Below are 56,080 nucleotides of genomic sequence, written 5' to 3' on the forward strand. Positions count from 1 at the left end.
CTGACGACCATAGCGGTCTGGAACCACCTGATCCCATCCCGAACTCAGCAGTGAAACAGATCAGCGCCGATGGTAGTGTGGCTTCTGCCCATGTGAGAGTAGGTCATCGTCAGGCTCTTAATACCCGAACCCCCGCCAGGAGACTGGCGGGGGTTTTTTAGTTGGGGGGAAAAAGGGCGTGATTATCATGAGGCATCCTGAGGGGAACCTGACCTGATGGATGATATACTGCTGCGAAACACTGTAACGATTAAAGTCAGAGCAAGACCGCCCGTAACACAAAGATCGAGATGATCTCATGCCTTTAGAAACAGAAGCCCAGCGTCAGTTTTATCTTGGTGTAGCGGGTATTCAGCTGTGGTACGCACGCAAACCCCAGCCTGGTGCTGCTCCCAGCCCTGATTTCGATTTCGGAGAAGTCGTTGGTGCCGATCCTCTGGCCCTAGCGCCGGGGCCTAAGGGCCCGCAGCCTTTAGAACGACTGGGTTCTGACGAGGGGCTCGCCCGAGTTCAGGGGTTGATGAAGCAGGTTGAAGGGGCGCGCCGGTCAGTCGACGACAAGGTGGCTGAGAAAGTGCCGGTGGCTCTGTCCACCATATCTCCTGAGGTAGCGACGGAAAATGAAGACAGAGTGTTATCGGCTGAGACGCCCGATAATAACCCGTTACCGGTCGGCCGTCTGGCTGAAGCGTCGGTAAGGTCCAGCCTTTCTGCAAACCTGAAGGTGTGGGTAACTGAGTCGTTTGTAATGGTTTGCGCGGTTTCTTCTGATACCAGTGTTCAGTTACAGGAGAACCTGGCGACCAATATCCTGCGGGCGATGGGGCAATCTGTCAAAGCCTCTCAGACCTTCATGTGGCCAGTTTTCGGCAATCCTGTGGTGCCGGGCAACGACGCTGAAGGTTTTCGTCAAGTGCTGGCAGATTTTGCCAGGGATCACACCGGGAAGAAGTTTCTGGGGCTGGGGCTGCTCTCTGACGAGCCTTATGAAGCCAGGGCCGAGTGGCTGAAAAGCGCATTTGGTTCCTTGCAGGTTGATTATCCCTATGGACTTGCGGGGATTGCGACAGATCCGGAACGAAAGCGGAGCTTGTGGGCTGAGCTGAAACCCCTGTTGAGCAGAAATGGGTGAGATATTGGTGAGAGAGGATTGTCAGCATTCACTTACCTCCGGGCGTAATGTACGGCCGCTTTCGACGGCTGATATGGGGCCGGTGATGAAGCTGGAACTACAGAGTTACTCCCACCCCTGGGCTGAGACTGTATTCCTTGACTGCTTCAAGCCGAACTATCGTCTTTGGGCGCTCGATCAGGGGGGCGAGCTGATTGGCTATGCCGTCGTTGCGTACCTTTTTGACGAGGCCCACGTACTGAATCTCTGTACTGGCCCGGCGCACCGACGAACTGGTGCGGCCCGTCTTTTGCTTCGGCATCTGGTCACTGCAGCAGCTCACGACAGTATGTGTCGGATGATTCTGGAGGTGCGTAAAAGCAATCACGCCGCAATCAATCTTTATATCCACGAAGGTTTTGAGCCTGTTGGAGCGCGCCCAGGTTACTATCCGGCAGCAGGCGGACGTGAAGATGCCTGCGTGATGGCGTTACCTCTGCTTATCTGATTCGCGTATTGGTGGGCCAAAATCTATAATAGGTGCCTAAACAATTTACCAGTCCAGGCTATTTTAAACTATGTCCAACCTAGCCAAGGAAGTCGGCAAACGTCGCACTTTCGCTATTATTTCACACCCCGATGCCGGTAAAACTACCATCACTGAAAAGGTGCTGCTGTTAGGTCAGGCTATCCAGAAAGCGGGCACAGTAAAGGGCAAGAAGTCCGGCCAGCATGCCAAGTCTGACTGGATGGAAATGGAGAAAGAGCGTGGCATCTCTGTCACCACCTCGGTGATGCAGTTTCCTTACCATGGCTGTCTCGTTAACTTGCTGGACACTCCCGGCCACGCAGACTTCTCCGAGGACACCTATCGGACACTGACAGCAGTAGACTCCTGCCTGATGGTAATTGACAGTGCCAAGGGCGTTGAGGAGCGGACAATAAAATTAATGGAGGTCACCCGGCTGAGGGACACGCCGATACTGACGTTCATGAACAAACTTGACCGGGAAGTCCGGGACCCCGTTGAGTTGATGGACGAAGTGGAAGAGGTATTGAATATCGCCTGTTCACCGGTTACCTGGCCGATCGGTATGGGTAAGAATTTCAAGGGCATTTATCACCTGCTGCGGGATGAAATTATCCTTTATAAATCCGGTCAAGGTCACATGATCCAGGAAGAGCGTATCTTCAAAGGTCTTGATAATCCCGAGCTGGAAGTGGCGATCGGTGGCTATGCGGCCGAACTGAGGGATGAGATTGAGCTGGTTAAAGGAGCCTCCCATGAGTTCAATCAGGAAGAGTTTTTGGCGGGTCGGCTGACACCTGTGTTCTTTGGTACCGCATTGGGCAACTTTGGCGTAGATCACATGCTTGATGGGCTGGTGGATTGGGCGCCGCCGCCTCAGCCCAGGGCGACCGACCAGCGCCTTGTGTCGCCTATGGATCCGGCATTTACAGGTTTTGTGTTCAAGATTCAGGCAAACATGGACCCACAACATCGGGATCGCGTCGCGTTCATGCGGATAGTTTCTGGTAAATACGAGCAGGGAATGAAGGCCAAGCATGTTCGAATCGGTAAGGAGGTCCGGTTTTCGGATGCGTTGACCTTCATGGCAGGCGATCGCGAGCACGCAGAAGAAGCCTTTGCTGGAGACATTATTGGTTTGCACAACCACGGTACGATCCAGCTCGGGGACACCTTTACTTCAGGTGAAGACATGAAGTTCAAAGGTATCCCTAACTTCGCGCCTGAATTATTCCGTCGTATTCGCCTCAAGGATCCACTCAAGGCAAAGCAGCTTCAAAAAGGGCTGGTGCAGCTGTCCGAAGAGGGTGCGGTGCAGGTCTTCCGTCCACTCAAGAACAACGACCTTATTGTCGGGGCCGTGGGTGTACTGCAGTTCGACGTGGTGGTTAGCCGCCTGAAAAGTGAGTATAAAGTTGAAGCGGTGTACGAGCCGGTGAACGTTGCAACTGCACGCTGGGTAACCAGTACAGACGCCCGGAAACTTGATGATTTCCAGCGTAAGGCCAACGACTTTCTGGCCCTCGATGGCAGCGACCAGCTGGCTTATATTGCGCCCACCATGGTTAATCTCCAGTTGGCACAGGAGCGCCATCCAGATATCCAGTTCCACAAAACGCGGGAGCACTGAGTCAGGAGCTGATTAGTATGGGATTGGTGGATGCACATTGCCATTTTGATTTCTCCGTCTTCGATGGTCGGCGAGAGGAAATACTGGCTCGCGTGCGGGCGGCGGGTGTGTCGGACATCGTCATACCGGGAGTTCGCCGCAGGGACTGGGAGAGGGTAGAGAAAACGGCCCTCGCCCAGGCAGGATTGCATTATTGTCTGGGGATACATCCCTGGTATGTAGGGGAACATGTTCCCGAGGACCTGGATGCGCTGCGCGATTTTTTGTCAACGGCATCCCCGCGATGTGTTGCACTTGGAGAATGCGGCCTTGATCGCCTGAAGGGCAACCTGTCGGAGCAGCAGCCCTGGTTTGAGGCACAGATAGCGATAGCGCAGGAGCTTGGTTTACCGCTGGTAGTCCACTCGGTAAAAACTCACGATGAAGTGGCAGCGACACTGAAGCGCAAACGTTTTTCCGGTCCGGTTCTGATTCACGGTTTCTCAGGTAGTGAGGAGCAAGGACGCAAGCTGGTTCAGCTTGGCTGCTTTATCGGCATTGGGGGTGTGATTACCCACGAGCGTGCCCGAAAGACCCGCGCCACAGTCGCCGCGCTTCCGCTGGAGTCGCTTGTGGCGGAGACTGATGCGCCGGATATGGCACCTGCAGGAGTGCTCAAAGGGCGCAACTCCCCGGAGTATCTACCCCGGATTATCGATGCCCTTGCAGAGCTGCGCTCCGAGCCGAAAGGGGTTCTGCTGGCCGCCCTGGAGGTCAATGTGAGGCGACTTTTCCCTTGGCCGTAAGTGAAAGTCGAAACCATGCTAGACAGGGTTGGATTTCTGAAGTAGTTCGGATATACTTCGCGCCCTGGCTTTTCAAGGCGTTGTCATCAACCCAGCCCCGATTGATGGCTATGCCGACTAACTAACAGGTCAAAAGTCCTCACCGAGCGCAGCGCGCCTGTCGGTGGTGGTTTTTAACGTTTCTTATATAGCGTTCAAGGCGGAATCAATGAAGACTCTGAGTGCGAAACCAGAAACCGTAAAACGTGACTGGTACGTTGTAGACGCAGCCGGCAAGACGCTGGGTCGTCTGTCAACCGAGATCGCCCGTCGTCTGCGGGGCAAGCATAAGCCTGAGTACACCCCCCATGTAGACACCGGCGATTATATTGTTGTTATCAATGCCGGTCAGGTACGGGTTACAGGCAAGAAATCATCTGACAAGATTTATTACAGTCATACCGGCTTTCCGGGTGGTATCAAATCCATCAGCTTTGAAAAGCTGATCGACAAGGCGCCTGAGCAGGTCATCGAGCATTCCGTCAAAGGTATGCTTCCGAGGGGCCCTCTGGGTCGCGCCATGTTCAAAAAGCTTAAAATCTATGCCGGTGCTGAGCATCCTCATGCAGCCCAGCAGCCCAAAGAACTCGATATTTAACGGAAGGCGGATATGTCTGTAACACAAAATTACGGTACGGGTCGCCGCAAGACATCCACGGCTCGAGTTTTTATCAAGCCTGGAAGCGGCAACATCTCTATCAATGGTCGTACCATTGAGGATTTCTTCGGTCGTGAGACGCTGCGCATGATTGTGCGCCAGCCGCTGGTTTTGGCGGAGTCTTCTGATCGGTTTGATATCAAGGTAACGGTTCTGGGTGGTGGGATAAGCGGCCAGGCTGGCGCTATTCGTCACGGACTCACCCGTGCTCTGATGGATTATGACGAGACACTCCGCCCAGCACTGCGTAAAGCGGGTTATGTTACTCGCGATGCTCGGGAAGTTGAGCGTAAGAAAGTGGGTCTGCGTAAGGCGCGTAAGCGTCCTCAGTACTCCAAGCGTTAATTGGCGCCTGGATCGGATCCGGAACCCGGCACCATGCCGGGTTTTTTTTGGCCTTAATTATCGACGGCAGCTAAGCCATGCATGTTCCCAAAGGCGTTTATGGCGCCTTTCTTACTTGTAAGACAGGGGTAATTTCATTACCATTTGGGCCGTTTATCTTTTTGGATTTTGAAGTCCTTTTCGATGCGTGACGGCCGACCTGGCCGGTTACGTGTTGCCTGATGGGAGAGAACCATAATGAATAATGGCGACGTGAACCAGAGCCGACGCCGGTTTCTGATCGGTGCGACATCGGTTGTAGGTGGAGTCGGCGTCGTCGGTGCGGCTGTTCCTTTTGTGGCGTCCTGGAATCCCAGTGCCAAGGCAGAAGCAGCGGGTGCACCGGTAACCGTCAATATCAGCAAAGTAGAGCCTGGTCAGCAGATCACTGTGGAGTGGCGCGGTCAGCCAGTCTGGATTATTCGCCGTACCCCGGAAATGCTGGAGGGTATCGAGAAGCTTAATGATGTGGTCAGAGATCCCCAGTCGGAGGAGGCAACACAGCCCGAGTACATTGATGGAATCTACCGTGCCCTGAAGGACGAATTCGGGATTTATGTGGGTATCTGTACTCACCTTGGGTGCTCTCCCAAATACCGTCCTGAAGTTGCTCCAGTGGATTTGGGAGAAGAGTGGCTAGGTGGCTTTTACTGTGCCTGCCATGGTTCTCGTTACGACTTGGCGGGCCGTGTATACGAAAGCCAGCCAGCACCAGCGAATCTTGTGGTGCCACCCTATCGCTATGACGACGATAACACCGTTACCGTCGGGCTGGATCCGGAGGCTGCATAATGTCAAAAATTATTTCCTGGATAGATGAGCGGCTTCCGATTGTTGAGGCCTATAACAAGCACCTTGGTAAGTACTACGCGCCAAAGAACTTTAACCTCTGGTACTTCTTTGGTTCGCTAGCCTTGCTGGTTCTCGTGAATCAACTGGTAACCGGTATCTGGTTAACCATGAGCTACAACCCGACGGGTGAGGGCGCCTTTGCCTCAGTCGAGTACATCATGCGTGATGTCGAGTGGGGCTGGTTACTCCGTTACCTGCACTCAACAGGAGCATCCGCCTTTTTTGTTGTGGTGTATTTGCACATGTTCCGTGGCCTTATGTACGGTTCCTACAAGAAGCCACGGGAACTGATCTGGCTTTTCGGCATGCTGATTTACCTGGTGCTGATGGCTGAAGCGTTCATGGGTTATTTGCTGCCCTGGGGACAGATGTCGTACTGGGGTGCCCAGGTTATCGTTAACTTGTTTGGTGCAATTCCGATCATCGGTGAGGATCTATCGCTCTGGATTCGTGGTGATTATCTTATTTCCGGTATCACACTAAACCGGTTCTTTGCGCTGCATGTTGTGGCACTTCCGATCGTATTATTAGGCCTAGTGGTTCTTCACATCCTGGCGTTGCATGAAGTGGGTTCAAACAATCCTGACGGTATCGATATCAAGAAGAACAAGGATGAGAACGGTATTCCGAAAGACGGTATCCCTTTCCACCCTTACTACACTGTCCACGATCTGGTGGGGGTTGGTGTCTTCCTGTTTGTTTTCTGCATCGTCGTATTTTTCTTCCCCGAGATGGGTGGCCTGTTCCTTGAGAAACCGAACTTTGAACCGGCAAATCCTCTCAAGACGCCGGATCACATTGCACCTGTCTGGTACTTTACGCCGTTCTATGCGATGTTGCGGGCGGTGACGGTGAATCTCTTCGGTCTTGATGCCAAGTTCTGGGGCGTTGTGGTCATGGGCGGAGCCATTGCGATCCTGTTTGTACTTCCCTGGCTGGATCGGAGTCCGGTCAGATCAATGCGTTATAAAGGTATGATAAGCAAAGTTGCGCTGGGTATTTTCGTGGTCAGCTTCATCATCCTGGGTTATCTCGGTATTGTACCGGCGACTGAAGGTAAAACACTGCTCGCTCAAGTCCTGACGACGTTCTACTTTTTGTACTTCATACTGATGCCGTTCTACACGCGAATGGAGAAAACCAAGCCAGTACCAGAGAGGGTGACAGGATGATGAGGACGTTAATTCTCGGTGTTTATCTAACACTCCTGCCGATGTTTGCGTTGGCGGCTGCGCCGGGCGGAGCTTTGGACAGCATGACGGCCGATCACACCAACAAGGCGTCGCTTCAACGCGGTGCAGCCCTGTTCACCAACTACTGCATGGGTTGTCATTCGATGGAATACGCGCGGTACAAGCGCGTCGCCGATGATACGGGCATTCCTGTCGAGCTGTATGAAGAAAACCTGATATTCACCGGTGCTAAAATCGGCGAGCTGATGAAAATCGGTATGAACAAGGACCAGGCGGCTAGCTGGTTTGGCAATCCGCCGCCGGACTTGACGTTGGAAGCCCGGTTGCGGGGTGAAGATTGGGTATATTCCTATCTGAGGGCTTTCTACAAAGATGACAGTCGTCCGCTAGGTGTTAATAATGTTGTTTTTCAAAATGTAGGCATGCCTCATGCCCTGATTGAGCTTCAGGGTCTGTGTGCCGTTGAGCCCAAGATCGGCGAGACATCCAGTATTGATCCATTGAGTGGGAACGAACGCAACGCCGGCGTTTGCTCGCAGTGGGCAGTAGAAGGTTCGATGGAACCTGCCGAATTTGATCGCGCCATGTATGATCTGACCAACTTCCTGTCTTACATGGGAGATCCGGTCAAAGTGGAGCGTGAGCGTCTGGGTATCTTTGTGCTGATGTTCATTGCCATCTTCTTTGTGTTTGCGTTCCTGTTGAACAGAGAGTTCTGGAAAGACGTACACTGAGGATTCGGGTATAATCTTTACTGCATTGTGTCCAGCGGGTCATGAATGACCCGCTGGTTTTTTGCGTTATGCGGTTTCATTTCGATGTGTCTATTCGTGGGGTAGTTTTATGGGCGTTGTGACCAAGCGGTCATCAATGACGTTTTTTTCGGATCCGGCCAGCCATTACAGCCACCGTGTCCGTATCGTGCTCGCTGAGAAGGGCGTTACTGTCGATGTTGTGGATGTCGATCCAGACAACCCGCCCGGGGAGTTGGCCGATCTGAATCCGTACAACGCCTTGCCGACGTTGGTCGATCGTGATCTGGTTCTTTACGAGCCGAATATCATGATGGAGTATCTCGACGAGCGCTTTCCGCATCCGCCGTTGTTGCCGGTTTATCCTGTGGCACGGGCAAATAGCCGTCTGATGATTCACCGGATTCAGAAGGATTGGTGTGGTCTGGTAGATCAGATTCTGGCGCAGCCAAACCACAAGGCCTCCGAAGTTGCCCGAAAGGAGCTTCGTGAGAGTCTGTTGGCCACTGCGCCATTGTTTGGTGAAATGCCTTTTTTCCTGTCGGAAGAGTTTACGATTGTGGATTGCTGCATTGCTCCTATTCTCTGGCGTTTGCCTGCATTGGGTGTCGACCTGAGTGATAAGCAGGCCAAACCTGTGCAAAAGTATATGGACAAGATCTTCAGTCGTGAGGGGTTCAAGGCAAGCCTTTCTGATCTTGAGGAAGATATTCGCAATTGATATGCCTGGCATGATGTCGGGCCCAGGGGGATTGAGTGTCTGAAAAGACCGTGAAAATGACGTCCAGCCGGCCATATCTGGTGCGCGCATTTAACGAATGGATTCTCGACAATGATTGCACGCCTTATATTGTTGTGGACGCCGGGGTACAGGGTGTACAGGTACCAACCGAGCATGTGGCAAATGGTCAGATAGTTCTCAACATTAGCCCTGGTGCGGTTAAGGGGTTGGTTGTTGGCAACGGCGCGCTGGAGTTCAGTGCCCGCTTTGGTGGTGTGCCGATGCAGGTATTTATTCCGTTACAGGCTGTAATGGCTATCTACGCAAGGGAAAACGGCGAGGGCATGGTGTTTGGCAGCGAACCCGGAGCGCCCGATCCTGACGGGCAGAGCACCGATTCAGATCGTTCGTCCGGACAGTCAGGGCAACGGCCTTCGGGAAAACCCAGTCTGAAAGTGGTCAAATAGCCCTGTAAAGACCTAAAAAAAACCAGCCCGGTCGGCTGGTTTTTTTTAGCCTCCAAAAAGTTTCTGATCAATCAGTGTACAAAGAGCATTCAGGATAATCAGCATCAGCGGTGCGGCCTGACTCGGTTCGAGGTTTTGCAGTGCAATTTCGTGATCTTCCGGTTGTAGCAGGGAGGTGATATCCGTTTTCTCTTTGGCGCTGAGCACAACCACGCGCATTTCACGATCGTGTGCTGCCTGAATGGCCTGGATAAGATTGGCTTTGTGGCCGTCGTCGACGATCACCAGAAGCAGATCGTTGGCCTTGCCAATGGCGCGCACCTGTCGTGAGAACGTGTCATTAAATCGATTATCCCGGCAGATAGCAGAATAGGTCGTAGCATCGGCTCCGAGGTTGATTGCAGGGAGTGCTGGCCTGTCCTGGTCATAGCGGTTAAGCAGAGCGGTGCAGAAGTATTGGGCGAGAATGTTGGCATTTCCGTTTGCGCACGCAATGATCTTGCCGTCCATCAGCAGTGCCTCGACCAAAGCATCCGCAGCCTTGATAATGGCTGGTCCGGTAAGGCTGGCTGCTTGCGCCGTATGTTCCATATGGTCTGCAAAGCAGTGATTGACGAGATTATCGATGTCGGTCATGGGGTTGCCTGGATAGCATTCTTGATCCATTGAATACGATACTGTTTAACGGTGCCGGGTGCCAGGGAGATTACGTCGATGCGGCTTTGCATGTTCCAGAGGCCATGGCGGTGCAGGTAAAAGGAAGCGGCTTTTACCAGCCGCCGCTGTTTGGCATAACCAATGGATTCAGCGCCGGAGCTAAAGCTTGAAGAGCCCCGAAAACGAACTTCAAAAAAGACCAGTACGTCGCAGTCCATGCCGATGAGATCGAGTTCGCCCCCTATGCTGAAAACGTTACGAGCGATGATTTTTATGCCTTGGCGCATCAGGTAACGCGCCGCTACGTCCTCAGCTTTGTTGCCGACTTCTTTCCTGCTGCCTTCCGTGGCGGCCATAATGCTCTTCCCCTTGGTTACTGTTCAGCTTCCTGATTTGTATTTGTACCTTCCTCTGAGAGCAATGGTACGTCAGGTAGCAATTTGGGGGTTCCTTGATTGAAATAGGCCCACCGTTGGGTACGTTGAATGCGGCCGTCTTGAGTCATCTTCAAGGTGCCGGTTTGGCCTTCCAGAGAGCTGCCATCAACCTGGTCAAGCAGCGGTAGCTGGGTACTCAGGTGAAAGGCATCGGCACCCATAGCGAAAAGCCGGCCGATTTGGCCGCTCATGCCTGGAAATGGAGTGTGGATGGCAGAGCGGAATTCATTCTTCTCGTCCAGAACCCAGGGGAGGTCGGTAAACCGAATCTGATCCAGATCGCGGTCCCGTGAAGGGTCGGGGCGCCCCTCATAAACGAGGGATGGCGAATAGACCGGGAGGTCGCCGCCAAAATAGAACGCAAACAGGGGCTTGAACTGGCGTGCGATGGTGGGTTGCGCGACCAGGATAATGGCATCGACATCCTGGCGGCGACGAGGCTCAAACTCGACATCCTGACCAATGGTTTGCTCCACCTGTATTGCCCGCTGGCGACTGACGTTGATGCCCAGAATGTCTGCGCTTACCTCCCTGAGATTGTCTTCCGGAAAGAACCTCTCGGTGTGCAGAATAGTCCCGGAGGTCTCGTTAACCCGAGCCTGAAGTGCTTTTTCAAAGCGGTCACCCCAACCCCCACTGGGGATCAGCACCAGAGTCTGATGCAAGCCTTCTGAATTGAGACGTTCTGCAATCTGTCGGGCTTCGTCTTCCGCCGACAGTCCGTATTGATACAGGCGCGCAGGGGCCCTCTTGCCACTGTCGTCATAGTTGAGAGCGAGTAACGGCACGGGCATGGCATTGCGATTAAAAACAGCGGACAGCGCCTCTTTTTCCAGCGGACCGACAATCAAGTCAGGGCTATCTTTGGCAAGCTGGTCATAAAGGGCGTTGAAAGGCTGGCCATAGGTATCGGTGACGGAAATCTCGATGGCAAGATCAGCAGTCGTTTCGTCGTGGTAAAATGCAGCCATGAAGCCGTCACGGATGGCAGCGCCAGCACCGGCAAGCGGGCCGCTCAGTGGCAGTGCCAGCACGATTCTCTCGGGTCGCTGCTGGGCCAGCAGAGTAATCAGGGCGAGTTCGCTGGGTAGCAGCGAAGCAGCGGGGTGCCCGGTCCAGTTGTACTGCCAGTCGCGAATCGCCTGACTCTGGTCTTCCGGGGTCAGACCAGGCTCCCGCAACATGACAGCGAGTTCAAGCCAGCCCTGGGTGTCATACCCGATGGCGCTCTGGCCTTCATCACTGAGTGTACTGTCGGGCGTACGCTTGAGCGCCTGCCAAATGCGGTCGTTCAGCTGCTGAGCATCTGCCGTCTGGCTCGCGGCAGCCTGCGAGATCAATGTCAGAGCGATGTTCAATGGACGGCCTGCAAGTTCGTAAACCTGAAGTTGAAGGTTTAGCGCCTGGTCGATCAAGTCCTCGCGATAAGCGGCAAATTGAGTGACATTGAGGGCTTCAGCCAATTCTCCAGCCCATGCCCGGTCCTCCAGGCTGGTCACGCCCCTCATGGCCAGCAGAAAATACAGATCTTTGAGGGCCTCAACCGGGGTGGCCAGTTGTTGGCTTCGCAGGATTATCCGGGCTTCTTCATGCATACCTTCGCTCTGGAAGCGGTCTGCGGTTTTTAGCAAATAACGCTGAGCCTCCTCCACGCTGCCAGCCTGATCAGAAAGTGAGAGCGCGACATCTGCCGTTCGCGGCTGGTCGGTTTGCATGCTGAGTTGGGCGCAGCCGCCCAGAACGAAAACCAGTGCCAATAAGGCAGCTAGGTAACGGGGGTTCAGACGATTTTTTATCATATCTGCTTCACGCGGCTCCCGGGCGTTACGCTTGTGGCGCCGTTCAAACAACGGCATCATGCTTCAATCGCGAAGTTTACCAGCTCGCGGCTCAATTCTCATGACCTTGATGTCATCCTGCGTAATAAAAGAGAGGAAAGTGTGGCTTCCGATTCCAGCCGGGTCCGGCAAACTGGTGTGCTCTATATAGTCGCAACCCCCATCGGGAATCTTGATGATTTGTCCGCGCGGGCGATTGAAACGCTTAAGAAAGTGGATGTAGTAGCTGCCGAAGATACCCGCCATAGCCGTCGTTTGCTTCAGCATCTTGGATTGCAGAAGACCATGCTTGCCTTACATGACCACAATGAGCGCGAGCGCACAGATAGCGTGCTTGATCTGTTGGAAAAGGGCCGCAGCATAGCGTTGGTATCTGATGCAGGCACACCGCTCATCTCGGATCCGGGCTACGTGTTGGTGAGGGAGGCACGTCTACGGGGGTTGGTCGTCACGCCGATCCCGGGTGCCTGCGCGCTGATTGCCGCACTGAGCGCTGCCGGTTTGCCGACGGACCGTTTCCGGTTTGAAGGGTTTTTGCCGGCAAAACGGGGCGCTCGCCGTGCTGCGCTTGAAGCACTCAAACATGAAGTGGCGACCCTGGTGTTTTATGAATCGCCTCACCGGATACTTGAGACCGCCGCTGAGATTGCGGCGGCATTTGGTGCTGAACGCGAAGTTGTGTTCGGGCGTGAATTAACCAAGGCTTTCGAGACTTTTTACGCCGGTGCCGCAGGTGAGGTATCCGGCCAGCTGACGGTTGACCCCTTCGCGGTCAAAGGTGAGTTTGTGGTGATGGTCCACGGTGCCACACAGGCGCCGGAAGAGGGCGTCAATCTGGATGTGGATCTGCTGTTGCGGTTACTGACGGCGGAGCTGCCGGTGAAGAAAGCCGCCCGAATGGCAGCGGAACTCACCGGGCTGTCCAAAAATGCGCTTTATCAGCGCGCTCTGGAAATCAAGGAAGTGTAACGGTTTTGCTTGCGTGGCAGGAACCTGATCGGTATTGTCTCGTCTGAGTTCGCCAGACAGTCGCCGCCAGTTCGCTGGGGGAGGAAAGTCCGGGCTCCACAGGGCAAGGTGCCAGGTAATGCCTGGGCGGCGTGAGCCGACGGAAAGTGCAACAGAAAGTATACCGCCTAAGTGCTTTCGAGCGCCGGTAAGGTTGAAATGGTGCGGTAAGAGCGCACCGCGTGACTGGTAACAGTTCACGGCGATGGAAAACCCCACCTGGAGCAAGACCAAATAGGAGTCCTATGGCGTGGCCCGCGCTGGACTCGGGTAGGTTGCTTGAAGCCTGTGGTGACGCAGGCTCTAGATGAATGACTGTCCTCGACAGAACCCGGCTTACCGGCGAACTCACTTCATTGAATGGCGATCAGGCTGGCAGCTGTTATCACAGTTTTGTGAGCCTGATTGTTCTCCCCCCGAATTCCGCATATAGCTAAATAATCTTAAACCTCATTTGTTATCTTCAATGTTAATCGCAGGTATTTGATTTAACTATTTTTCTTCTTGGTAATGTGCCTCGTCCCTCAAGCCTTTGCTCGTAACTCCTTGTCAATAAAGAAACTTTCCCGTGTGCGACGCCGGATGCGGTGCTTGCATTGTGTTCTACGTGTTTCTATAGTGTGCAGGAGTGGGAAAAAGTGGTTTAAAGTGGTTTTTTAGAGCGATTAAGGGTTTGAAGTGGTGATGAGTGGATATTATCGCCACGCCCGAGCCAGGAATCCCACCTTAATGGACATCACGAAAGGCAGAGTCGGCACGGATGAGCAATTTTCTTGGTAGTCATTCGATCAATATGGATGCGAAGGGTCGTTTGGCGATCCCCGCACGAGTGCGTGAGGAGCTCTCACACGCTTGTGATGGCCGTATTGTACTGACTGCCAATGCGCCGGACACCGAAGAAGAACGTTGTCTGCTGATTTATCCAGACGCTCAGTGGGAGGCTTTGCGCCCAAAAATTGAAGCCCTTCCCAATATGAACCGAAGAGCCCGTCGTCTTCAGCGTTTAATGCTGGGTTATGCCACACCGCTGGAGCTGGATTCCGCTGGCCGGGTGCTGGTGCCGCCGACGCTCAGGGATTACGCACGTTTCGAGAAAAAACTTATGGTTGTCGGTCAGGGTAAAAAACTTGAGCTCTGGAACGAAGACCGCTGGTTTGCCTGGCTTGATGGCGCCGCAGAAGACGACGTTATGCCGCCTGAAATGGAAGCGCTGTCTTTATGAATAGTCAGCGCACGCCACCAGGCACGGGCGGACAGCCCATGCATCAGTCGGTATTGCTGGACTCTGCGGTTGATTACCTGGTTGGCGACCCCGGCGGACGCTACGTTGACGGGACCTTCGGCCGTGGAGGTCACAGTCGTCTGATTCTTGAACGGCTGTCTGCTGCTGGCCAGCTGTTGGGAATAGACAAGGATCCAGAAGCCGTGGGCTTCGGCGAAGCTCTGGCTCAGCAGGATGATCGATTCAGCATCAGTCACGCCTCGTTTGCGGATATTGCTTCAGTGATTGATCAGCAAGGCTGGTCGGAAGTTAACGGGGTGCTGCTTGACCTCGGAGTTTCCTCGCCGCAGCTGGACGATGCTAATCGGGGTTTCAGCTTCATGCGAGACGGCCCGCTTGATATGCGCATGAATCCGCTCCAGGCGCCCAGCGCAGCAGAGTGGCTCAATAGCGCAGGCGAAAAAGAGATTGCGGACGTAATTTGGCGATACGGCGAGGAGAAGTTCTCACGCCGTATCGCTCGTTCTGTGGTTGCACAACGTCAGGACGAACCCTTGGCTACAACACGGCAACTAGCGGAATTGGTCAGTGCCGCGGTACCCAAAAAAGACAAACACAAGCATCCGGCCACACGAACCTTTCAGGCGGTGAGAATCTTCATTAATCGCGAGCTCGAGGATCTGGAGCTTGGGCTTCGCGCTGCGGTTGATCGTTTAGCGCCCGGCGGCCGGTTAGTGGTGATCAGTTTTCATTCGCTGGAAGATCGAATTGTCAAACGCTACATGCGTGATCTTGCCCGCGGGCCCCAGCTGCCAAGAGGCGTGCCGGTCAAGGCTGTGGACACCGAATCCCCTTACCAGCTGATCGGGAAGGCAATGAAAGCGGAATTCAATGAAATAAGTGACAACGTCAGAGCCCGGAGTGCGGTTATGCGGGTTCTTGAACGTCGCTTGGGCCATGCGGGCGAATCGCAACCCGAAGGAGAAACGGTATGAGTGCAGTAACCATTGATCGACCCGTGAAGACCGCTCCGATGAGCCGGAAGAAAATGCGCGCCGGGCTGGCGACTACGCTGGGGCTTTCGAAGCAGATTTTTCAGTCAGTATGTCAGCGCAACATTCTGATCTCGCTGATGTTGGTTTTTGTGCTGATAGCGTCGTCGATCGGGGTTGCTGTCAGCGGTCATCAGAGTCGTGATCTCTTCAATACCTTGTCGCAATTACAGATCGAGCGAGATCAGTATCAGCGGGAGTGGAGCCAGCTCCTGTTGGAACAAAGCGCCTTGAGTGCGCATGGTCGAATCGAAAGCCGGGCCGGGCAAAGTCTGTCAATGGTGGTTCCGGGTAGGGAATCCATTGTGCTGGTGCCTGCACCCATGCCGTACGCGCTCGCACACTAAATCTTCTAACTTGCTAATCGGGTGACCGCAGTGGCTCAGCAGGAACCAACACAGACCATCGCGAAGCGCCTGATTGCCAGCCTTGAAGCCTGGCGGTTCGGCTCTGTGCTGGGTGTGTTTCTGATGGTTGTTGCTGTTCTTGGTTGGCGTCTGGTGGACCTGCATGTGGTTGACCAGGAGTTTCTCCGTCAGCAGGGCGACGTTCGTACCATTCGCGTTGAAACCATAGATGCCCATCGTGGCATGATCACCGATCGCTATGGTGAGTCTTTGGCGGTCAGTGCCCCGGTAAATACCGTTTGGGCCAACCCGGGCGAAATGGATGCGGATGACCCGAGGCTGACCGCGGTTGCACGGTTGCTGGGGCTGAACGAGGCGCGCCTCCGGGAGCGCTTGCGTCAGTACCGGCAGCGCGAATTTATCTACGTGAAACGTAAAATCCAGCCTTCTCTGGCACAGGACGTTCTGGATGTTGGCGTGCCAGGTATCTACACGCGCCGGGAATATCGTCGATATTATCCGGCCGGCGAAGTCACTTCTCACGTGGTGGGTTTTACCAATATTGACGAAATGGGTCAGGAGGGCATGGAGCTTTCCTTTAATGACTGGCTCAGCGGTGAGGTCGGCAAAAAAAGGGTTCTGAAAGACAATCGTGGTCGGGTCATCAAGGATCTGTCGCTGATTCGTGATGCCAGTCCTGGCAAGGAAATCGCCCTGAGCATTGATCTTCGTCTTCAGTATCTGGCTTATCGTGAGCTCAAAGCCGTGGTTCAAGCGCACAATGCTCGTGGTGGCACACTGGTGATGCTGGACGTGGCGACCGGTGAGGTGCTTGCCATGGTTAATCAGGCTTCCTACAACCCCAATGATCGTCAGAACATGGACCCGTCAGGCCTTCGAAACAAGGCCATAACCGATCTCTTTGAGCCCGGTTCGACCATGAAACCCATTACCGTGGCGGCAGCTCTGGAAAGCGGCCAATACACAACCTCGTCCACCATTGATACCTCACCGGGTTACCGTCGATTCGGCCGCTACACCATTCGCGACACCAGTAATCACAACGTTCTGGATTTGAAAGGCATCATTGTTAAATCCAGCAACGTTGGCATTAGCCGCATTGCCACCGAGTTGGGTGGTGACACTATTCGTGATCTCTACTACCGCCTGGGTCTAGGGCAGGCGACAGGTATCGGTTTCCCCGGCGAGGCGGTGGGGGTGCTGCCAAGTCCTCCGCGCTGGCGTCCGGTCGAGGAGGCGACGCTGTCATACGGGTATGGCCTGAGCGTTAATGCCCTGCAGTTGGCCCAGGCTTATATGGTGTTGGCCAATGGTGGCATCCGTTATCCCCTGAGTCTTTTGAAACAGGATGTTCCGCCCCCGGGCGAGCGGGTGCTATCGGAAGGGGTGACCGCCAAGGTTCGCGACATGCTGCGCGCAGCAGTCGAGAATGGAACAGGGAAGCGCGCGCAGCCCGGCTTCTATTCGGCGGGTGGAAAAACCGGCACCGTGCACCTGGTTGGTGTGGGTGGGTACGAAAAAAGTCAGTACAAGGCTGTTTTTGCGGGCATGGCGCCGGTGGAGAACCCCCGTCTTGTAACGGTAGTAGCCGTCGATGCCCCTCAGGGAGGAGAATATTACGGTGGTGAGGTGGCTGCGCCTGTGTTTGCCCGGGTTATGGGGGATGCCCTGCGGCTGCTGAATGTGAAACCTGAACTGGAGTTTGGCGAAAACGGTGGCAAGACTCCAGGCCGTGCATCCGGGGAGAGGGGGTAGGCCTATGTGTGTCACATCGCTTAGCACGTTATTACAAGGTGTCGCGCCGTTGCCATCGGTATTCGATGTCACCATACACGGCCTTGCGACCGACAGCCGCGAGGTGCGCCCGGGCGATGCGTTTGTGGCACTGGCTGGGTTCCGAACGCCATCAGATCACTATCTTGATGCGGCTATCCGGGCAGGGGCGGCGGTGATTCTTCTCGAAGCTCCCCAGGCTGGCGAGTGCTCCGAGCATCGGGGTGCACTCATCGTTCCCATTGCAGATTTGCGAGACAAGCTGGGTTTACTGGCCGATCGTTTTTATGAGCATCCCTCTCAGCGGCTGAGCGTGCTGGGCGTTACCGGCACCAACGGCAAGACCTCCGTCACGCACTTTCTTTCACAGATGCTGAACGCAACCGGCACCCCCTGCGGAATGATCGGAACGTTGGGTTGCGGTATGCCCGGGAGGCTGCAGCCAACGACCCACACCACGCCTGACGTTGCGAATGTGAATAAATGCCTGTCCCACATTCTTTCCCAGGGTGGGCGGGCCGCCGCCATGGAAGTATCGTCCCACGCCCTGGAGCAAGGCCGCGTTGACGGCATTACCATGACCGGGGCGATATTTACCAACCTCAGCCGTGACCACCTTGACTACCACGGCACGATGGAAGCCTATGGCAACGCCAAGGTGAAGCTGTTTCTACGGGAAGGTTTGCATTTTTCTGTGATCAATTTTGATGACCCGTTCGGCCGTCAGCTCTATGAACAACTCGAAGGTCAGTGTGATCGTGTGCGCTTCAGCCTGCATGAGTCCCAGACCGAGCTCTGGCTGACTGATTATCGCCCCCACGCAGCCGGTTTTTCTGCATCGATTGACGGACTGTGGGGAGCGTTTGACATTGAGGCGCCTCTGTTGGGCAGCTTCAACGTCAGCAACCTACTTGCTGCCATGGGCGCGGTTCTGAGCCTTGGCGTACCAGTGGAGCGGGTTGTGGCGGCGGCCGCAAAGCTTTCCCCACCCCCGGGTCGGCTGGAATCCTACAGTGGCCAGAATGGCTCTCGGGTAGTTGTTGATTACGCGCACACGCCGGATGCCCTGGCCAACGCGTTGGCGGCTTTGCGACCCCACACTGCCGGTGCATTGACCTGTGTCTTCGGATGCGGGGGTGACCGTGATACCGGCAAGCGGCCGGAAATGGCCAAGGTCGCAGAGGCCGGTGCTGACCGCGTCATCGTAACAGATGATAACCCGCGCTCCGAGCACCCGGACACCATTGCCCGGGATATTATGGCGGGCTTCGAGATGCCGGAGGCCGTGCAGCTGATTCATGACCGAGCCAGTGCTATAAGGGCCGCCATCGAACAGGCTGGCCCCGGTGACGTGGTCCTGGTTGCAGGCAAAGGCCACGAAACCTGGCAGGAAATTGCCGGCAAGCGGGTGCCATTCAGTGATGCAGAGCAGGTGCGCTCAGCGCTAACACTGACCGGGGGTGGCGCATGATGCGTACGTTTTCGCTGACCGAAGCAGCCCGGTGGCTTGGGGCCCAATCCCCCGGTAATGATGCCTCATTCGGGAAGGTGTCTACCGACACTCGAACAATTCAGCCCGGTGACCTGTTTGTTGCGCTTCGCGGCGAACGGTTCGATGGCCACCGTTTTCTGGCCGAGGCGGTCGAGGCGGGGGCTTCGGCCCTGGTGGTTGATACATTGGTACCTTCAATAACCGTGCCTCAGATCCAGGTTGAAGATACCACCGAAGCGCTCGCCATCCTGGCCTTCGGAAATCGTCGTGAAAGCAAGGCCCGCTTCGTCGCGGTGACCGGTAGCAGTGGGAAAACCACAGTCAAGGAAATGCTGGCATCCATGCTGCGGGGCGCAGGTGAAACACTCGCGACCCGGGGTAACCTGAATAATCACATCGGCGTGCCGCTGACGTTATTCGAGATTGCTCCGGAGCATCAGTTTGCAGTGATTGAACTCGGGGCCAGTGGTGTTGGCGAAATTGCTCACACTGTTGCCATTACTCAGCCCGATGTGGTGATTATTACCAACGCCGGGGAGGCGCACCTGGAAGGCTTCGGCAGTTACGAGAATATCGTGGCGGCCAAGGGCGAGATCATTGACGGCGTTATAGCCGGAGGAACTGTGGTTCTGAACCGGGATGATCCGGCCTATGACGTTTGGCGCAACCGCGCCGGTGAACGAAAAGTGGTTTCCGTGGGTTTCGGGGCACAGGGTTCGGCGGACTATACCTGCGAGACACTGACTTCGGGTGGTACTGAGCAGGCGGTGAGGCTGAACGGCCCCGACCGCTGGACCTGTGACATCACGCTTCCGTTGCTTGGTCACCACAATCTGACCAATGCCCTGCTGGCGGTCGCAGCGGTGCGCGAGCTGGGTATCGACGATCATTGCATTCAGGCCGGGCTTTCGGCCCTGGCACCAGTGCCCGGTCGTTTGCAGTCCATTGATCTCGCACCCGGAGTCACGGTAATCGACGACAGCTATAACGCCAACCCGACCTCAATGAAGGCAGCGCTTGAGGTGCTGTCAAAAAGTGCCGGTCTGCGTGTGGCCGTGCTCGGGACCATGGCTGAACTGGGAGAGGAGGCCGGGCGCCTGCATGAGCAGATCGGTACCGCCGCCAGGGAACTGGGTATTGAAACACTGGTCGTGATTGGAGAGCACTCGGAGGCGTACCGGAAGGGTTTCGGTGGACATACAGTGGTTTGCTCTGATCACGAAGATGCCATTAATTACGTTGAGAAGCAGCTAGCCGCTCCGGTCAGGGTGCTGGTGAAGGGATCTCGCAGTTCCGCCATGAATGTCGTGGTGGAGGGGCTCAAAAACAAGGTGAAAAATTCATGCTGCTCTGGCTGACGGGAACACTCTCAGAATACTTTACATCGCTGACGATGTTTCAGTACCTGACGCTGCGCGGGATTTTTGGCGTGTTGACCGCATTACTGATCTCTCTTCTGATCGGCCCGGTGATGATTCGTAAACTGGGCCAGTATCAGATTGGCCAGTCGGTCCGTGATGATGGCCCTCAGACCCACCTGAGTAAGGCTGGAACACCAACCATGGGCGGCGCCCTCATTCTGGTGGCGATTGCCGTCAGCACCCTGTTATGGGCAGATCTTGCCAATCGCTATATCTGGATAACGCTGGCGGTCACCTTGCTTTTTGGTGCCATTGGCTGGGTCGATGACTATCGGAAGGTTGTGGAGCGCAATCCTCGCGGGCTTCCCAGCCGCTGGAAGTATTTCTGGCAGTCGGTGATTGGCGCCGTAGCTGCGTTTGTTCTGTTCTACACGGCCACCTTGCCCCAGGAGACCTCGCTGTTTGTGCCATTATTCAAGAATGTGTCGTTCACATTGGGCCCGGTGTTTTTCATTCTCCTGACTTACTTTGTCATTGTCGGCAGCAGTAACGCGGTCAATCTGACCGATGGTCTCGATGGCCTGGCGATTCTGCCCACAGTAATGGTCGCGGCTGCGCTTGGCATATTTGCCTACCTTTCCGGTCATGCCCAGTTTTCAAACTACCTGCTGATTCCCCACTTGCCGGGAACCGGAGAGCTTATTGTATTTTGCGGCGCCATTGTGGGAGCCGGTCTGGGTTTCCTGTGGTTCAACACCTATCCGGCCCAGGTATTTATGGGCGATGTGGGTGCCCTGGCCCTTGGGGCTGCACTTGGGGTGGTCGCGGTAATCGTGAGGCAGGAGATTGTGCTGTTCATCATGGGTGGCATTTTTGTCATGGAAACGGTGTCGGTGATCTTGCAGGTTGCCTCATTTCGACTGACCGGGCGGCGGATTTTCCGCATGGCGCCACTGCATCATCACTTTGAATTGAAAGGCTGGCCGGAACCTCGCGTTATTGTGCGGTTCTGGGTGATTACCGTAGTGCTGGTCCTGGTTGGACTGGCCACACTGAAAATTCGATAGGCAAAGCAGATACTTATGAGCGTTATTGTCTCAGACCGTCGCACACTGGTAGTAGGACTCGGCAAGACCGGGCTTTCCTGCGTGCGCTACCTGCTGGCGCAGGGGCGGGATGTTGCTGTGGCCGATAATCGCTTGTCGCCCCCGGGTCTTGCCGAACTTAAAGCCCGATGGCCAGAGGTTCCGCTGCATTTGGGCGTTTTTAATGCTGAGCTTTTTGCGGGTTTCAACGAGTTGGTCGTCAGCCCCGGGCTGAACATAGATGAACCCGCAATTCGGGCGGCCGCGGAGCGTGGTGCCCGGATTCGCGGTGATATTGATCTTTTCAGCGATGCCGCCCAGGCGCCGATCGTTGCCATAACAGGCTCCAACGGCAAGACAACCGTGACCACGCTGTTGGGTGAAATGGCCAAAGCCGCCGGCACACAGGTGGCGGTCGGTGGCAATATCGGCACCCCGGCCCTGGACCTGCTGGACAACAATGTTGAACTTTACATACTGGAACTTTCCAGCTTTCAGCTCGAAACCACCGCCACTCTGGGTGCGCTGGCCGCGACTGTGCTCAATGTCAGCGATGACCACTTGGATCGTTACGCCACGAAAATGGCGTATTTTCAGGCCAAGCAGCGCATCTTCAACGGTTGCAAGACTGCCGTGGTCAATCTGGATGACCCACTCAGCACCCCGATGGCACGGGATACCCTGCGCTTTGTCTGTTTCGGAATGCATCGAATCAATCCGGAGACCTTCAGCACCCGGGATGATGAAGGCGACGCCTGGATTACCTTCGGGTTTGACAACCTGATTCGTCAGAGTGAGCTGCCACTGCCTGGTCTTCATAATTTGAGCAATGTGATGGCGGCTCTGGCATTGGGTCATGCGGCGGGTCTGCCAATGGCAGTGATGCTGGACGTTGCCCGGAACTTCCATGGGCTGCCACACCGATGCGAGCGGGTGCGTACTGTCGCAGGCGTGGAATACATCAATGACTCCAAGGGTACCAATGTGGGTGCGACCGTCGCTGCCATTGAGAGCCTTGCTCCGCGCAATGGAAAAATTGTGCTGATAGCCGGCGGTGAAGGCAAGGGTGCGGATTTCCGTCCATTGGTGGCTCCGGTGTCACGTCATTGCCGGGCCGCCATTCTGATAGGCCGTGATGCGCCCAGGCTGGCAGAACTATTCCATGAGCATGTAGAAACCCAGCGGGCGGAAACGCTCGCTCAAGCCGTGATCAAAGCGTCAGAGACGGCCCATGTTGACGACCGGGTCCTGCTTTCTCCGGCCTGCGCCAGTTTCGACATGTTCCGGAACTACGAAGACCGCGGCGAACAGTTCCGTCAGCAGGTGGAGGCCCTATGAATCTGCCTGACCTGAAGCTGTCAAACAGCCGCATCCAGTTGAACCGCAACCCTCTGCCGTGGCTGCTGCTGAGCTCGATTTCATTGCTGGTCATCGGCGTTGTCATGATAGCGTCCGCGTCTACTGACATGGCCGCTGCGGTGATGGGTAACAGCTATCATTTTGTCATCCGGCAGCTCATTTTCGCGGCCCTTGGATGCACCCTGGCGCTGATCGCCGCCAATATTCCAATGGCCTGGTGGGAGCGCAGTGGCTGGCTTTTGCTGGGGGTTGGGCTTTTTGTGCTGATACTGGTGCTGACCCCGGTGGGTCGGACGGTGAATGGCTCTACCCGTTGGATTCCCTTTGGTTTGTTCAACGTTCAGGTTTCTGAGATTGCAAAACTCTGCCTGATCGTCTACCTCGCAGGTTATGTGGTGCGGCGCCGGGAAGAGCTGGTCAATACCTGGGTTGGTTTTCTCAAGCCGGTTGCAGTGCTGGGCATGGCGTCGATTCTGCTGGTTATCGAACCGGACTTCGGCGCCACGGTGGTTCTGATGACCGCAGCGTTGGGGATGATTTTCCTCAGTGGTGTAAAGCTCAGCCGCTTCCTGCCGCTGATAGCTTCCTGCGTATTTATCGGGACTGTACTCATTTTCACTCAGCCGTATCGGCTAAAGCGCGTTGTAAGCTATCTGGATCCCTGGAAAGACCAGTTTGACAGTGGTTATCAGTTAACCCAGTCGCTGATTGCTTTTGGTCGCGGGGAATGGGGCGGGGTTGGCCTGGGTAATTCGGTGCAGAAGCTGTTTTACCTGCCGGAGGCTCACACCGATTTCATCTTTGCCATCACGGCCGAGGAGTTTGGCCTGTTTGGATCGCTGGGCGTGTTGGGGTTGGTCACTGTATTGGTGCTTTCAGGTTTTACCATCGCCCGTCGTGCAGAGAACGCAGGCATGCCTTTCGCGGCTTGTTTTTCCTATGGCATAACCCTGCTGATCGGCCTGCAGGCCAGCATCAATATGGCAGTCAACACCGGTTTGCTGCCTACCAAGGGGCTGACACTGCCATTGGTTAGTTACGGCGGCAGCAGTCTGCTGATCACTTGTATCTGCATCGGGATTCTGGCACGAGTGGAAATGGAGCGCACGGCCCAGGACCAGATCGCAGCAAACGGCAAACAAACGCCATTCCGGGGAGGCGCAGCTTATGAATAGTAAGCGCTTCCTTATCATGGCAGGCGGAACCGGAGGCCATGTGTTCCCGGCATTGGCCACGGCGCGACTGTTACAGGCGCGGGGTCATGAAGTCCACTGGCTTGGCTCCTCCGGTGGTATAGAAGTGCGTCTGATTGGCGACACCGATATACCGCTGTCGGTGATTTCCATTTCCGGCCTCCGGAGTAAGGGTGGTCTGACGTTGCTGGCAGCGCCTTTCAAATTGGCGCGCGGGCTTGTCCAGGCTTTGACAGTGCTTCGCACGGTAAAACCGGATTGCGTCATTGGCATGGGCGGCTTTGTTACCGGCCCCGGCGGTGTTGCAGCCTGGCTGACCAAGACACCGTTACTGATCCATGAACAGAACGCGATTGCAGGCATGACCAATCGAATTCTGGCGCGTTTTGCGAAAATGGTTATGGAAGCCTTTCCTGACAGCTTCGGCGCCAAGGTGGTCACCCGCTGTACCGGCAACCCGGTACGGGATGAGATGGCTCACATGGCGACGCCAGAAGAACGGATGGCCGGCCGCGAGGGCGCTTTGAGAGTCCTGGTGGTGGGCGGCAGTCTGGGAGCACAGGCAATCAACAGCTGTGTGCCCCAAGCGTTGGCAAAAATGCCGGCAGACGTACGCCCGAACGTTCGTCATCAATGCGGTGAACGCAATCTGGAGGCAACCAGAGCGGCCTATGCAGCCGCGGGGGTTGAAGCTTCAGTGGAGCCTTTTATCAGCGAGATGGCCGCCGCCTATAGCTGGGCCGATATCGTCATTTGCCGGGCCGGTGCGCTGACTATTGCAGAGCTGTGCGCCGCAGGACTCGGCGCGATTCTGGTGCCATTCCCCCACGCGGTGGATGACCATCAGACCAGAAACGCGGACCACATGGTGCAAGTCAAAGCGGCCATGTTGATCCCTCAACATAAACTGACTGCGGACATTCTGGCCGAAACTCTCACTGACCTGCTGGCGGATCGCGGTCGGATTCTGGAAATGGCCAGGGCCGCGAGGTCCCTAGCGCGTCCTGACGCGACGGAGCGAGTTGTGAATTACTGTCTGGAGGCTGCGCATGCCTGAATTAACCAATCCTCCCCTGGTCTACCAGGTCCCTGAGATGCGCCGGATTCGCCATATCCACTTTGTGGGAATCGGTGGCGCCGGGATGAGCGGTATCGCTGAGGTACTGAAGAACCAGGGCTATGACGTATCGGGCTCGGATATTCGGGAGAGCGCGGTTACTCAGCGGTTGCAGAACATGGACATCCGCGTCGATATCGGTCACCGGGAGGAGAACACCGAACTGGCAGACGTGGTTGTGGTGTCTTCGGCAGTGGCGGCAGACAATCCGGAAGTGGCGTCCGCCCGGCTGCGGCGGGTACCGATCGTACCGAGAGCCGAAATGCTCGCGGAAATCATGCGTTACCGTCATGGCATCGCCGTTGCCGGCACCCATGGCAAAACCACGACAACCAGCCTGATTGCCTCGATTCTCGGAGAAGCCGGGCTTGACCCGACCTTCGTGATTGGCGGAAAGCTCAACAGCGCCGGCACCAATGCACAGCTTGGGAAGTCCCGGTATCTGGTTGCCGAGGCGGATGAGAGCGATGCATCGTTTCTGCACCTGACGCCGGTTATCTCTGTGGTAACCAATATCGAAGCCGACCACATGGAAACCTATGGCGGTGATGTCGGCAAACTCAAGCAAACCTTTGTGGACTTCCTCCATAACCTGCCATTTTACGGGGTGGCGGTGATGTGTGTGGATGATGATTACGTGAACGAGATCATTCCCCGGATTTCCCGCGCCATCATTACGTATGGCATCGACAATCCGGAGGCTGACTACCGCGCCGAGAACATTCAATCTGATGGTCTGCGAACCCATTTCACTGTGCGTCGGCCTGGCGAACGCAAGGATCTGACCGTTGAGCTGAAAATGCCGGGTCGCCATAACGTACTGAACGCTCTCGCCGCTATCGCCGTTGCCACCGATGAGGGCGTTGATGACAGCGCCATCTGTAGCGGCCTGGCAGGCTTCGCAGGCGTTGGTCGTCGTTTTCAGGTGTACGGGGACTACAAGACCTCCAGGGCGACAGTCACTCTGGTGGACGATTACGGACATCACCCGACGGAAGTCGAGGCGGTAATAAGGGCAGCGCGGGAAGCCTGGCCTGACCGGCGCATCACCATGCTTTACCAGCCTCACCGGTTCAGTCGCACCCGCGACCTGTACGAGGATTTCGTTCGGGTATTGTCCGAGGTCGATACGCTGCTGTTGATGGACGTCTACTCCGCCGGTGAGGCGGTGATTCCGGGCGCTGATGGCCGCGCCTTGTGTCGTAGCATCCGGCTGCGGGGCAAGCTTGAGCCGATCTTCGTTGAAGACAACAGTGAAGTGGAAAACCTGCTGGAAACTGCGTTGCAGAACGGGGATCTGCTTATTACCCAGGGTGCTGGCGACATTGGTGGTGTGGCAGCACGCCTGGCTGCTGCAGGGGGTAATCGCCCATGAGCGAGCACAGCATGCTCGGTTATCAGGCCGATGCGCAGTTACAGAAAGCGCTGGGGCGCGTGGCTGTGCTGATGGGCGGCGATTCCGCCGAGCGGGCGGTATCACTGAAAAGCGGCAGTGCGGTGTTGACTGCGCTCCAGGCCGCTGGCGTTAACGCCTTTGGTATCGATGTCACGGGCAGCTTGCTCAACGTGGTGGCTCAGCTCAACTTCGACCGCGTGTTCATTGCCCTTCACGGGCGTGGCGGCGAAGACGGCACGGTGCAGGCAATTCTGTCCCAGGCCGGCATTCCCTACACCGGCAGTGAGGTGCTGGCGTCAGCGTTGGCAATGGACAAGCTCAGAACAAAGTATGTGTTTGAAGGCTGCGGCCTTCCGACGCCGGCATTTCGGGCCATGGCCGCCGCCGACGAAGCTGACAGCGTTCTGGCCGCGCTGAAGACGCCGCTGAGCGTGAAGCCCTCCCGGGAAGGCTCCAGTATCGGTATCCGTAAAGTCAGCACCCGCGACGAATTGATTGAGGCCTATGTGGCTGCCAGCCAGCATGATCCGCTGGTGCTGGTGGAGGAGTGGATCGAAGGCCCTGAATTTACGGTCAGTGTTTTACAGGGCCGGGCGCTGCCCGCGATTGGTTTGAGTACTGACCATGTGTTCTATGACTACGACGCCAAATACATCAGCAACGATACCCGTTATCAGATTCCCTGCGGCCTGGCGCCGGATCAGGAAGTGATACTCCAGGAGCTGGCGGTGGAAGCTTTCCGGGTCCTGGGCTGTCGCAGCTGGGGCCGGGTCGACATTATGCAGGACCGCGGCGGTGAGTTCTGGTTGCTGGAAGTCAACACGGTGCCCGGCATGACGGATCACAGCCTGGTCCCAATGGCTGCCAAAGCTGCCGGCATCAGCTTTGAAGAGCTGGTGGTCCGCATTCTGCGGGACACTCTGGAGGCTGACCATGCTTGACCGGATGCAGCTCCGTAGCCGACCGGTTCCGTCGGAACCTCCGCGCAGACGGGGCGCGACCTCTGCCGGTCCGGAAAACGATCCCCGGGCAGTGTTCAAACTGGTGTTCGGCGCGGTGCCGTGGCTGCAGGCAGGGCTGGGCGCAATTGTGTTGGTGGTCGCGGGTCTGGTGCCTTGGGGTACGGGCGAGGCACTTTCTGCCCTGGATCGGCAAATCGGTTCCATTCAGATCAAGGGGAGCCTGGTCGGTGAAAGCCGGGAGGCACTGGAGCAGCGGGCAGGCCAATGGGTTGGTCGTAGCTTCTTTGCGACCGACCTGGCGGATGTGAAGGCTGAGATTGAACGGCGCCCATGGGTTGAAACCGCCGCGGTAAAGCGAGTCTGGCCCGATGGACTGGTAATCGAGGTTCGTGAAAAGAAACCGCTGGCGTACTGGAACAACGATCAGTTGATCAGCCGGTCTGGTTTGTTGTTCAGCCCGTCAAATCGGGATGTTGCGGGTGCATTGCCGAAATTGTCCGGGCCTGACGAACGTGTGGAGGAAGTGATTTCAACCGCTCGCATGATGGCCGGTGTCTTGACTGAACGCGGCCTGGGCTTTGCCGGCCTGGCACTTGAAGAGCGGGGTGCGTGGACGCTGACAATGGCAAACGGTATCGAAGTAGTACTGGGGCGTGATCAGGTTGAGCAGCGCTTTGAACGCTTCATGACGGTTTATGAGGGCCAGCTGGCGGCTCGCGCGGATGAAGTAAAACGCATTGATGCCCGTTACACCAATGGTGTGGCGGTCCAGTGGAAACAGCTGGATAAGGCATCCGGGAAAAATACTTAGACCCATTTTTATGGACCTACGGTTTGGTGAATTACATGTCATCGGTTGAAACGGAAAACATGATTGTCGGCCTCGACATCGGCACCTCGAAAGTGGTGGCCATCGTCGGCAAACGTAAAATGGACGGCAGCATCGAAGTGGTGGGCATCGGCTCGCACCCTTCCCGAGGACTGAAACGCGGTGTTGTGGTGAATATTGAAACCACAGTGCAGGCCATTCAGCGAGCGGTCGAAGAGGCCGAGCTGATGGCAGGCTGCAGGATTCACTCGGTTTATGCGGGTATTGCCGGCAGCCACATCAAAAGCCTGAACTCACACGGTATTGTCGCAATACGAGACCGGGAAGTGACCCAGGCGGATATCGACCGGGTAATCGATGCGGCCCAGGCGGTCGCCATACCGGCGGACCAGAAGGTGCTTCATATATTGCCGCAGGAGTTTGTGATCGATAACCAGGAAGGCATCAAGGAGCCCATGGGGATGTCCGGGGTGCGGCTTGAGGCCAAGGTGCATTTGGTGACCTGCGCGGTGAATGCGGCCCAGAACATCGAGAAATGCGTGCGTCGATGTGGTCTGGAGGTCGATGACATCATTCTGGAGCAGCTCGCATCCAGCTATGCGGTGTTAACCGAAGATGAAAAAGAGCTGGGCGTTTGCGTGGTTGATATCGGTGGCGGCACAACGGATATCGCGGTCTTCACCGGCGGGGCCATTCGGCACACGTCGGTGATTCCCATTGCCGGGGACCAGGTTACCAATGACATCGCGATGGCCTTGCGCACGCCGACCCAGAACGCTGAAGAAATCAAGATCAAGTATGCCTGTGCGCTCACTCAGCTTGCAGGTGCGGACGAAACCATCAAAGTCCCCAGCGTCGGGGAACGGGCTCCCAGAGATCTGTCCCGGCAGGCGCTGGCTGAGGTGGTTGAGCCTCGTTATGAAGAGTTGTTCACGCTCGTTCAGTCAGAACTTCGTCGCTCCGGCTTTGAAGATCTGATACCGGCGGGCGTCGTGATTACGGGCGGTTCTTCCACCATGGAAGGTGTGGTGGAGCTGGCCGAGGAAATCTTCCATATGCCGGTTCGGCTTGCTTCACCGCAGGCGGTTTCCGGGATGACGGAGGTGGTCAACAACCCGATTTACTCCACCGGGGTGGGCTTGTTGATCTATGGGTTTCGCCAGATGGATATTGGCCGGGGCCCGGTGGTCAGGGGAGAAGGTTCGCCTTCATTCTTTGAGCGCGTGAAGAGCTGGTTTACCGGTCATTTTTGATCGCAAGCCAGGCAGTAAACGACCGGGTAACCGGTCGGAACAAACGAAGGTCTCTCGAAAAATAATCGGCCTGGAAAATGCCGACAACTGCACGAAGGAGTAGGGGAATGTTTGAACTAGTCGATAATGTACAGCAAAACGCTGTGATAAAAGTCATTGGTGTTGGCGGTGGCGGCGGAAACGCAGTGCGTCACATGCTTAACAGTGACATCGAAGGTGTGGATTTTATCTGCGCCAATACTGATGCCCAGGCATTGACCGACATGGGCGCCAAACATGTTATCCAGCTTGGTGGCAACATCACCAAAGGCCTGGGAGCCGGTGCCAACCCTGAAGTGGGTCGGCAATCAGCGATGGAAGACCGGGACCGCCTTGCAGAAGCGCTGAAAGGTGCCGATATGGTCTTTATTACCGCCGGTATGGGTGGCGGTACCGGGACGGGTGCTGCGCCGGTGGTAGCCGAGGTCGCGCGGGAAATGGGCATCCTGACGGTGGCTGTAGTGACCAAGCCGTTCAACTTTGAAGGTGGCAAGCGGATGAAAGTCGCTGAATCCGGTCTGAAAGACCTGGAAGACTGCGTCGACTCCCTGATCACCATTCCTAATGAAAAATTACTATCGGTGATGGGCAAAAAAACCAGTTTGCTTGATGCCTTTGCCGAAGCGAATAATGTGCTCCTTGGCGCAGTTCAGGGTATCGCTGACCTGATTACCCGTAACGGTATGATCAACGTCGACTTTGCTGACGTAAAAACAGTGATGTCGGAGATGGGCATGGCGATGATGGGCACCGCGCGGGCTACCGGTGAAAACCGTGCTCGTGAAGCGGCCGAAGCCGCGATCCGCAGTCCACTGCTGGAAGATATCGACCTGCAGGGTGCGAAAGGTATTCTCGTCAATATTACCGCCGGTATGGACCTTAACCTGGGCGAGTTCTCGGAAGTGGGTGATATTGTGCGTGAGTTTGCCTCGGATTCCGCCACCGTTGTCGTTGGCACGGTGATTGATCCGGAGATGACTGACGAAATCAAGGTCACAGTGGTTGCAACTGGCCTGGGCGGCAGCAAAGAAAAGCCCACGAAGGTCGTGGATAACACGCGCTCGCTGGATGGGAAAACCGACTACAAGCAGTTGGATCGTCCTGCGGTATTGCGTCGGCGTGCAGTAGCTCAAGGTAATGTCGCGCTGGATCAGCGAAAGGACAGCGAAGAGCAAGGTGTGGACTATCTCGATATTCCCGCATTCCTTCGTCGTCAGGCTGATTGATACGCTGGTAACGCTGAGACTTGGAAGCTCCCGCGACCGACTGGACGCAGGGTGTGTATGAAGAAAGGGTGCGAACTGAGAACCTGTTCAGATTGTCTGAGTTGGTCAAATGGTATTCAGTCGCGTTTTTTGATAAACTCCGGTCGGAATTGTGCCTGGACTTTATCTAACTTTGGTTACGGATTTATGAACTGATGATCAGACAACGGACGCTTAAAAACACCATCCGTGCGACCGGAGTCGGTTTGCACTCGGGTGAAAAAGTCTACCTGACGCTCAAACCGGCCCCGATTGATGCCGGCATCGTGTTCAGACGTACCGATCTGGATCCAGCGGTAGAAATCAAGGCATGCGCCGAAAATGTCGGTGAGACCATGCTTTCGACGACGCTGGTAAAAGACTCTGTACGTGTGGCAACCGTTGAGCACCTGTTATCCGCGATGGCAGGGCTTGGAATTGATAACTGCTTTGTAGAGCTCAGTGCTGCTGAAGTGCCTATTATGGATGGCAGTGCGGGACCGTTCGTATTCCTGCTGCAGTCTGCGGGTATTGCCGAGCAGAACAAAGCCAAACGATTCATTCGTATCAAGCGTGAAGTGACAATCGAAGAGGGCGACAAGAAGGCGACCTTCCTGCCCTTTGAAGGTTTTAAAGTCAGCTTCAGCATCGACTTTGACCACCCTGTCTTCAAAGGGCGCGCTCAGACCGCGACTGTCGACTTCTCGAGCACGTCGTTCGTGAAAGAAGTAAGCCGGGCCCGTACCTTCGGTTTCATGCGCGATATCGAGAAGTTGCGCGCCATGAACCTGGCGCTGGGCGGAAGCGTGGATAACGCGATTGTTGTGGATGATTATAAAATCCTCAACGAGGACGGCCTTCGATACGAAGACGAGTTCGTCAAGCACAAGGTGCTGGACGCCATCGGTGATCTATACCTGCTGGGCAACAGCCTGATTGGTGAGTTCCGTGGTATAAAATCCGGCCACGATCTGAATAATAAACTGCTCCGGAAATTACGGGCAGAAGAGGATGCCTGGGAAGTAGTAACGTTTGACGACGAAGCTACTGCGCCGATCTCCTATGTAAAACCGATGTTGGCAGTTCAGGGCTAAAGCGGGACGCTTATTCCTGAACGTGTCTTGCGAGTTTTTCGAGAACCTCGCGTAAGTCTTTATCCTTCGTGTGCCCGGCTTCCTCTTTGAGGAGTCGGGCATTTTCGTTACTGAGGGGCGCTCTTGCAGTTGATGGCCGGTCGTTGTATCGAGCGGGGATAACCTTGACCTGAAACCGCCAGACATAACGGAACAGTTCGTTTTCGCGAAGCTTCCCCATAATTTCGTGTTGCCGAAGTCTCAGCTGGCTCGCTATAGACGACGACTCAGCGCTTATGGTCAGATCGCCGTCATGGCTGCTGATAAATCTGACCCCTGACCTGATCGCTGCCGGGATCGCTTCCATGACTTGCTGTTCAGCACCCTGGTGAAGCTCCGCCTTGGCCAGCAGTTTTCGAAGGGCTGGAGCGTGACAGGTGTTGCCGGAATCGAGTTCCAGAATCGGCTTTTTTTTCATGTTTGGGCTAACCACTCGACGAGTCAGGTTACTATTGGTTACACTTCGGAACGGTTTAACCGCGATGCCTGTATTACACTCCGGTAATCCGCTCAGGAGCCTCTGATCACCGTTAATGGCTTGATGTCGTTACCACTTTCAGATCGGAGCTCCATTTATTCTGCCTATGATTGCGTTGTCGGGAGCTTTCTTCCGCAATCAGGCGAAGGAAGCCCCGGCAGGCCAGTAAGTTTACAGCAAGCGCTCGGCGACAGGACGACGGTGCGACTGCTGTACGATCATAGATGAAGCTATGAATATCATCCTTGTTAGTAAGGGGTACGGCAAGTCCCGTATGCTTTCAATCAATGTGCCGATCGCACTTGGTTTATCGCTACTGTTAGCGACGTTCATTCTGGGGTCCGCATGGTTGGGCTACTCTTTTGCAGGCCAGCAACGCTTGTCTGAACATGAAGGACTTTCCTCTCCGGTAGTGGGGCAGTGGCAGTTACGACTGCAAACCCAAAGGGATGATCTGGAAAGCGTCCGGCAGCGCACGCTCCAGCAAGTTGACGCGCTCACTCTTCGCCTGGGTGAAATGCAGGGCCGTCTTTTGCGATTGGACGCGCTGGGTCAGCGATTTGTTGAATCGGGCCTGGTGGGCAGCGAAGAATTCAACTTTGACCAGCCTGCAGCGGTGGGTGGCCCGGAAGACTCACTGGACGGCGAATCGTTTTCTGCGCCAGAGCTCAGTATGATGATTGGGCGACTGGATGCCCGGATCGCGGACCGTGAGCAGCAGTTGCGGTTACTCGACAGCCTCATGTCCAGGAAGAGAATTGAAGATGAGCGGTTTGTGGCGGGGCGCCCCATAACCTGGGGCTGGCTGTCCTCTCGTTACGGTTATCGGTCCGATCCATTTACCGGCCGCCGCACCTGGCATGACGGTGTGGATTTGGCAGGTAAGGATGGTAGTGACATTATTGCGGTAGCTGCCGGTGTCGTTACATACTCCGATGACCGACATGGCTACGGGAATCTGGTCGAGATTGACCATGGTGACGGGCTGGTCACTCGCTACGCTCACGCCAAAGAGTTGAAAGTGGACGTTGGCGATGTGGTTCAGAAGGGTCAGGTCGTTGCATTAATGGGTAGCACGGGCCGGTCTACCGGACCGCACGTTCATTTTGAAGTCCTGCGAAATGGCAAGAGTCAGAACCCCGAAGACTATATTCAGCGCGCCAGCCGATAGCCCGGTCAGGCCGTCGCACACGCCTCGGTATCGACACTGAGGGCCTCTGCCTTTCGCCCTTTGATTAAATAAGGTTAGAATGCCGTCTTCACCGGCGCGGGTGATTGGCGGACCCAGCCAACTACCGGTCCGCCCCCCGACCGAGACGTGCGCTCGTCGCCATTGACGATGTGACTATCGATAACCAAAGAAGCAGTGGTCTATGTTCACGAAGCTTGTAACGAAGATGTTCGGCAGTAAAAACGCGCGCGAAATTAAACGGATGCGGAAAGTTGTAGCGCGAATCAATGAGCTTGAGGAAACTTTTAGCGGATTGTCGGACTCCGAGCTGCAAGGCAAGACTGCTGAATTCCGCCGCCGTCTGGACGAAGGGGAAACGCTGGATCAGCTGTTGCCCGAGGTTTTCGCGACCGTTCGTGAAGCCAGTCGCCGCACCTTGGGGATGCGGCACTTTGATGTCCAGTTGATTGGCGGCATTACGCTACACGAAGGCCACATCGCCGAAATGAAAACCGGTGAGGGTAAAACCCTGGTGGCGACTGCGTCGGTTTATCTGAACGCGTTGTCGGGTAAGGGCGTTCATGTGGTAACGGTGAACGATTATCTGGCCCGCCGGGACTCCGAATGGATGGGTAAGCTTTATCGGTTCCTGGGGATGCAGGTTGGTGTCGTTGTGGCTGGCCAGTCTACTCAGGAAAAACGCGATGCTTATAGCGCTGACATCACCTATGGTACCAACAACGAATTCGGTTTTGATTACCTTCGCGACAACATGGCCTTCAGCACAGCAGAGAAAGTCCAGCGCGGCCTGAACTACGCCATAGTCGATGAGGTGGACTCTATTCTGATTGACGAAGCCCGAACGCCGTTGATTATCTCCGGCGCCGCTGAAGACAGCTCAAAGCTTTATCGTGAAATCAATGCGCTGGTGCCAAGCCTGGAGAAAGGTGAAGTGCCGGAAGAGGGGGACCCAACAGGCGACTTCTCTGTTGATGAGAAAACACGGCAGGTGGACCTTACCGAATCCGGCCATGAAAAAGTGGAGGAACTGTTGTCGCAGCGTGGTTTGCTGAAGGAAGGCGAGAATCTGTATTCCGCTACCAACCTCAGCCTGCTGCACCATGTCCATTCGGCGCTGCGAGCACATCACTTGTTCCAGAAAGACGTGGACTACATTGTTCAGGGCGACCAGGTCGTTATTGTTGATGAGCATACCGGGCGTTCAATGCCCGGCCGGCGCTGGAGCGAGGGCCTGCATCAGGCGATCGAAGCGAAGGAGGGGGTCAATATTCAGGCCGAAAGCCAGACGTTGGCATCGACCACATTCCAGAACTACTTCCGTCTGTACAACAAGCTCGCCGGCATGACCGGAACAGCGGATACGGAAGCGTTCGAATTCCGCCAGATTTATGGGCTGGACGTCGTGGTCATCCCCCCGAACAAGACCATCCAGCGCATCGATTATAACGACCTGATCTATCTCACCCAGGAAGAAAAATTCCACGCCATCATTGACGAAGTCAAGGATGCGACCGCCGAAGGTCGACCGATCCTGGTGGGCACCGCGTCGATTGAGGCGTCGGAATTGTTGTCGATGCTGTTAAAGAAAGCCAAGATCGATCACAAGATTCTCAACGCAAAGCAGCATGAGAGTGAAGCTCAGATCATTGCGCAGGCGGGCCGTCCCGGTGCCGTGACAATCGCCACCAATATGGCGGGTCGCGGTACGGACATTGTGCTTGGCGGTAACTGGGAATTCGAGGTCGCCGGACTGGAAAATCCCACCGAAGAAGACGTCGCCAAGATCAAGGCAGCCTGGACCGAGCGGCACACTCAGGTACTGGATGCCGGTGGCCTTCATATAATCGGTACCGAACGGCACGAATCCCGCCGGATTGACAACCAGCTTCGTGGCCGCGCTGGCCGTCAGGGTGACCCGGGTTCTTCCCGTTTCTTCCTCTCTCTTGAAGACAATCTGATGCGGATCTTTGCCCCTGACAGGGTCAAGAACATCATGCAGGCGATGGGGATGAAAAAGGGCGAGGCCATCGAACATCGCATGGTCACCAACGCCATTGAAAAATCTCAGCGCAAGGTCGAAGGCCGCAACTTCGACATGCGTAAAACACTGTTGGAATACGATGACGTTGCGAACGATCAGCGTACCGTCATTTATGAGCAGCGAAATGAAGTGATGTCGTCGGAAGATATTTCCGAGATAGTTCAGTCGATCCGCGAAGATGTGGTGGATGCGCTGATCACCGAGTTCATTCCGCCTCAGAGTATTGCCGAACAGTGGGATGTCGCTGGCCTGGAAGCGCAGCTGCAATCCGAGATGGCCATCACGCTGCCCATTCAGCAATGGCTGGATGAAGACTCCAAGTTGTTCGAAGAAAACCTCAGGCAGCGCATTCTTGATGAGATTGTGACGGATTATAAGACCAAAGAAGAGGTTGTCGGGGCAGAGCCCATGCGCAACTTCGAAAAGCAGGTATTCCTGCAGGTCATGGATACTTTATGGAAAGAGCATCTGTCCAACATGGACCATCTGCGACGCGGCATTCACCTGCGTGGCTACGCTCAGAAGAACCCGAAACAGGAATACAAGCGCGAGGCATTCAACCTCTTTGAGTCCATGCTGGACACCATGAAACGGGATGTCATCCGGGTACTTTGCCATGTCAAAGTTCAGACCCGGGAAGAAATGGCAGAGGTTGAACAGCGCCGTAAAGAAGAGCTGGATCGGCAGCTGGCGGCGGCCCGCATGCGTCACGACGAGACCAATGCTACCTCGCAGCAAGAAGGCGAGGGCGAAAATGGCGCGGGCGCCCAAAGCAATGTGGCAGACACCTTTGTCCGGCAGGAGCGTAAGGTGGGGCGGAACGAACCATGTCCCTGTGGCTCCGGGAAAAAGTACAAACAGTGTTGCGGTAAGATCAGCTAATCGGAGCTGACTGCGCGATAATCTCACAGCCCGCACCCTGACGCTCAGGCTGCGGGCTTTTGCGTCCGGCTGGGTCGGCAATGTGCGAATACGGAAGGAGTTAAACCATGGCGGTAGGATTGGGTCCATTACCTGACTTTTTTTCTGTGCGGGGCGTCAGGCTGGGGATAGCCAGTGCGGGGATCAAAAAGCCGGGCCGCAAGGATATTGTGGTTTTTGAGCTGGCTGAAGGTAGCCGGGTCGCGGGTATATTCACGCGCAACCAGTTTTGTGCGGCGCCGGTTACGGTTACGCGGCAGCACCTTTCGCAGGCCGCTCCTCGCTATCTGCTGATTAATACCGGCAACGCAAACGCGGGCACCGGCCGCCAGGGCCTGACGGATGCAGAAACGTGTTGCCAGGCTCTTGCGACGGCAGCGGGTGTTGCTGACGCTGCGGTGTTGCCGTTCTCCACCGGTGTAATCGGCGAGCCACTGCCAGTGGCCAAGATCACCGGGGCTTTGCCCGCAGCTCTTGAAGGGCTTGCCGGGCAGCGCTGGGCAGAGGCTGCAGAAGGGATCATGACCACCGATACCCTGCCCAAGGGCGCCTCCCGCCAGTTAATGCTGGGCGATGAGACGGTAACGATTTCCGGCATTAGCAAGGGCGCCGGAATGATTCGTCCGAACATGGCTACCATGCTGGGTTTCATTGCGACCGATGCGAAGGTTGAGCCGGCGTTGCTCCAGGCGCTGGTGTCGGAATTGGGGGAAGCATCGTTCAACCGTATTACCATTGACGGCGATACCTCCACCAACGACGCCTGTATCCTGATCGCAACCGGCCAGTCGGATGCCCCGGAGATAGATTCTGAAAGCCCATATCTGGCTGACTTCCGGGCTGCCCTGAACGACGTATTCATGACCCTCGCCCATGCCATCGTGCGGGATGGAGAGGGCGCCACCAAGTTCGTAACCATTGAGGTCAGCGGTGCCGGCACGCAACAGGAAGCACTTGATGTAGCCTATACCGTCGCCCACTCACCACTGGTGAAGACGGCTCTGTTCGCCTCTGATCCCAACTGGGGGCGGATTCTGGCGGCTGTCGGCCGTGCCGGGGTGCCGGATCTGGATCTCGATACGATTGAAATTCACCTGGATGACGTTTGTCTGGTCCGCCAGGGCGGCCGGGCAGAGGATTACAGTGAGGCCCGCGGCAAGGCAGTGATGAGCCAGCAGGAGATTACCATTCGCATTGACCTCAAGCGGGGCGATGTTCATGAACGGGTGTGGACCTGTGATTTCTCCCACGATTACGTGACGATTAATGCCGAATACCGGACCTGATTCCTGTCGAGAGGTGCACGTGGCGGTCGCCGTAATCCGGCGGCAAGACCGGGTACTGATTGCCCGCAGGCCTGATCATGTTCATCAGGGCGGATTGCTGGAGTTTCCCGGCGGCAAGGTAGAGCCTGGTGAATCCGTCCAGCATGCGTTGATCCGGGAAATCGCTGAAGAAACCGGGCTTGACGTGCCGGCGCAGTCTTTAAGACCACTGATCGGGATTCGGCACGATTACGGTGACAAACGCGTTTTCCTGGATGTCTGGGGGACGACTGATGGCGTGCTGGGTGAGCCCGAGGGCCGGGAAGGTCAAATGGTGAGCTGGCGTACCGTCGAAGAGTTGCGCGATGAGGATTTCCCGGCCGCCAATCGGCCGATTATCCGGGCATTGAGATTGCCTGAACAGTACAGCATCACCGGAGCTTTCAGGAGCGTCAGTTCAGGTCTGGAACGCCTTGAGTGTCAGCTGTGCGCGCATCGCCCGGCGATGATATTGTTGCGAGCACCCTGGCTGGATGCGATCGCCTATGCAGATTTTGCACGACGGGCATCACAACTGTGCCAGCACTTTGGTACGTCGTTGATGCTGCACGGTCGAGCTGATTTACCGGATGGTGTGTCGGCGGCGGGCATTCACCTGAGCTGGGAGCAAGCCCGGCACCTTTCCGAGCGACCCGTGCCAGCACATCAGTGGTTTGCAGTATCGTGTCACAATGAAACAGAGATCGCCAAGGCGACCCAACTGGATGCGGACTTTGTTACGCTTGGCCCGGTGGCGCCTACCCTGTCCCACCCCGGGGCTTCCACGCTGGGATGGCGCCGTTTCCAGGAGCTTGTGATGGCTGCCAAGGTGCCGGTTTTTGCCTTGGGCGGGATGGCCAATGGCCATCTTGAGCAAGCAAGGGTCAGGGGTGCGCAGGGTATCGCAGGCATCGGGAACTGGTGGTGACACCGGTTTCTGCTATGCTGGCTTATAGACCTTAATCTGGAGATTCCGTGAGCAAATTGACGCACTTGGATGACAAAGGCGCAGCCCGAATGGTGGATGTCACCAGCAAGGCGGAAACCGAGCGAGAAGCAAGAGCTGAAGCCAGGATTATCATGGCGCCGGCAACCCTGGCCATGATTGTAGACGGTCAGCACCCCAAGGGCGATGTGCTTGCCGTGGCCCGGATTGCCGGGATTATGGCGGCCAAGAAAACCCATGATCTGATTCCGCTTTGTCACGCACTGAATCTCACATCGGTCAGGGTCGAGCTCAGCCCGGAGTTGGAACCAGCGGCCGTTCGAATTGAAGCCCGCTGCAAACTGTCGGGTCAGACCGGTGTTGAAATGGAAGCCTTGACAGCAGCAAGTATTGCGGCGCTGACGCTTTATGACATGTGCAAGGCGGTCGACCGGGGAATGGTTATCGAGTCGGTCCGGTTGCTGGAAAAAACAGGTGGCCGCAGCGGTCATTGGCAGGCGGTGTGAGATGACCCGCACGGCCCCGTTGATCGACAATTTCGGAAGACACGTCACTTACGTGAGAATCTCGGTGACTGACCGTTGTGATTTCCGCTGTGTGTACTGCATGTCGGAAGACATGGTTTTCCTGCCCAAATCCCAGATTCTTTCCTTGGAAGAAATTGAAACGCTGGCCCGCAATCTGGTGGCCTGTGGTGTCACCAAAATCCGTCTGACCGGTGGCGAACCCCTGGTGAGGCCAGGAGTTGTTGACCTGGCGAAAAAGCTCAGTGCCTTGCCCGGGCTTCGGGAGCTGTGTATGACCACCAACGGTAGCCGTTTGCAGGATTTGGCCGAGCCATTGAAAGCTGCAGGTGTGGATCGCCTCAATGTCAGCCTGGACAGCCTCGATGAGGGGCGTTTTCATGAGCTCACCCGAACTGGCCGGCTGGGTAAGGTGATGGCGGGGATTGAAGCCGCTCAGCGTGCAGGGTTCCAGCACACCAAGCTCAATGCGGTGGTGTTGAGGGGCCGCAATGATGATGAAGTGCGGCCGCTGGTGGATTATGCTTTGGCGCAAGGGCTTGATCTGAGCTTTATTGAGGAGATGCCCCTGGGCGTCATCACCGAGCACGATCGTGCCAGTGCCTTTTTCTCCAGTGATGACATCCGGAAAGTGATTCGCTCCCGCTACGCCCTTGAGTCAGTGGCCGATGATACCGGAGGGCCGTCACGCTATTTTCAGATCCCCGGCCATGCCAGTCGGATCGGGTTTATCTCCCCGCACAGTCACAACTTCTGCGGCGACTGCAATCGCGTACGGGTGACGACAGAAGGCCGTTTGCTGTTGTGTCTGGGCAACGAACATTCGCTGGATTTACGGACGATTCTCAGAAACGGTCCCTCCGACCAGGTTTCGGTGGACGCCAGGGTACAAACAGCCCTGCATGAGGCAATGTTAATCAAACCCGAAAAGCATCATTTTAATCTGAACGATGAACCCCAGATACTGCGCTTCATGAGTGCCACCGGTGGCTAGGGCGAGAGACCTGGCGCAGGCGCCGGGCAGGTCCGGGAACTCCCGTGGAGCGGGTTTTCCCTGTAACGCTGTTGGATTTCAATGAAAAGCGAGCTGAATGCGTCTTGCCTTCGTAATTCACTCTGTAACAAAACCCGGCCAGGATGGCATGATCATCTCGCTACGCGCAGTAGCCCTGTTCTGCTAAAATGCGCCGCTTACAAATTTAATACGAGGTACTTCCGTGGTCGTTCGCTACGTCGACACTTGCCGACTACCGACGCCGTTCGGCGTTTTTGATATGCACGGGTTTGAAGAACCCGGGACCGGTAAGGAACACATTGCCCTCACGCTCGGTGCGCTCGACAGCGAAGAGCCCATGCTCGCCCGTACCCACTCCGAGTGCCTGACAGGAGACGCTCTTTACAGCATGCGCTGTGATTGCGGGTACCAGCTGGAGGAAGCTCTACGCAGCATCGCCCGGGAAGGCCGGGGACTGCTGATGTATCTGCGCCAGGAAGGGCGGGGTATCGGCTTGTTGAACAAAATCCGGGCCTATCATTTGCAGGACCAGGGTGCCGATACCGTTGAGGCCAATGAGCGCCTGGGTTTTGCGGCCGATCTCCGGGACTACACCATGTGTCGTGACATGCTCGAGCACCTTGGCATCAAGAGCCTGAGGCTGATGACCAATAATCCCCGTAAGGTGGATGCGTTGACAGCCTTGGGTATTGAAATTGTTGAGCGGGTGCAGTTACACGTGGGGCGTAATCCCCATAACGAACACTATCTCGATACCAAGCAAAGCAAGTTAGGTCACTGGATGGAAACCCATCAGGACGACGATATCGCAATGTGAGCAGGGCCGGAGCTCTGCTGTTGCTTGATCAACCCGAGCCGTTGTTCTATTGACGTCTGTATCCCTGCCCCGTCGAGACCACATTCCGCCAACAATTCCGCGTGCTTGCCATGGTCGATAAAACGATCCGGCAGGCCAAGCTGAAGCACTGGCATTACAATGCCTTCAGCATTCAGATACTCCGCCACAGCACTACCCGCACCACCGGCGATGGCGTTCTCTTCCAGGGTCACGAGCAAGTCATGGCTCTTGGCCAGTTGACGGATCAGAGCTTGGTCCAGGGGTTTTACAAACCGCATGTCCGCCACGGTTGCTCCCAGTGCATCAGCCGCCTCCAGGGCAGACTGCAGCAAGGTGCCGAAGTTCAGAATGGCAACTCCGCTGCCGTCTTGAACGCGGCGGCCCTGGCCGACTGGAACCGGTGTGAGTGCCTGCTGGATAGTCGCGCCGGGGCCTGTGCCCCGGGGATAACGAACCGCAGCCGGGCCCTCGAAAGTCAAACCGGTTTGAAGCAGCTGCCGGGTTTCGTTTTCATCGGACGGCGCCATAATGACGAGGTTCGGAATGCAGCGGAGATAGCTGAGATCGAAGGCTCCGGCATGGGTCGGGCCGTCTTCACCGACCAGGCCGGCGCGGTCGATAGCGAAAAGTACGTCCAGATTCTGGATCGCCACGTCATGAATCAGTTGATCATAGGCTCGTTGCAGGAACGTCGAGTAAATGGCGACTACCGGCTTGCCACCGTCGCACGCCAGCCCTGCTGCCAGGGTAACGGCATGTTGCTCGGCGATGGCGACATCGTAATAACGCTCCGGAAAACGCTGGCTGAAAGCCACCAGATCAGAGCCTTCGCACATTGCAGGGGTAATGCCGACTACGCGCTCATCCTGTTCCGCTACATCACACAGCCATTGGCCGAATACGTTGGCGTATTTGGGCAGCTTGGGAGCGCTGGGCACGGGAGCGGGTTTGGCAGCCGGTACCGGTTCGATCTTATTGATGGCGTGGTAGCCGATAGGATCGGCCTCTGCCAGATCGAAACCTTTGCCCTTCTTGGTGACCACATGCAGAAACTGGGGCCCGTCCAACTCCCGGATGTTCTGCAGGGTTTCCACCAGCAGCGGAAGATCATGGCCGTCGATTGGCCCGATATAGTTGAAACCGAGCTCTTCGAATAATGTTCCTGGCGAGATCATGCCTTTGAAGTGTTCTTCGGTCTTCCTGGCCAGCGCCATCAGGTTCGGGCTTGCCTGCAGTACGCGTTTGCTGCTATCGCGAACCTGGTTGTATGTGCGACTGGCCAGAAGCTTGGCAAAATAATTCGAGAGCCCACCGACATTGTGGGAAATCGACATGTCGTTGTCGTTAAGAATAACCAGCAGGTCGGCGCGAATATGACCGGCATGATTGAGTGCTTCGAAGGCCATGCCCGCTGTCATGGCCCCGTCCCCGATTATGGCAATACATTTACGGGGTATATGTTGCATGCGAGCGGCAATGGCCATACCCAAAGCCGCACTGATGGAGGTACTTGAATGCCCCACGCCAAAGGTATCGTAGGGGCTCTCGGCGCGCTTGGGGAAGCCTGCAAGACCGGACCTTTTCCGTATGGACGACATGCGATTGCGACGCCCGGTCAGAATCTTGTGAGGGTAGGCCTGATGACCGACATCCCATACCAGCCGATCGTCGGGTGTGTTGAAAACATAATGCAATGCAATCGTCAGTTCCAGCACGCCCAGGCCCGCACCAAAGTGGCCGCCGGTCTGGCCTACGGACCACAGCAGAAATGAACGCAGCTCTCTCGCCAGTTGCGGCAGTTGATCGTCCTGCAACAAGCGAAGCTGGTCTGGTGTCTCAATCCGGTCGAGCAACGGGGTGTTGGGCTGCTGCGCCGGGATTTCCTTGAATAAATATGTATCCTGCATCCGCTCGGGTCTTTTCCAGAAAATTCGGCTGTATGGTGACAGCTCGTATTATAGAGGACTAAAGGGGGTAGTTTCACACCGAAAGCACCCCCGAAGAGTCAATGATTACGCGCTACCACAAATCCCGCCATGGCTCTGAGGGCTTCAGCCCGGGTGCCGAAAGGCGTCAGGCTCTCCAGTGCAGCGTCCAGTAACTGCGCCAAATGCATCCGGGCACCCTCGGCGCCCAACAAAGCCGGGTAAGTGGGCTTGGCCCGGGCAACGTCCGAGCCTTTGGGTTTACCCATCACCTGAGTGTCGCCCTCGATATCAAGCAAGTCGTCCTGAACCTGGAAAGCGAGCCCGAGTGCGCGGGCATAAGTGGTCAGGTGCTCCAATGTAGCGTCGTCGATACTGGCATCGGTGAGCGCTCCGATACGCACGCTGGCCTCGATCAGTGCGCCGGTCTTCAAGCGGTGCATGGTTTCCAGCTGGGTCAGGGTCAGGGTCTGGCCGACGGCGTCGAGATCAATGGCCTGCCCGCCGACCATGCCCTGGTGGCCACTGGCCTTGGCAAGCTCTCGTATCATGAGCAGCCTGGTCTGGTCGGTCAGCTCCGGTGCCAGGGAAAGCCATTCAAATGCCAGGCTCTGAAGGGCATCGCCCGCGAGAATCGCGGTGGCCTCGTCAAAAGCGATATGAGTAGTTGGCCGGCCCCGACGCAATTCGTCATTGTCCATCGCAGGCAGGTCGTCGTGAACCAACGAATAAGCGTGTATCAGTTCGATGGCACAGGCCGGCACCCGGGCTTTCTGTGCGGTCTGGCCCACGACCAGGGCGGCACCCATGCACAGAGACGGACGGATGCGCTTGCCGCCCCCGAGTACGCTGTATAGCATGGCTTGCTGAAGCGTTTTTGAGGCCTGGTCGCCGGAACCGAGTCGCCGTTCGAGTTCGGCATCAACTTCCGTTCGGCACCGGTCGATAAAGCTGGCATCGGGTGTAAATGGAAGCATCAGACCGAGGCATCCGGATGGAAGGGGCGCGTCTCCAGTTCACCGTCATCACGCTGGATCAGCTGTTCAACCCGTTGCTCGGCCGATTTCAAGGCCTGTTGGCACTCGCGGGTCAGCTTGACCCCCCGCTCGAAGGCCGACAGTGACTGTTCCAGAGACAGCTCGCCCTGTTCCAGATCTCGGACCAGGGCTTCCAGCTCATTGAGCGACTTTTCAAAGTCCGAGATCGAGCTTGTCTGTTCGGCCATGGTGTTGGACCTCCGGTGGTTGCACGGTTTGGGCGGAAGTATAACAGAGCCGGTAGCGTAAACAGACTGCCTGGCGCCGATTCAGCTATCCTGTAGATGAGCAGTTTGTAACACGACTCAAGTGACGCCAGCACAAATCAGGAGTCAGCAATGTGGGATGGTGAAGACCGACGTCAGTTCTACCGGGTGACTGATCGGGTGGCTCTGCGATACGCCCGTTTGCGGGACGACGCAGCGGTGGCATCTGCGCAGGCAAGGTTGTCGCTCCACAATCGGCTGGCGGCTCTTGACCGGGAACTGGCCCATGAGCTGTCCGCTCTGGCGGAGCAATCACCCCGGACCCATCACGTGGCGAAGCTGATCAACGAGAAACTTGCCATGGTCATGTCTGCCCTCGATCTGAAAGAGTATCCCGATGACGCTACCCTGAACCCGATGGATATCAATATCAGCGCCAGCGGTCTGGCGTTCGAGGTGGATGAGTGGGTAAAAACTGGTGAGCGCCTCCGGATAGACCTGCTGTTCTTCCCGGAAACGGAGCATTTCAGTGCCATCGTGAAAGTGCTCAGTTCGGATACCATTGAGGCTGGCTACTGTCTACGGACTGATTTTGAGGAACTCCCGGAGAGTGACCGGGAACGCCTTATCCGCCACATCCTCAGTGTCCAGTCCCGCACTCTTCGCCAGCGCCGCAACCCGCCGCCCAACTGAACTGAAGCTGCCCGTCGTCGCGCCCTTCCGGGCCCCAGGACTGTTCAGTCACCATCACCGTGCCCGCGACGTCGACCGTGGCCACGGTCGTGGCCCGGGTGCCATATTCCCGGCCGATAATAAACGGGGAGGAGAGCATGCGTTCCAGTTCGAGCCCCACGCCCGTGTCCGGCAGGCAATGGTCCGGCGCCGGCTGGGTATCCTGCATTTGCTCAATCAGCACATCATGTAACTGGCGAGTGTGGTGACAATCGCTCTGTGCCAGGGTCTGCCCGATGGAATCCCGTAATTTCAGCAGTTTCGGCCATGGGCTTTGCAGCAGATGATTGCTCAGGCCGTACAATCCACGGTGAAGATTCCGGCGAATCGAGGTGTCCCGGTTGCTATAATAGTCCCCGCCCGCGGCAGTGACATGGATAAGATTAAAACCCGCATAGTCCTGCCCCGATCGTTGCAGGTACTGTTCGACGTGTGACGAGGACTCGGTCAGTGCCATCAGGGGCAGGGCGCCTCGGGAGACACTTTTGGGCGCCGCACCACCTTCGCGGACATTGGTCACGGCGCTGATCTGCCCGGTTTTTGACACCGCAAGCCAGGTACCGCCGGAGGCCAGGTCCCGGCCGGCCAGAACGGCGGGTTCCCCCCACCAGTGCATGGGCGCCGTTGGCCGCTGGTGAAACTCGTCCCGGTTTGCGGTCACCACCAGTGGAAACTGAGGGTGGCAACCCACGGAAAATACGATCAGACACATAAGCTCTACCTTCTGATTAACGCAGGATGCCTCGCAGTGCGACGAACAGGGCTCTCCAGGATGGCCCACAGTGGTGATAATCCCGCCAGCGCTTGTGTATCATAGCGGCTTTATTCTGGCTTGGCGTAAACGTCCATGACACTGCTGCTACTGACCGGACTTTACCTGATATTGGGGGCGTTCGCTGGCCTGCTTGCGGGACTTTTCGGCATTGGCGGCGGGCTGATCATTGTTCCGGTGCTGATTGTCAGCTTTGACTGGCAGAACCTGGCAGTGGGCATTGCCCCGCATTTGGCCGTCGGGACGTCTCTGGCGACTATTATTTTTACATCCATCAGTTCGATTCGTTCTCATCATTTCAGGGCAGCGGTGCGCTGGGATATTTTCCGGCCGATGGTTCTTGGTATTCTTGCCGGCGCCGCATCAGGTGCCTGGACCGCTTCTCTATTACCCGGTTCGGCGTTGGAACTGATCATCGGAATCTTTGTCATCCTGGTGGCTGTTAAAATGCTGCTCAACGCGGAACCTGGACCCGGTCGCTCCGTACCGGGCTCACTGGGACTGGCCGGAGTGGGCGCAGGTATTGGATGGGTGTCGGCTATCTTTGGTATCGGTGGTGGCACGTTAACGGTGCCGTTTCTGAGCTGGTGCAACGTCCGCATGCAACATGCCATTGGAACCGCTGCCGCCTGCGGTTTACCCATTGCGGCGGCGGGCGCGGCGGCGAACGTGGTAACCGGTTGGCAGCACCCGGCTTTGCCAGAGTTCAGTGTTGGCTTCATCTACCTGCCGGCGCTACTGGTGATTGCTGTTGCCAGTGTGTTGTTTGCGCCCCTCGGGGCGGCGTTGGCGCACAGGATCGACGCCCTGTTATTGAAACGTATTTTCGCTATGCTGCTGATCGTGATTGGCATCCGTTTTCTGATCTGAACTGAGAGTCTGATTATGCTTCGTCATCCTGAATTCGATCCGGTTGCCATCTCCCTTGGCCCGCTAAAAATTCACTGGTACGGCCTGACCTATCTGGTTGGCTTTCTGGTGGGCTGGTGGCTGGGACGCCTGCGAGCTCGCAAGCCTGGTTCGCCCGTCACCGAGGAACAGATGGGTGACCTGCTGTTTTACGTAGCTCTCGGGGTGATACTCGGGGGCCGATTTGGCTATGTGATTTTCTACAATTTTGATCAGTTTCTTGGTGATCCGCTCTGGTTGCTGCGGGTTTGGGAAGGCGGGATGTCGTTCCACGGTGGGCTGATCGGTGTGATGCTGGCATTCTGGTGGTTCGGCCGTAAAATTGGTCGTAGTTTTTTCCAGATTGCCGATTTCGTCGCGCCTCTTGTGCCAGTGGGTTTGGGAGCTGGTCGGATTGGCAATTTTATTAACGGAGAGCTATGGGGTAAGCCGACCGACGTGCCCTGGGGTATGGTGTTTCCGCAAGCCCAGGACGCTCTGGCGCGACACCCTTCCCAGCTCTATCAATTCGCCCTGGAAGGTGTGCTGTTCTTTATTCTGCTTTGGTGGTTTTCATCGAAACCCCGACCGCGAATGGCAGTGAGTGGTTGTTTCTTGCTGCTTTATGGCGTTTTCCGGTTCGTTGTGGAGTTTTTCCGCCAGCCGGACCCGCAATTGGGATACCTGGCCTTTGACTGGCTCACCATGGGGCAGGTGTTATCCTTTCCGATGATACTGGTGGGGCTGGCGATGATTGTGTTTGCATACAGGAGAGATGTCAGATGAAAGCCTACCTGGACCTGATGAAAGATGTAGTCGATAACGGTATGGACCGCGGGGATCGCACCGGAGTGGGCACCCGCTCGGTATTTGGTCGTCAGATCCGCTTTAATCTGGCTGACGGCTTTCCGCTGGTAACCACCAAGAAAATCCATCTACGTAGCATTATCTACGAGCTGCTCTGGTTCCTGACGGGCTCTACCGACAACCGCTGGTTGCAGGAACGCAAAGTCAGTATCTGGAATGGCTGGGCGCTGGAGAACGGTGATCTCGGCCCGATATACGGCAAGCAGTGGCGTAGCTGGCAGTGTCCGAATGGCGATGTGGTGGACCAGATACAGGAGGTTATTCATCAGATCCGGACCAAGCCCAATTCCCGACGTTTGATTGTGTCGACCTGGAATCCGGCAGAGCTGCCGGACGAATCCGTCAGCCCCCAGGCCAATGTTGAAGCGGGCCGGATGGCGCTTGCTCCCTGTCATTGCCTGTTTCAGTTCTATGTTGCTGACGGTCGGCTATCCTGCCAGTTGTACCAGCGCAGTGCCGACCTGTTTCTGGGTGTACCGTTTAACATAGCCTCCTACAGCCTGCTAACACACATGATCGCGCAGCAGTGTGATCTGGAAGTGGGAGAGTTTGTACACACCTTCGGTGATTGCCATCTTTATCAGAACCACCTCACTGATGACATCGTGTTTGAACAACTCAACCGTGAGCCGCGTCCGTTGCCAACGTTGAAGATCAAGCGCAAACCTGCGTCGGTGTTTGAATACGAGTTGGAAGATTTTGAGTTTGAAGGTTACGAGCCATACCTGCCGATCAAGGCCCCGATTGCGATCTGAGTCTCTGTAGCGATCAGACCCTGTCAGCAAAAAAACGGAAGCGAGTACGTATGCGAAAGGCACTGATTGTTGCCATGTCCCGGAACCGGGTTATTGGTCGGAATAACGCATTGCCCTGGTATCTGCCGGGGGATCTGCGTTACTTCAAGCAGGCAACCATGGGTAAGCCCATCATTATGGGCCGGAAAACCTGGGAGTCGATCGGACGACCCTTGCCGGGGCGGATGAATATCGTGGTTACCCGGGACAAGGCTTGGAAAGCCCCAGCGGGAACCGTCAGTGATTTATCCCTGGAGCAGGCATTTGTGCGGGCGACCGCGCAGGCAGAGTTGGAGGGTGGTGATGAGGTGATGGTGATCGGCGGTGGTCAAATTTATGCCGATGTGCTGCCTCAGATTGACCGGATGTACGTTACTCAGGTCCACGCAGAAGTGGAGGGTGACGCGTATTTTCCGGAAGTGGACTGGGAGGATTGGGAGGAAATCGGACGGGAGGATTTCTCCGCGTCCGATAACAACCCTTACGACTACAGCTTTGTCGTCTATCAGCGCTTGTCGTCAGTCTGACGGGTGGGGCGCTTGCCCGGTGGTTTACCGCCGGGCTTGCCGCCTTTGAATGCGGGCTTGTTCGGACCGCCTCTGCCAGAACCTTTCTTGAAGCCAGGCTTGGGCCCGCGACGCTCATTGCCACCGTCCCGACCGCGGCGCTCCGGTGACGGAATTGGCAGCGCAGCAGGCTGCTCCAAGGGCAGTGCGCCAGGCTGGGCGGTTTCCATCCAGCATGCCATTGCACCGGCGAGGATGGTGATGTCGATGTTCTTGCGTTCCGAAATGCCCCTCAGCATCTCGACCGCTTTTTCAAGCTTGCGGTCTTCTGCAAAGCCCATCAGCTGGGTTTCAAACTGCTCTTCCCGCATTTTCTGAAGGTCGGTAGGTGATGGCAGCTGGTAGGCTTCCATCGGCGAGTTGGTGGCACGCTCAAGGGTCCGCAACCAGCTGCGTTCCCTTGGCGTGACCAGCAAAATCGCCTTGCCTTCGCGACCAGCCCGGCCGGTGCGTCCGATACGGTGGATGTAGGCTTCGGTATCGTAAGGTACGTCGTAGTTAATGACGTGGGTGATTCTGGGCACATCAAGACCCCGCGCCGCCACATCGGTAGCCACGACGATATCTCGTTTGCCATTTTTGAGGTCCTCAACCGTCAGCTCACGCTGGCGCTGGTTGAGGTCGCCGTTCAACGGTGCTACCGCATGTCCGCGAGCTGACAGTTTCTCTGCCAGCAGAGTGGTTTCCGCTTTGGTGCGCACAAATACAATGGTGGCATCGAAGGGTTCCACTTCCAGTATGCGGGTCAGGGCATCGAGCTTGCGCTCGGCATAAACCGGTAACACGTACTGTTTAGTGCTCGCGACAGTTTTGGTCTGGCTTTCAATTTTGACTTCTGCCGCGTTGCTCAGGTAGGTCTGCGCCACCTTTCGGATTGGGCCAGGCATCGTGGCAGAGAACAGGGCGCGTTGGCAGTTATCGGGCGTAGCCGCCAGAATCTCTTCAACATCGTCAATAAAACCCATGCGAAGCATTTCGTCGGCTTCGTCCAACACCAGTGCTTTGACGGTATCCAGCTTCAGGGTGCCCCGACGCAAATGGTCCAGTGTGCGGCCCGGTGTTCCAACGATTACCTGGGCCCCACGCTTCAGCGCTTTGAGCTGCGGGTAAAACTCCTGGCCGCCGTATATCGGCAGAACCTGGAAACCGCGAATTTTGCTGGCGTAGGTGGTAAATGCCTCGGCCACCTGAATGGCCAGCTCGCGGGTTGGGGTCAGGACAAGAATCTGGGGCTCTTTGACGGTGTGATCAATACGGCTCAGCAATGGCAGCGCGAAGGCCGCCGTCTTACCGGTACCGGTCTGGGCGGTACCCAGCAAATTATCGCCGTTAAGCAGCAGTGGAATAGCCTGCTCCTGAATTGGCGATGGCTTTTCATAACCGACAGCTACAACGGCTTCGAGGACGGCGGGATCAAGACCGAGATCGGCAAAAGACAATTCAGACATTAATGTACTCGGAATTCTGGGGATGAGGAGATGCATCGCAAAGCGACGCGGTAATGGGGCTTATAGTAGTTGATTTGGTCGTTATTTGATAGACACGATTTGCTGTAAATTGTATGCAGTTCCCTCGACCCGGGATGAGCCCCTTCCCCGTTCACAAGGTGGCACCCCAGACACTGCAGTTGGCGGTGACTCCAATGGTGAGTGAACCGGAGTGCCAGATGTGAGGCGATTTCAATTTAAGGAAACCCCGTGAAACCAATGGAAACAATAAAGGCGCTGGTCGCCAGCGTGATCGCGGTGGTGATCACGGTGGGCGTTGCCCGGTTCTCGTACACGCCGATGATTCCCGAGATGGTCGAGGCCCCGGGGTTGAGCAAGTCCGTGGTCGGGATGCTGGCAACCGTGAATTACGCCGGTTACCTCTCCGGTGCGCTACTTATCACCCGGATCAGCGATCTCGGGCTCAAGGTAAGGCTGTACCAGGTCGGGCTTGTGGTCGCGGTGGTTTCGACGGTTCTTATGGGGTACACCACGGAAGTGTGGTTGTGGTTTGTCCTGCGTTTTATCTCCGGGCTCAGCACCTCGGCGGGCATGTTGCTGGGTGCCGGCCTACTGATGAGCTGGCTGATCAAGAACAATCAAAAATCCGAGCTTGGGGTGTTCTTTTCCGGTATCGGGCTCGGGATTGTCCTGACGGCGATCGTGGCAGAGCTGATCAAGGATCCCTTCAGCTGGGATCAGCAATGGGTGATCTACGGACTGGTCGCGTTGGTACTGCTGATTCCAGCCTGGCTCTGGATGCCGGATTACCGGGCCTGCGCCTTGCCACGAACCGCGGGTAAGAGTGTCGGGGATGAGCGGAGCCGCTTCATTCGCATTCTGCAGCTGGCCTATTTCTGCGCCGGCGTAGGCTATGTGGTGACGGCGACGTTTCTGGTAGCCATCGCCGAGTCCATGCCCCAGCTCCGCGGTCAGGGCTGGCTGATTTGGCTCATTGCCGGTCTCGCAGCCACACCAGCCTGCTGGCTCTGGGATGTGTTCTCGCGGCGATGGGGGCAGTGGCTGGCGCTGTATCTGGCCTACACGCTCAATGCGGTCAGTATCCTGATGCTGATCGTCAACACCGGCATGGTCAGCGTGATGCTCAGTGCCATGATCTACGGCGCCAGCTTTATCGGTATTGTCAGCATGATGCTGGCCATGGTGGGGCGTGTTTTCCCCGAAAATCCGTCCCGGCCGATGAGCCGGCTGACCTTCAGCTATGGCATAGCCCAGATGCTGGCGCCCGCCGTGGTTGGTTACCTGGCCGATGTGGAGGGAAATTACACCAACGGCCTCTGGCTTACCCTGATTGTGATGGCGCTGGGGGTGGTGGTGCTGCACTTGGCGCGCAAAACACAACAACGGGAGCACGGCGCGCCCGCCCTGGCCCGAGAATAGCGACCCGTAACCGAGATGGAATAATTTGCTTCGGGGTACGGTTATTCCATCTCGGTTACGGGGTCGCTGACGACGCTTGAATCCCGCAGTCCCCCGAACCGTTTGTAGAACTTCTCCCCGGGCCCTGGCAGCGGGCCGGAGGCGTTCTCGAGGGTTTCGTCCAGCCATTGCTCGGCCCGCAGATAGATTTTCCGGTACAGATTACGGCAAAGCTGCTTGGCGCTGCGGCCCTCCCAGTCACCCGGTAACAGTTCGTCGGGCAGCAGAGGGTCCCGCAGCAGAATCTTGCGGTACTCATGAATCAGCAGGATGCGCAGAATCAGGCACTCCTCCGGGTTGAGCGTGTCTTCGGACTGAAGCTCACGCCACAGGGGGCGGAACTGTGTCAGGAAGTGCCGGTAGCGGCCCCCAAGCTCATCCAGGTTCCAGCTCTCACGGACCAGCAGGCGAAGTGCCCTGGGGCTTTTCTGCTCCATCGGTATGGTCTGCATCACGATGGTGTCATCCAGAGCGCCCCATTCCTGCAGCATGGGAATCAGTTCGCTGCGAGTGAACCTGGGGTGCTCCATCAGGCCCGGAGCCATACTGCCAAAGCTGAGCCACTTCAGTTCCTCCCGGACTTTCTGACGAAGTTCCGGCGACAGCTGATTCAGGTACACAATGCACCAGCTGCCGTTCCACTCTTCGGTAGCAAGATTGAAAACATGCTTGAAGGCCTGCTCGAACCGGCGCAGCCCCGGACCGGTGAGGCTGTAATAACTGCAGCGTCCGACTTTTTCGGTTTGCAGCCAGGATTCCTGAACCAGGCGATACACCGAAGTGCGCACCAGCCGCTGACTGATGCCCATAGGTTCTACCAGTTTCATCAGGCTGCCAAGCCAGACATTGCCACCGCGGGGAACAATGGCATCGCCATAAATGGTGATGATGAGAGAGCCGGCGCGGAGTGGCCGTTTCTTCTGGAAGGTTTTGACGAGCAGTTCAAGCTGGCTTTTCGCAGTCATGGGTCTAAGTTCGCAAATAAGAATCAATGAAACACGTTGTGGGTATTATGCGGGTCTCACGTGTCAGGTAAAGGTTTGTCTCTCTGGTTGCCGTGCTGGCGCGTAGTGTCGGCGTCAGCTTTACTTATAGGGCCTTGGCCGCACGCCCTGAAATCAGTTGACATGGAAGTTATGATACAATAACTTCGTTTGATGTTCGTCAATGGTATCAAGTTTTACCGGGAGCGAAGTATCAGAATTGCTATGATCGCGGATCAAGAAACAAAAACCTACTCAAGCCCCTGCACAATTCGGGAGAATAAAAACAATGCTTAAGATAATGATGCGTCGCGCAAGAAAATGCGCAGTAGTTGCTGCAGCCGGTCTCATGATGATGAGTGCCCAGGCAGCTGAACCAATCAAAATCGGGTCGTTCCTGTCGATTACCGGTCCGGCATCCTTCCTTGGCGATCCCGAGCTGAAAACCCTCGAGATGTACGTCGAAAAAATCAATGAAGAAGGCGGTGTCCTGGGGCGTCCGTTGGAGCTGATTCACTATGACGACGTTGGCAATGCCTCGTCTGCCCGTAATTTCGCCAGCCGTCTGATCCGTTCGGACCGGGTGGATATCATCGTTGGTGGCAGCACCACTGGTGCCACCATGGCGGCGGTCCCACTGATCGAGCAGGCGCAGGTTCCGTTCATTTCTCTGGCTGGTGCGGTGGTTATAACCACCCCGGTGAAGAAGTGGGTGTTCAAGACACCTCAATCCGACCGCATGGCCGCAGAGCGTATCCTGACGGACATGAAAGATCGCGGCGTCAGCAAGATCGGTCTGATTTCCGGCACTGGTGGTTTCGGCAGTTCCGGCCGTACCCAGACTCTGGAAGTGGCGGAGCAAATGGGTATGGAAGTCGTCGCCGATGTCACCTACAGCGGATCTGATACAGACATGACCGCCCAGCTGACCAATATCCGTAACACGAAAGGTGTTGAAGCGGTTCTCAACTTCGGTTTCGGTCAGGGTCCGGCCATTGTTACCCGCAACTACGCCCAGCTGGGAATGGAACTGCCGTTTTATCAGTCCCATGGCGTGGCGTCTGACAGCTTCCTCGAACTGGCTGGCTCCTCTGCAGAAGGTCTTCGCCTGCCGGCGTCACCGCTGCTGGTGCCCGACTCTCTGCCGGATAACGATCCCCAGAAAGAAGTGGTCCAGAACTACAAGGCCGAGTACGAAGCGCGCTGGGATTCCAAGGTTTCAACCTTCGGCGCCTATGCGTACGACGGGCTGATGCTGGCGGTCCGCGCCATTGAAGAGGCGGGTTCGACAGATCCCGAGGCCGTTCGTGAGGCGTTGGAAAATATCAAGGGTTACGTCGGTGTGACTGGTGAGTTCAACATGTCTCCCGATGACCACAACGGCCTTGATGCAGATTCCTTCCGCATGCTGGAAGTCCAGAACGGCGAATGGAACCTGATTAACTGATTTTCCTTTCACCTGTCTCGCGGCTGGCGGCTGCCCACCAGGGTAAGCCGCCAGTCGATGTTCGACTGGAACCACCGCTATGCTCGCAGAATTCTTACAGTATCTGTTCACCGGGATTACTATCGGTGCGACCTACGCCCTGATAGCCCTCGGTTTTACCCTGATTTACAACGCCAGCCACGTCATCAACTTCGCCCAGGGCGAATTCCTGATGATTGGGGGCATGGCGACGGTTTCCCTGACGGCCATGGGCGTGCCCATGGCCGTTGCGGTTGTGCTCGCCGTTATCCTGGCAGGCGTGCTGGGCATTGCGCTTCAGCGCCTCGCCATTGCACCGGCCAAGCAGGCCGATGTGGTCACCCTGATCATTATAACCATTGGTGCATCGATCTTTATTCGCGGTATTGCCCAGTTAGTCTGGGGCAAGCAGTACCACGTGATGCAGAATTTCAGCACCAGTGAGCCCATCCAGGTTTTTGGCGCAGTGCTGAACAGTCAGAGCCTGTGGGTCCTGGGTGTCGGTGCAGTAATGGTGGTCGCTCTGGTGTTGTTTTTCACCAAGACACTGATTGGCAAAGCCATTCTGGCGACCTCCATGAACAAGGACGCGGCGCGCCTGGTGGGCATCCGGACCCAGATGGTGTTGATGCTGGCCTTCATGGTGTCTGCACTGCTGGGCTCGGTTGCCGGCATCGTGGTGGCACCAATTACCTTCACCTCCTACGACATCGGCATCATCCTCGGCCTGAAGGGCTTTGTCGCTGCAGCTATCGGCGGTCTCGGCAGTGGTGTGGGCGCGGTTGTCGGAGGTTTGGCTCTGGGTATCGTTGAGGCCATGACAGCCGGTTACATTTCTTCTGATTACAAGGACGCGGTGGCGTTTTCCATGATTCTGCTGGTGCTGTTTTTCATGCCTCGCGGACTCTTCGGTGCCAAAATCGTGGAGCGTGTCTGATGTTGAACCGGTTTATGCAGTCGCGCCTCCGGGGGCTGATGGTCCTCGCACTGATCTTGATTATTATCCCTGCTTTTCTGAGCAACCCGTTTCATTATGAACTGGCCACCCAGATAGCCATTATTGGCGCTACGGTTGTCGGCCTGAACCTTCTGGTGGGCTTTGCCGGCCAGATCAGTCTCGGCCATGCCGGGTTCTTCGGCCTCGGTGCTTACTTCACGGGTATCGCGACGGGAACCTATGGATGGCCGTCTGTGCCAGCCCTTTTGGTTGGTGCTATCGTCGTCGGCATTATTGCATGGGTTGTCGGACGCCCGATCCTGCGTCTCAAAGGGCATTACCTGTCCATGGCAACCCTTGCGGTGGGCTTTATTATTGCCATCATCCTGAACAATGAGCGTGCCATCACCGGTGGTCCCGACGGCATGCCGGTCCCGGCTTTTGAAGTGTTCGGCTGGGAGCTCAGCTCGTTTGGCACTTATTCGCTGTTCGGACTGGAGATTTCTGGCGTTCAGGCCTGGTATATGTTTGCCAGCGGGGTTCTGTTGCTGGCGGTCTGGTTTGCCCTGAATCTCATAGAATCGCCTATCGGCCGGGCCTTGCGTTCCGTTCATGGGTCGGAAGTGGCGGCCAGCGTGGTGGGCGTCGACACCGCGAAGTACAAAAGCCTCGTATTCGTGATCTCCGCCATCTATGCCAGCCTGATGGGCGGCCTTTACGCCCATTTTCAGGGCTTTATCACTCCGGCGGTGGCAAGCTTCGAATTCTCCATTCTCTTTATCA

54 protein-coding genes, 1 rRNA gene and 1 other RNA gene (1 of these 56 cut by a window edge) are annotated in these 56,080 nt (G+C 56.3%); 46 read left to right on the top strand and 10 right to left on the bottom strand.

Annotated elements, in window-relative coordinates:
- The 12 genes from rrf to F6Y09_RS05890 all read left to right on the top strand — a co-directional run bounded on the left by rrf (position 1) and on the right by F6Y09_RS05890 (position 9,121).
- Positions 1 to 115 (top strand): 5S ribosomal RNA (gene rrf, locus F6Y09_RS05835).
- A gap of 183 nt (positions 116 to 298) precedes the next feature.
- On the top strand, positions 299 to 1,132 hold the full coding sequence (locus F6Y09_RS05840; RefSeq protein ID WP_152206006.1) for a hypothetical protein: 834 nt from the start codon (positions 299 to 301) through the stop codon (positions 1,130 to 1,132).
- 85 nt (positions 1,133 to 1,217) lie between these two features.
- The gene (gene rimI, locus F6Y09_RS05845; RefSeq protein ID WP_246180359.1) at positions 1,218 to 1,619 is read left to right on the top strand and encodes a ribosomal protein S18-alanine N-acetyltransferase; all 402 of its coding nucleotides are present in this window, start codon (positions 1,218 to 1,220) and stop codon (positions 1,617 to 1,619) included.
- A gap of 70 nt (positions 1,620 to 1,689) precedes the next feature.
- Positions 1,690 to 3,270, top strand: coding sequence for a peptide chain release factor 3 (gene prfC / locus F6Y09_RS05850; RefSeq protein WP_152206008.1), 1,581 nt, complete (start codon positions 1,690 to 1,692; stop codon positions 3,268 to 3,270).
- A 17-nt stretch (positions 3,271 to 3,287) separates the two neighbouring features.
- A complete protein-coding gene (locus F6Y09_RS05855) occupies positions 3,288 to 4,055 on the top strand; it encodes a TatD family hydrolase (RefSeq protein ID WP_152206009.1) in 768 nt (255 codons plus the stop codon).
- 208 nt (positions 4,056 to 4,263) lie between these two features.
- Entirely contained in the window at positions 4,264 to 4,692 is a 429-nt protein-coding gene (gene rplM / locus F6Y09_RS05860) for a 50S ribosomal protein L13 (RefSeq protein ID WP_152206010.1), read from the top strand.
- Between the two features lie 12 nt (positions 4,693 to 4,704).
- A complete protein-coding gene (rpsI, locus tag F6Y09_RS05865) occupies positions 4,705 to 5,097 on the top strand; it encodes a 30S ribosomal protein S9 (protein ID WP_152206011.1) in 393 nt (130 codons plus the stop codon).
- A 237-nt stretch (positions 5,098 to 5,334) separates the two neighbouring features.
- A complete protein-coding gene (gene petA / locus F6Y09_RS05870; RefSeq protein WP_152206012.1) occupies positions 5,335 to 5,928 on the top strand; it encodes a ubiquinol-cytochrome c reductase iron-sulfur subunit in 594 nt (197 codons plus the stop codon).
- The gene (locus F6Y09_RS05875; RefSeq protein WP_152206013.1) at positions 5,928 to 7,160 is read left to right on the top strand and encodes a cytochrome b; all 1,233 of its coding nucleotides are present in this window, start codon (positions 5,928 to 5,930) and stop codon (positions 7,158 to 7,160) included. The genes petA and F6Y09_RS05875 overlap by 1 nt, the downstream gene beginning before the upstream one ends.
- Complete coding sequence (locus F6Y09_RS05880) at positions 7,160 to 7,915, top strand: cytochrome c1 (RefSeq protein ID WP_152206509.1); 756 nt, start codon at positions 7,160 to 7,162, stop codon at positions 7,913 to 7,915. Before F6Y09_RS05875 ends, F6Y09_RS05880 begins: the two co-directional genes overlap by 1 nt.
- A gap of 109 nt (positions 7,916 to 8,024) precedes the next feature.
- Positions 8,025 to 8,654 (top strand): glutathione S-transferase N-terminal domain-containing protein, encoded by a 630-nt coding sequence (locus tag F6Y09_RS05885; protein WP_152206014.1) that lies wholly within the window; start codon positions 8,025 to 8,027, stop codon positions 8,652 to 8,654.
- Between the two features lie 56 nt (positions 8,655 to 8,710).
- A complete protein-coding gene (locus F6Y09_RS05890; protein WP_152206510.1) occupies positions 8,711 to 9,121 on the top strand; it encodes a ClpXP protease specificity-enhancing factor in 411 nt (136 codons plus the stop codon).
- Positions 9,122 to 9,166: 45 nt separating this feature from the next.
- On the opposite strand, the gene F6Y09_RS05895 is transcribed toward F6Y09_RS05890, so the two are convergent.
- The 3 genes from F6Y09_RS05895 to F6Y09_RS05905 are packed head-to-tail and all read right to left on the bottom strand — an operon-like array spanning position 9,167 to position 12,014.
- Positions 9,167 to 9,757 carry an SIS domain-containing protein gene (locus F6Y09_RS05895; RefSeq protein ID WP_152206015.1) on the bottom strand — a complete coding sequence of 197 codons (591 nt, stop codon included), beginning with the start codon at positions 9,755 to 9,757 and terminating at the stop codon, positions 9,167 to 9,169.
- Entirely contained in the window at positions 9,754 to 10,134 is a 381-nt protein-coding gene (locus F6Y09_RS05900; RefSeq protein WP_152206016.1) for a YraN family protein, read from the bottom strand. Before F6Y09_RS05900 ends, F6Y09_RS05895 begins: the two co-directional genes overlap by 4 nt.
- 17 nt (positions 10,135 to 10,151) lie before the next feature.
- On the bottom strand, positions 10,152 to 12,014 hold the full coding sequence (locus tag F6Y09_RS05905) for a penicillin-binding protein activator (protein WP_152206017.1): 1,863 nt from the start codon (positions 12,012 to 12,014) through the stop codon (positions 10,152 to 10,154).
- Positions 12,015 to 12,155: 141 nt separating this feature from the next.
- On the opposite strand from F6Y09_RS05905, the gene rsmI reads away from it, so the two are divergent.
- From rsmI to lpxC, 18 genes are all read left to right on the top strand, one after another.
- Entirely contained in the window at positions 12,156 to 13,022 is an 867-nt protein-coding gene (rsmI, locus tag F6Y09_RS05910; RefSeq protein WP_246180360.1) for a 16S rRNA (cytidine(1402)-2'-O)-methyltransferase, read from the top strand.
- A 44-nt stretch (positions 13,023 to 13,066) separates the two neighbouring features.
- An RNA gene (rnpB, locus tag F6Y09_RS05915) (RNase P RNA component class A) lies at positions 13,067 to 13,416 on the top strand.
- Between the two features lie 405 nt (positions 13,417 to 13,821).
- Entirely contained in the window at positions 13,822 to 14,283 is a 462-nt protein-coding gene (gene mraZ / locus F6Y09_RS05920) for a division/cell wall cluster transcriptional repressor MraZ (protein WP_152206018.1), read from the top strand.
- Positions 14,280 to 15,278, top strand: coding sequence for a 16S rRNA (cytosine(1402)-N(4))-methyltransferase RsmH (gene rsmH / locus F6Y09_RS05925; RefSeq protein WP_152206019.1), 999 nt, complete (start codon positions 14,280 to 14,282; stop codon positions 15,276 to 15,278). The genes mraZ and rsmH overlap by 4 nt, the downstream gene beginning before the upstream one ends.
- Positions 15,275 to 15,682, top strand: coding sequence for a cell division protein FtsL (gene ftsL, locus F6Y09_RS05930; protein WP_152206020.1), 408 nt, complete (start codon positions 15,275 to 15,277; stop codon positions 15,680 to 15,682). The genes rsmH and ftsL overlap by 4 nt, the downstream gene beginning before the upstream one ends.
- A 30-nt stretch (positions 15,683 to 15,712) precedes the next feature.
- Entirely contained in the window at positions 15,713 to 17,458 is a 1,746-nt protein-coding gene (locus tag F6Y09_RS05935; RefSeq protein ID WP_152206021.1) for a peptidoglycan D,D-transpeptidase FtsI family protein, read from the top strand.
- Positions 17,459 to 17,462: 4 nt separating this feature from the next.
- Positions 17,463 to 18,947: a UDP-N-acetylmuramoyl-L-alanyl-D-glutamate--2,6-diaminopimelate ligase gene (locus F6Y09_RS05940; RefSeq protein WP_152206022.1), complete on the top strand. Its 1,485-nt coding sequence runs from the start codon at positions 17,463 to 17,465 to the stop codon at positions 18,945 to 18,947.
- Positions 18,944 to 20,326 (top strand): UDP-N-acetylmuramoyl-tripeptide--D-alanyl-D-alanine ligase, encoded by a 1,383-nt coding sequence (locus F6Y09_RS05945; protein WP_152206023.1) that lies wholly within the window; start codon positions 18,944 to 18,946, stop codon positions 20,324 to 20,326. Before F6Y09_RS05940 ends, F6Y09_RS05945 begins: the two co-directional genes overlap by 4 nt.
- On the top strand, positions 20,311 to 21,396 hold the full coding sequence (gene mraY / locus F6Y09_RS05950) for a phospho-N-acetylmuramoyl-pentapeptide-transferase (RefSeq protein WP_152206024.1): 1,086 nt from the start codon (positions 20,311 to 20,313) through the stop codon (positions 21,394 to 21,396). Before F6Y09_RS05945 ends, mraY begins: the two co-directional genes overlap by 16 nt.
- A gap of 15 nt (positions 21,397 to 21,411) precedes the next feature.
- Positions 21,412 to 22,752: a UDP-N-acetylmuramoyl-L-alanine--D-glutamate ligase gene (gene murD / locus F6Y09_RS05955; protein ID WP_152206025.1), complete on the top strand. Its 1,341-nt coding sequence runs from the start codon at positions 21,412 to 21,414 to the stop codon at positions 22,750 to 22,752.
- A complete protein-coding gene (ftsW, locus tag F6Y09_RS05960) occupies positions 22,749 to 23,948 on the top strand; it encodes a putative lipid II flippase FtsW (protein WP_152206026.1) in 1,200 nt (399 codons plus the stop codon). Before murD ends, ftsW begins: the two co-directional genes overlap by 4 nt.
- Entirely contained in the window at positions 23,941 to 25,023 is a 1,083-nt protein-coding gene (murG, locus tag F6Y09_RS05965; RefSeq protein WP_152206027.1) for an undecaprenyldiphospho-muramoylpentapeptide beta-N-acetylglucosaminyltransferase, read from the top strand. Before ftsW ends, murG begins: the two co-directional genes overlap by 8 nt.
- Complete coding sequence (gene murC / locus F6Y09_RS05970) at positions 25,016 to 26,458, top strand: UDP-N-acetylmuramate--L-alanine ligase (RefSeq protein ID WP_152206028.1); 1,443 nt, start codon at positions 25,016 to 25,018, stop codon at positions 26,456 to 26,458. The genes murG and murC overlap by 8 nt, the downstream gene beginning before the upstream one ends.
- Positions 26,455 to 27,420, top strand: a complete 966-nt coding sequence (locus F6Y09_RS05975; protein WP_152206029.1) for a D-alanine--D-alanine ligase — start codon at positions 26,455 to 26,457, stop codon at positions 27,418 to 27,420. Before murC ends, F6Y09_RS05975 begins: the two co-directional genes overlap by 4 nt.
- Complete coding sequence (locus F6Y09_RS05980) at positions 27,413 to 28,252, top strand: cell division protein FtsQ/DivIB (RefSeq protein ID WP_152206030.1); 840 nt, start codon at positions 27,413 to 27,415, stop codon at positions 28,250 to 28,252. Before F6Y09_RS05975 ends, F6Y09_RS05980 begins: the two co-directional genes overlap by 8 nt.
- 35 nt (positions 28,253 to 28,287) lie before the next feature.
- On the top strand, positions 28,288 to 29,523 hold the full coding sequence (gene ftsA / locus F6Y09_RS05985; RefSeq protein WP_152206031.1) for a cell division protein FtsA: 1,236 nt from the start codon (positions 28,288 to 28,290) through the stop codon (positions 29,521 to 29,523).
- A gap of 107 nt (positions 29,524 to 29,630) precedes the next feature.
- Entirely contained in the window at positions 29,631 to 30,788 is a 1,158-nt protein-coding gene (gene ftsZ, locus F6Y09_RS05990; RefSeq protein ID WP_152206032.1) for a cell division protein FtsZ, read from the top strand.
- Between the two features lie 194 nt (positions 30,789 to 30,982).
- Positions 30,983 to 31,900, top strand: a complete 918-nt coding sequence (gene lpxC, locus F6Y09_RS05995; RefSeq protein ID WP_152206033.1) for a UDP-3-O-acyl-N-acetylglucosamine deacetylase — start codon at positions 30,983 to 30,985, stop codon at positions 31,898 to 31,900.
- 10 nt (positions 31,901 to 31,910) lie between these two features.
- Here lpxC and F6Y09_RS06000 read toward each other — a convergent pair whose 3' ends face one another.
- On the bottom strand, positions 31,911 to 32,357 hold the full coding sequence (locus F6Y09_RS06000) for a DciA family protein (RefSeq protein WP_152206034.1): 447 nt from the start codon (positions 32,355 to 32,357) through the stop codon (positions 31,911 to 31,913).
- A gap of 292 nt (positions 32,358 to 32,649) precedes the next feature.
- Here F6Y09_RS06000 and F6Y09_RS06005 point away from each other — a divergent pair, with 292 nt between their 5' ends.
- The 7 genes from F6Y09_RS06005 to ribA all read left to right on the top strand — a co-directional run bounded on the left by F6Y09_RS06005 (position 32,650) and on the right by ribA (position 41,177).
- The gene (locus F6Y09_RS06005) at positions 32,650 to 33,588 is read left to right on the top strand and encodes a M23 family metallopeptidase (protein WP_152206035.1); all 939 of its coding nucleotides are present in this window, start codon (positions 32,650 to 32,652) and stop codon (positions 33,586 to 33,588) included.
- Between the two features lie 202 nt (positions 33,589 to 33,790).
- Positions 33,791 to 36,532: a preprotein translocase subunit SecA gene (secA, locus tag F6Y09_RS06010; protein ID WP_152206036.1), complete on the top strand. Its 2,742-nt coding sequence runs from the start codon at positions 33,791 to 33,793 to the stop codon at positions 36,530 to 36,532.
- 107 nt (positions 36,533 to 36,639) lie between these two features.
- Complete coding sequence (gene argJ, locus F6Y09_RS06015; RefSeq protein WP_152206037.1) at positions 36,640 to 37,857, top strand: bifunctional glutamate N-acetyltransferase/amino-acid acetyltransferase ArgJ; 1,218 nt, start codon at positions 36,640 to 36,642, stop codon at positions 37,855 to 37,857.
- Positions 37,838 to 38,803: a Nudix family hydrolase gene (locus tag F6Y09_RS06020; RefSeq protein ID WP_152206038.1), complete on the top strand. Its 966-nt coding sequence runs from the start codon at positions 37,838 to 37,840 to the stop codon at positions 38,801 to 38,803. Before argJ ends, F6Y09_RS06020 begins: the two co-directional genes overlap by 20 nt.
- A gap of 47 nt (positions 38,804 to 38,850) precedes the next feature.
- The gene (moaC, locus tag F6Y09_RS06025; RefSeq protein WP_152206039.1) at positions 38,851 to 39,327 is read left to right on the top strand and encodes a cyclic pyranopterin monophosphate synthase MoaC; all 477 of its coding nucleotides are present in this window, start codon (positions 38,851 to 38,853) and stop codon (positions 39,325 to 39,327) included.
- A 1-nt stretch (position 39,328) separates the two neighbouring features.
- Positions 39,329 to 40,339, top strand: a complete 1,011-nt coding sequence (gene moaA / locus F6Y09_RS06030; RefSeq protein WP_152206040.1) for a GTP 3',8-cyclase MoaA — start codon at positions 39,329 to 39,331, stop codon at positions 40,337 to 40,339.
- Between the two features lie 223 nt (positions 40,340 to 40,562).
- Positions 40,563 to 41,177: a GTP cyclohydrolase II gene (gene ribA / locus F6Y09_RS06035; RefSeq protein WP_152206041.1), complete on the top strand. Its 615-nt coding sequence runs from the start codon at positions 40,563 to 40,565 to the stop codon at positions 41,175 to 41,177.
- Here the strand turns inward: ribA and dxs are convergent.
- The 3 genes from dxs to F6Y09_RS06050 all read right to left on the bottom strand — a co-directional run bounded on the left by dxs (position 41,153) and on the right by F6Y09_RS06050 (position 44,348).
- Positions 41,153 to 43,105 carry a 1-deoxy-D-xylulose-5-phosphate synthase gene (gene dxs, locus F6Y09_RS06040; RefSeq protein ID WP_152206042.1) on the bottom strand — a complete coding sequence of 651 codons (1,953 nt, stop codon included), beginning with the start codon at positions 43,103 to 43,105 and terminating at the stop codon, positions 41,153 to 41,155. The genes ribA and dxs overlap by 25 nt on opposite strands.
- Positions 43,106 to 43,203: 98 nt before the next feature.
- A complete protein-coding gene (locus tag F6Y09_RS06045; RefSeq protein ID WP_152206043.1) occupies positions 43,204 to 44,100 on the bottom strand; it encodes a polyprenyl synthetase family protein in 897 nt (298 codons plus the stop codon).
- Positions 44,100 to 44,348 carry an exodeoxyribonuclease VII small subunit gene (locus F6Y09_RS06050; protein ID WP_152206044.1) on the bottom strand — a complete coding sequence of 83 codons (249 nt, stop codon included), beginning with the start codon at positions 44,346 to 44,348 and terminating at the stop codon, positions 44,100 to 44,102. Before F6Y09_RS06050 ends, F6Y09_RS06045 begins: the two co-directional genes overlap by 1 nt.
- A gap of 150 nt (positions 44,349 to 44,498) precedes the next feature.
- Here F6Y09_RS06050 and F6Y09_RS06055 point away from each other — a divergent pair, with 150 nt between their 5' ends.
- A complete protein-coding gene (locus F6Y09_RS06055; RefSeq protein WP_152206045.1) occupies positions 44,499 to 45,059 on the top strand; it encodes a PilZ domain-containing protein in 561 nt (186 codons plus the stop codon).
- On the opposite strand, the gene F6Y09_RS06060 is transcribed toward F6Y09_RS06055, so the two are convergent.
- Positions 45,007 to 45,810 carry an NRDE family protein gene (locus F6Y09_RS06060; protein WP_152206046.1) on the bottom strand — a complete coding sequence of 268 codons (804 nt, stop codon included), beginning with the start codon at positions 45,808 to 45,810 and terminating at the stop codon, positions 45,007 to 45,009. The two genes, F6Y09_RS06055 and F6Y09_RS06060, sit on opposite strands and share 53 nt — an antisense overlap.
- Before the next feature lie 135 nt (positions 45,811 to 45,945).
- Here F6Y09_RS06060 and F6Y09_RS06065 point away from each other — a divergent pair, with 135 nt between their 5' ends.
- The 4 genes from F6Y09_RS06065 to F6Y09_RS06080 are packed head-to-tail and all read left to right on the top strand — an operon-like array spanning position 45,946 to position 48,946.
- A complete protein-coding gene (locus F6Y09_RS06065) occupies positions 45,946 to 46,740 on the top strand; it encodes a sulfite exporter TauE/SafE family protein (RefSeq protein WP_152206047.1) in 795 nt (264 codons plus the stop codon).
- Positions 46,741 to 46,755: 15 nt separating this feature from the next.
- A complete protein-coding gene (gene lgt, locus F6Y09_RS06070; RefSeq protein WP_152206048.1) occupies positions 46,756 to 47,544 on the top strand; it encodes a prolipoprotein diacylglyceryl transferase in 789 nt (262 codons plus the stop codon).
- Complete coding sequence (locus F6Y09_RS06075) at positions 47,541 to 48,380, top strand: thymidylate synthase (RefSeq protein WP_152206049.1); 840 nt, start codon at positions 47,541 to 47,543, stop codon at positions 48,378 to 48,380. Before lgt ends, F6Y09_RS06075 begins: the two co-directional genes overlap by 4 nt.
- A 50-nt stretch (positions 48,381 to 48,430) precedes the next feature.
- Positions 48,431 to 48,946 (top strand): dihydrofolate reductase, encoded by a 516-nt coding sequence (locus F6Y09_RS06080; protein ID WP_152206050.1) that lies wholly within the window; start codon positions 48,431 to 48,433, stop codon positions 48,944 to 48,946.
- Here the strand turns inward: F6Y09_RS06080 and F6Y09_RS06085 are convergent.
- Positions 48,925 to 50,433, bottom strand: coding sequence for a DEAD/DEAH box helicase (locus tag F6Y09_RS06085; RefSeq protein ID WP_152206051.1), 1,509 nt, complete (start codon positions 50,431 to 50,433; stop codon positions 48,925 to 48,927). The genes F6Y09_RS06080 and F6Y09_RS06085 overlap by 22 nt on opposite strands.
- 258 nt (positions 50,434 to 50,691) lie before the next feature.
- Between F6Y09_RS06085 and F6Y09_RS06090 the strand changes: the two genes are divergently transcribed.
- Complete coding sequence (locus F6Y09_RS06090; protein WP_246180415.1) at positions 50,692 to 51,873, top strand: YbfB/YjiJ family MFS transporter; 1,182 nt, start codon at positions 50,692 to 50,694, stop codon at positions 51,871 to 51,873.
- A gap of 41 nt (positions 51,874 to 51,914) precedes the next feature.
- Here F6Y09_RS06090 and paaX read toward each other — a convergent pair whose 3' ends face one another.
- Positions 51,915 to 52,877 (bottom strand): phenylacetic acid degradation operon negative regulatory protein PaaX, encoded by a 963-nt coding sequence (gene paaX / locus F6Y09_RS06095; RefSeq protein WP_152206053.1) that lies wholly within the window; start codon positions 52,875 to 52,877, stop codon positions 51,915 to 51,917.
- Positions 52,878 to 53,184: 307 nt separating this feature from the next.
- Between paaX and F6Y09_RS06100 the strand changes: the two genes are divergently transcribed.
- The 3 genes from F6Y09_RS06100 to F6Y09_RS06110 all read left to right on the top strand — a co-directional run.
- A complete protein-coding gene (locus F6Y09_RS06100) occupies positions 53,185 to 54,342 on the top strand; it encodes an ABC transporter substrate-binding protein (RefSeq protein WP_152206054.1) in 1,158 nt (385 codons plus the stop codon).
- 79 nt (positions 54,343 to 54,421) lie between these two features.
- A complete protein-coding gene (locus F6Y09_RS06105; protein WP_152206055.1) occupies positions 54,422 to 55,297 on the top strand; it encodes a branched-chain amino acid ABC transporter permease in 876 nt (291 codons plus the stop codon).
- Positions 55,297 to 56,080 carry the 5' portion of a branched-chain amino acid ABC transporter permease gene (locus F6Y09_RS06110; RefSeq protein WP_152206056.1) on the top strand. It continues 224 nt past the right edge of the window, so the window shows 784 of its 1,008 coding nt (coding positions 1-784); it begins with the start codon at positions 55,297 to 55,299; the stop codon falls past the right edge of the window. The genes F6Y09_RS06105 and F6Y09_RS06110 overlap by 1 nt, the downstream gene beginning before the upstream one ends.

The sequence above is a fragment of the Marinobacter changyiensis genome (assembly GCF_009193265.1).
GTDB classification, from domain to species: Bacteria; Pseudomonadota; Gammaproteobacteria; order Pseudomonadales; family Oleiphilaceae; genus Marinobacter; species Marinobacter changyiensis.

Excerpts from the sequence above, each read along its gene's own strand:
- F6Y09_RS05840 (WP_152206006.1), top strand. The coding sequence starts at position 299 with ATGCCTTTAGAAACAGAAGCCCAGCGTCAGTTTTATCTTGGTGTAGCG.
- rimI (WP_246180359.1), top strand. The coding sequence starts at position 1,218 with ATGAAGCTGGAACTACAGAGTTACTCCCACCCCTGGGCTGAGACTGTA.
- prfC (WP_152206008.1), top strand. The coding sequence starts at position 1,690 with ATGTCCAACCTAGCCAAGGAAGTCGGCAAACGTCGCACTTTCGCTATT.
- F6Y09_RS05855 (WP_152206009.1), top strand. The coding sequence starts at position 3,288 with ATGGGATTGGTGGATGCACATTGCCATTTTGATTTCTCCGTCTTCGAT.
- rplM (WP_152206010.1), top strand. The coding sequence starts at position 4,264 with ATGAAGACTCTGAGTGCGAAACCAGAAACCGTAAAACGTGACTGGTAC.
- rpsI (WP_152206011.1), top strand. The coding sequence starts at position 4,705 with ATGTCTGTAACACAAAATTACGGTACGGGTCGCCGCAAGACATCCACG.
- petA (WP_152206012.1), top strand. The coding sequence starts at position 5,335 with ATGAATAATGGCGACGTGAACCAGAGCCGACGCCGGTTTCTGATCGGT.
- F6Y09_RS05875 (WP_152206013.1), top strand. The coding sequence starts at position 5,928 with ATGTCAAAAATTATTTCCTGGATAGATGAGCGGCTTCCGATTGTTGAG.
- F6Y09_RS05880 (WP_152206509.1), top strand. The coding sequence starts at position 7,160 with ATGAGGACGTTAATTCTCGGTGTTTATCTAACACTCCTGCCGATGTTT.
- F6Y09_RS05885 (WP_152206014.1), top strand. The coding sequence starts at position 8,025 with ATGGGCGTTGTGACCAAGCGGTCATCAATGACGTTTTTTTCGGATCCG.
- F6Y09_RS05890 (WP_152206510.1), top strand. The coding sequence starts at position 8,711 with ATGACGTCCAGCCGGCCATATCTGGTGCGCGCATTTAACGAATGGATT.
- F6Y09_RS05895 (WP_152206015.1), bottom strand. The coding sequence starts at position 9,757 with ATGACCGACATCGATAATCTCGTCAATCACTGCTTTGCAGACCATATG.
- F6Y09_RS05900 (WP_152206016.1), bottom strand. The coding sequence starts at position 10,134 with ATGGCCGCCACGGAAGGCAGCAGGAAAGAAGTCGGCAACAAAGCTGAG.
- F6Y09_RS05905 (WP_152206017.1), bottom strand. The coding sequence starts at position 12,014 with ATGATAAAAAATCGTCTGAACCCCCGTTACCTAGCTGCCTTATTGGCA.
- mraZ (WP_152206018.1), top strand. The coding sequence starts at position 13,822 with ATGAGCAATTTTCTTGGTAGTCATTCGATCAATATGGATGCGAAGGGT.
- rsmH (WP_152206019.1), top strand. The coding sequence starts at position 14,280 with ATGAATAGTCAGCGCACGCCACCAGGCACGGGCGGACAGCCCATGCAT.
- ftsL (WP_152206020.1), top strand. The coding sequence starts at position 15,275 with ATGAGTGCAGTAACCATTGATCGACCCGTGAAGACCGCTCCGATGAGC.
- F6Y09_RS05940 (WP_152206022.1), top strand. The coding sequence starts at position 17,463 with ATGTGTGTCACATCGCTTAGCACGTTATTACAAGGTGTCGCGCCGTTG.
- F6Y09_RS05945 (WP_152206023.1), top strand. The coding sequence starts at position 18,944 with ATGATGCGTACGTTTTCGCTGACCGAAGCAGCCCGGTGGCTTGGGGCC.
- mraY (WP_152206024.1), top strand. The coding sequence starts at position 20,311 with ATGCTGCTCTGGCTGACGGGAACACTCTCAGAATACTTTACATCGCTG.
- murD (WP_152206025.1), top strand. The coding sequence starts at position 21,412 with ATGAGCGTTATTGTCTCAGACCGTCGCACACTGGTAGTAGGACTCGGC.
- ftsW (WP_152206026.1), top strand. The coding sequence starts at position 22,749 with ATGAATCTGCCTGACCTGAAGCTGTCAAACAGCCGCATCCAGTTGAAC.
- murG (WP_152206027.1), top strand. The coding sequence starts at position 23,941 with ATGAATAGTAAGCGCTTCCTTATCATGGCAGGCGGAACCGGAGGCCAT.
- murC (WP_152206028.1), top strand. The coding sequence starts at position 25,016 with ATGCCTGAATTAACCAATCCTCCCCTGGTCTACCAGGTCCCTGAGATG.
- F6Y09_RS05975 (WP_152206029.1), top strand. The coding sequence starts at position 26,455 with ATGAGCGAGCACAGCATGCTCGGTTATCAGGCCGATGCGCAGTTACAG.
- F6Y09_RS05980 (WP_152206030.1), top strand. The coding sequence starts at position 27,413 with ATGCTTGACCGGATGCAGCTCCGTAGCCGACCGGTTCCGTCGGAACCT.
- ftsA (WP_152206031.1), top strand. The coding sequence starts at position 28,288 with ATGTCATCGGTTGAAACGGAAAACATGATTGTCGGCCTCGACATCGGC.
- ftsZ (WP_152206032.1), top strand. The coding sequence starts at position 29,631 with ATGTTTGAACTAGTCGATAATGTACAGCAAAACGCTGTGATAAAAGTC.
- lpxC (WP_152206033.1), top strand. The coding sequence starts at position 30,983 with ATGATCAGACAACGGACGCTTAAAAACACCATCCGTGCGACCGGAGTC.
- F6Y09_RS06000 (WP_152206034.1), bottom strand. The coding sequence starts at position 32,357 with ATGAAAAAAAAGCCGATTCTGGAACTCGATTCCGGCAACACCTGTCAC.
- F6Y09_RS06005 (WP_152206035.1), top strand. The coding sequence starts at position 32,650 with ATGAATATCATCCTTGTTAGTAAGGGGTACGGCAAGTCCCGTATGCTT.
- secA (WP_152206036.1), top strand. The coding sequence starts at position 33,791 with ATGTTCACGAAGCTTGTAACGAAGATGTTCGGCAGTAAAAACGCGCGC.
- argJ (WP_152206037.1), top strand. The coding sequence starts at position 36,640 with ATGGCGGTAGGATTGGGTCCATTACCTGACTTTTTTTCTGTGCGGGGC.
- F6Y09_RS06020 (WP_152206038.1), top strand. The coding sequence starts at position 37,838 with ATGCCGAATACCGGACCTGATTCCTGTCGAGAGGTGCACGTGGCGGTC.
- moaA (WP_152206040.1), top strand. The coding sequence starts at position 39,329 with ATGACCCGCACGGCCCCGTTGATCGACAATTTCGGAAGACACGTCACT.
- dxs (WP_152206042.1), bottom strand. The coding sequence starts at position 43,105 with ATGCAGGATACATATTTATTCAAGGAAATCCCGGCGCAGCAGCCCAAC.
- F6Y09_RS06045 (WP_152206043.1), bottom strand. The coding sequence starts at position 44,100 with ATGCTTCCATTTACACCCGATGCCAGCTTTATCGACCGGTGCCGAACG.
- F6Y09_RS06050 (WP_152206044.1), bottom strand. The coding sequence starts at position 44,348 with ATGGCCGAACAGACAAGCTCGATCTCGGACTTTGAAAAGTCGCTCAAT.
- F6Y09_RS06055 (WP_152206045.1), top strand. The coding sequence starts at position 44,499 with ATGTGGGATGGTGAAGACCGACGTCAGTTCTACCGGGTGACTGATCGG.
- F6Y09_RS06060 (WP_152206046.1), bottom strand. The coding sequence starts at position 45,810 with ATGTGTCTGATCGTATTTTCCGTGGGTTGCCACCCTCAGTTTCCACTG.
- F6Y09_RS06065 (WP_152206047.1), top strand. The coding sequence starts at position 45,946 with ATGACACTGCTGCTACTGACCGGACTTTACCTGATATTGGGGGCGTTC.
- lgt (WP_152206048.1), top strand. The coding sequence starts at position 46,756 with ATGCTTCGTCATCCTGAATTCGATCCGGTTGCCATCTCCCTTGGCCCG.
- F6Y09_RS06075 (WP_152206049.1), top strand. The coding sequence starts at position 47,541 with ATGAAAGCCTACCTGGACCTGATGAAAGATGTAGTCGATAACGGTATG.
- F6Y09_RS06080 (WP_152206050.1), top strand. The coding sequence starts at position 48,431 with ATGCGAAAGGCACTGATTGTTGCCATGTCCCGGAACCGGGTTATTGGT.
- F6Y09_RS06085 (WP_152206051.1), bottom strand. The coding sequence starts at position 50,433 with ATGTCTGAATTGTCTTTTGCCGATCTCGGTCTTGATCCCGCCGTCCTC.
- F6Y09_RS06090 (WP_246180415.1), top strand. The coding sequence starts at position 50,692 with ATGGAAACAATAAAGGCGCTGGTCGCCAGCGTGATCGCGGTGGTGATC.
- paaX (WP_152206053.1), bottom strand. The coding sequence starts at position 52,877 with ATGACTGCGAAAAGCCAGCTTGAACTGCTCGTCAAAACCTTCCAGAAG.
- F6Y09_RS06100 (WP_152206054.1), top strand. The coding sequence starts at position 53,185 with ATGCTTAAGATAATGATGCGTCGCGCAAGAAAATGCGCAGTAGTTGCT.
- F6Y09_RS06105 (WP_152206055.1), top strand. The coding sequence starts at position 54,422 with ATGCTCGCAGAATTCTTACAGTATCTGTTCACCGGGATTACTATCGGT.